This window comes from Odoribacter sp. N15.MGS-14, assembly GCF_000980245.1.
GTDB lineage: Bacteria > Bacteroidota > Bacteroidia > Bacteroidales > Marinifilaceae > Odoribacter > Odoribacter splanchnicus.
Genome location: NZ_LARE01000004.1, coordinates 1 through 57,671, shown reverse-complemented (window position 1 = coordinate 57,671; position 57,671 = coordinate 1). Strand labels below are relative to the sequence as shown.

Sequence of the window (57,671 nt, the reverse complement as noted above, 5' to 3'; positions counted from 1 at the left end):
TCGTTCAAAAAAAGAGAAACGCCGGCCTTCAGGTTTTTAGCCAGATCGAAATCGGTTTTCAAAGTCAGGTTGTAGCGTTCGAAACCGGTTTTACGAGTCGTCCCCTGCTCATTGTAATATCCGCCAGAAAAATAATAAGTCGCCTTATCCGATCCTCCTGAAATGCTCAGGTTATACTGTTGGTTGACTGCATTCCGGTAGATCACATCCCCCCAATCGGTAGTTTGTCCGCGCAAAGCATCGATAGCCCCCTGTGCCTCGGAAGAAATACCGTTGAACCCATTTTCCCTCAAAGCATCCAATTGCCCGTATTTTGACAGCAGACGGGACACTTCACCATAGTCGCTCCGGTAATCCAGATCGGAACGGGAAGCCAATCCCAACTCGAAGTCCACTTTCTCAGACGAATTCATCAGATTCAGTTTGCCCAAATCAGGTTTCAATGTATAGAATACCCCACCGGAAAAATTCACCCGTAGTTTTCCCTGCCGGCCCTTTTTCGTCGTAATCACAATCACCCCGTTAGCGGCCTTAGCTCCATAAATAGCTGTAGCTGCCGCATCTTTCAATATAGTGATGCTCTCGATATCTGCGGGATTGACCCCGCCGATCGAAGTATTCTGCAGTTCATCGATATTATCCTTATCTCCAAAATCCTTGGGTATATCGTTTCCTTCCAGGATCATACCGTCGAGTACCCACAACGGATCGGTACTCCCCGACAGAGAAACCGTACTCCGGATCCGCATTTTAGCGGGAGCTCCGGGCGCACCGTTCGTCGGTGTCGACATCAAACCGGCCACCTGTCCTTCCAGCATCTGATCGATACTGGCCACTCCGATACTTTTAATATCGTCTGCCTGTACAGTAGTAATAGCCGAAGTAACTTTCCGCTTTTCTATCTGCTGATATCCCGTAACGACCACTTCATCCAACTGACTCACTTCTTCCTTCAGGCGGAAAGTAAATTCGGTCTTTCCCGATATATCCGCTTTTAAAGCCTCGTATCCGATAAAACTCACCACCACATAACGAATCGAAGCAGGCAAGGTCAATTCGAATTTTCCGCTTACATCCGTCACTGTCCCCGCAGGATTATATTCTTTAGCTTCAGGAGCATCCGGATTGATAAAAACCGTAGCACCGGGGAGAGGTTCACCGCTCGCAGCCTCGAGCACTCGCCCGGTAATCTTCCGCATATCCTGTGCCCACACCACCACAGGCAGGCATAATGTTATTAAGATCAAAAGTTTACGCATCTATATTTATTATTTAGGTTTGTATGTTATCTTATATTCAAAGCCTCTTTAATCCGCACAACCAAATCTTCATAATGTTGCCGGGTTTCCGCATTTCCTGCATTCCGGTTTCTTTCTGCCAATTTTAATACCTGCAACATAACTCCTCTCTTCACCGATACAGCCTCGGAAACCCGTCCCATAGAAGAATATTGCATATTGCTAAGCCGGGTTTCAGGCTGTTCGGGGAGCGTGAAAGCAGCTTCCCGGGCTGCAAAACCACAACAATAACCGGTATGCAAAGCTTTTTTGGTCGTTTTTTCCACCGCTTTATTGGAACTGACAATGATAGCATCGATAAAATTCTTTTGGGTCATTCTTTCATACAAAGACAAATTACGTCCCTGTAGGGATCCCTTGAAAACCACCTGGTATAAATCGGCAAACATTTCTTCGGGTGTATACACATTTTTCTTTCCCTTCATCGCTTCGGCTTCGTACATCCGCATCAACCGATCGTCTTTCAATAAATCATAAAAACAGGCATACTGTAATTCCCGGGCAGTATTATAAGGTGAATATTCTACTTCCTGGGGGGAAGTACGAACGGGAAAACTCTTCTTCCAGACATCGGCAGCAAACAACCATTCAGGAACGGTAAATACTTCTTCGGATAAATATTTCACCGCTTCTTTCTGCCGTTCTTTCTCTACCGGTACATAGCGTTCCAGATCATCTCCCATCACCGGATTATTGATATAGAAACCTCCGACATTCGCAGTTACATGTCCGGCATACATTTTCCATTGATTGATCACCGCCATCAATAATTTTCCCGCTTCCAGATAACCTTGTCCTTCTGCTTCGGTCCATGCTACAATATTCGGCACAATCCGTTTCAGATTTTGTATACCGTAGCGATTAGCCTTGATCACATCGTCACCGAGGTCCTCATCCTGCGAACGGGGATCAATCGGATCTTTAGGGTCCTGTTGTTCGCCGTACCAATACATCTTGTCTCCGGAATGTTTCGTAATCCATTGATTGAGTACAGGTAATTCTTCGTGCGGATCCTTTACATCCAGCCAACGATAAGCCCAATTTATCGCAAATTTATCATATACCCCGATCACCGGCGTAATTCGTTCTACCTCATCTTCGGGTTGGGCCACGTAATTAAAACGGGCATAATCCATAATCGAACTAGCCGTCCCGCCCATCCTTGCTGTGAAGGTCTTCGAGCGCAACGAATCTACCGGAAAAGACGAAGAAGCTCCCATATTGTGTTTCAATCCGAACGTATGTCCCACTTCATGGGAAGATACAAAACGGATAGCACTCGCCATATAAGCATCATCGAAAGTATTCGCTCTGGCCCGGGGATCGATAGGCCCGGTCTGTACCCGCATCCAGGTATGTAACATCGTCATCACATTATGCCACCAAACGACATCGGCTTCGATAATCTCTCCCGAACGGGGGTCGACCACAGAAGGTCCCATGGCATTCGCTTGCTGCGAGGCCGCATAAGTAATCACCGAATAACGCGCATCGTCGATATCGAAATCAGGATCATCGGTCGGAGCATCCTTCGCTACAACCGCATTTTTAAAACCGGCAGCTTCAAAAGCTTCCTGCCAATCAAAAACACCGGCTTTAATCTCCTCCCTCCATTGAGCAGGAGTTGCCGGGTCGATATAAAATACAATCGGTTTGGCCGGTTCTACCAACTCGCCCCGTTTGTATTTCTCTATATCCTCCGGTTTCGGTTCCAGCCGCCAGCGATGTACAAAATCACGGGTTTCCACCGCCTGTTGTTTGTCATTGAAATAAATGTGAGGAGTCGTAAAAAATCCGACTCTCCGGTCTGCAAAACGCGGAGTCATCGGCACCTTCGGCAACAATACGATATTCGTTGTCGTTTCGACTGTCAAGGGTACCGACTCGGTACCTTCCGTAATCTGGGTTGTCAGAAAAGCTTTTACTACAATATTCTGAGGAAAAGCTTTCATACCTCCGATCCGGGACAATTCTTTTTTCACAGAAGCTCCCAAAGAAATACTATTGTATAAATCGTTAAAGCTCTTCTCACTTCCGTCGAAAACTTTATTCACCTTGATCAAGACGGCAGAAGAATCGGGCTTGAAGGCTTCTATCGGAAACTGTTCGATCACAGCTTCACGATAGTTGTCCTTCACCGAAAGGGCTATAGCATCCCCCTCGGGCACACTGACACGGGGATTCCACGTTGTCACCCACACTTTATTAAGCACTGTATCTTTATGAAAACGGATCAGCTTATCTTCGTAAGCCATCCCTTTATTTAAACCGGCATCGTTCAATTGATAAGGTACACCGGAAACTTTATTGACAATCAGGAGATCACGGTTCATCAACGAATCGTCGATCTCGAAATACCAATCCTTCTCTACCTGATGAATACGAAACATACCTTCCCGCGTCTTTGCCTTCTTCACCAACTCATCGTATTTACTTTCAGAAGTTACGACCGAATCATTTTTTACGGATTTTCTTTTATGCCATCCCCAGGCATAAGCATCGGAGACTGTTCCGGTAAAACAGAGTGCGAATAACGCTACAATTAAATTTGTTCTGGTTTTCATCATATAGTTTATTCAGTATTCATCGATATTTATGCAGTTTACAATATTATCGGGATTTTTTATAAAATGAAAAAAAACCAGAATGAATCCCCCGAATAAAAGTATGAAACACGATAAAAAAGGAGTGAATTATTCAACCAAAGGTAAGCGGCAGATAAATTTCCCTTCCTTTATCTCATATTCCGGCTGAACGTCAGCATAATAACGATAAATTTCCTGAATACTCTCCATACCGACTCCGAAAGATGCCTCCGGCATATCGGTCCGGGGATGATAGGAATTTTCTACAATCACCGCTCCAACTTCCGCATAAATATCGATATCCAAAGGATATCTATGAGTAATTTCATTGTACTTAAGTGCATTTTCGAAAATCAATTGCAGACTCATCGCCGGAATCCTCCCGTTTACCGTTGTCAAATTATCGGCCAGGTGCAGATTCAATTGTTCCCCGAAACGTATTTTTTGGAGAAAATAATAGTGGCGGATAAATTCAACCTCTTCTTCTAATTTACTCAGGTTTTCTTTCCGTTTTTCCAGCACATAACGATACACTTTCGACATTTCCAATATAAATTTCCGGGCTACTCCGGGGTCGGTAGTGATCAAGGCACTCAAAGAATTCAAAGCATTGAATAAAAAATGAGGATTGAGTTGATTTTTCAATTGTTGCAAATTCAGCCGGATGGCTTCCTGTTCGGCCTTTTGCCGTAAATCGTATTCTTTCCGCCACCGCCGTTGGGAATAAGCAAGCAAAACAATAAAAATCACGACTGTAAACACGACTATCCACAAAGCATACCGATGGAAATCGGCCATAGCTTCCTGATTATCCAATTGCACCACGTTAATGACGACCGTACATTTCTCTGTCCCCACCGTGAGCGGATAATAAATCTTATCGACAGGCAAGAGTAAAAACTGCGAAAAACCGGTAACATGGATCCGCTTATTCTCCCCGACGACCTGTTTTACCCTTCTTCTTTCAAGCGAATCGAGAAGCCGCATCCCCAGCCATTTTTCTTCGGGATGGGCGACAATTACCCCGGAGTCGTTCAGGATATAAGCATAATTCTTCCCCGCAGGTAATAAGTTTGAAAAATAAGCATGTAAATGATCCAAAGCGATATCGATCCCCAATGCCACCTCCCCCTGCCGCCCGTATAACGTCCAATAATAAGTGGAATCTTCGGCATACAACCCTCCATTTCTTTCCTTTGAAGGTCCGGCTTCACTCTCCCGTATACCGGAATCGGTACAAATCGTTCTTTTCCCTTCCGTTTCGAACCAAATTCGGCTCACCTTATTATCCTGTCGGATCAATAAGGCAATCAACTCTTCGAATTGTTCCTTCTGATAGCCCCGTGTCGCCAAATAATCCTGCATACTTTCAACCAGCTCTGCCGTCTTTTGGAAATCCTGCCGGATCAGTTCCGTCCGGTACTCCCCCATCTCTTCCACCACTGAATAATGCATCCGATTCACCGTCTTGTCCATCTGTACACTGACTAAGCCGATAGCTCCGGAAAATAAGATCAACAACAATATTCCGGCAACAATTCCGTTTTGCTTATAAAACATGTCTCCGCTTTTTTATTTATTCTCTAAACAAAAATAGGTATTTTCTACGGGAGATATCCTATAAAAGAAAAGGGTTATCGAAATTTTCCGGCTTTAACAGAAAAACCTAGAATTATTCTGTCGTTACTTATTCGTCTTCGGTGTTCGTGTTCGGGGACCATTGGAGCGGGAACGAGGGTCCGGTTAGGTTTTCCGAACGCTCGACCGGTGGTGTCTGACGAGCCTGCGAGGAGTTCCGCCGGTCAGTGAAGGAAAGCCTTAACGGACCGGTCCAGGCGAACCGGTCCGATGGCACAAAACCTGGAATCGGAATAGAAAGAAAAAATAAACCTACTATAAATATGAAAAAACGGAGCATTGGAAAAAGGGGGAATTAAATCGGTCTATAAACTCCTATCTGTTCACTTTATAAACTTAGCCGGCACGTCGGTCAATTCTTCATGCCGCATTTCCTTTGCCAGTATTTTCCCGTCCGGCCCCACTAAAATAATGTGAGGGATTCCCTTGATGCAATAAGTCGTAAAAATATCCGTTTTTGGAGGCAATAACAAATGATCCCAGTTACTATGATCTTCTTTGATAGCTGCCAGCCACAACTCTTTCTTCCGGTCATCCGATACGCCTAAAATGGTAAAATTTTTTCCCTTAAAAGCTTCCAATGCTTTTCTCAGCCACGGTGTTTCTTCGCGACACCAATGACAATAAGAATCCCAAAAATCCACAATAACATATTTACCTCTGAAATCACTTAATTTGATCGGATTACCCAGCGTATCCCGGCCGGTAATCTCCGGGGCGACAGCACCGATAGCACATCCCGCATAACGGTCGAGCTGAGCGTTCATCAAAGCGATATAAGGAGTCTGCTGAGCTTCCGGTCCAAAATTTTTCTGGTATTCCCTTTCCGCACCGATATTTTCTTTAGTAGAGAAATCTTTCCGTCCGAATAATTTACTGTAGTACAAATAAATTCCGAACGGATTCTCCATATTTCCGTCAACCGTTTGTCTCACCAACTGATCTTCGGCCATCTGTGCCTGCTCATAATAAGGCATAGACTCCTCTTTGATCCGGGCCATTTCCTCCCGGTCCTCCCGGTCGCGGGCAGCAAAAAACAAGGCATCCAACGAATCCAGCAACCGATCGTTTCTGACAACGGCACAGGCTTTCAGAAAATCCCGATACTTATCATTTAAGGCAGACCCGGAAACTTCCCATACCACTCCTCCCTTCTTAACAGTTGCAGGTTTTACCTTCAGATTACCGGCCTCGGCAAATACCATTCCTCCTTGTCCGGGCCTGAATCCCAGAAAGAGCATTTGTTTTTTCACACGATCTACCGTAAAAGTAAATTTACCTTCTTTAATTTCAGCCGAATCGATCGGATCGAACAACCCATAATAGGCATTCGTTATTTCCCCGAGATAGATTTTATTTTCCTTTATATCTCCGATCTCTCCTTCAATCCGCATGCGGTTGGAATGGCATGCCCCTAACAGGCATGCTATTCCAATGATTAAGTTTATTATTTTCATCACTTTCATATATTAATCTTGTTTTTCCACCGTCGCTACCACCTCATCACAAAATCCTGCTTTGGTATAAAGTTTTTGTGCTGCAAGTCCACCGATATTATTCAATTTATAAACAGCAATTCCCCCATTCGGAGCCGGAATATTCCCGTCTTTAATGGCTACTGTCAACTGTATCATGGTAGCATTCGGATTCTCTGTCGTCGGAGCAGCTACTTCCGTACAATCTACCCCATCGATCACATAATGCTCTTTTGTACCGTCGATAATCACTCCCTCCGAAGCCGTTTTCACATTAAAAGCATAAACTTTATCCTCGCTGACATAGAAAAAGATATCCGAAATTCCTTTCGAATCCATATTCCAAGGCATGTAATTGTCTACCTCTGCCTTGTTTCCGGGTATCATCGCCGTAGCGTTGTATAATCCGGGATAGGCTGCTCCGGTTAATACCTGCTTTGACAGAGAGATAAAATCATACGTCCAGTCGTCATTAAAAACAAATTTATAGGTAATCAAAAAATATTCATTCTTATTTTTATCTCTCATCAACGCCCATACTTCATTCAAAGTCGAATTCATACTCCCTGAAAGTACCAATTCTACCCCTTCTCCCATTGCTTTGGGATCAAATTTCGAAAAATCGGAATTCGCCCCACCGATAAAACTAAAATACCCACCGCTTTGGTTGATCATAAAACGCCCGTGCAGGTTATCATAAAATAAGGGAGCGGCATAAAACGGATAGCCTGTCGGCTGTGCGACATAAGATGCTGCCGAATAATCCTGAGGAGCCGACAAAAATACAATTTCCGGATTCCATACGGCTGTTTCCTCAAAACCATAGGCCCGCCCGTGTACTTTCCCATTCACCACCAGATAATCACTCCCCTGGTCCGTACAATAACCGTCGATCCCGATGTCTCCGGTCATGTCTTCACCCGAAAAGAATTTCTCTTTCATATAAGCCTTCCGCACAAACAAATCGGGATCGAGATATACGCCTCCCGTATTATTTTTTGCAGTAACGACGACTGCCTTATAAGGTCTCGGGTTACGGGCATAAGGTTTGATCAGGATGATTTTTCGGGACTGCTCACTGAGTTTCTCTCCCTCATTGATTTGAGTATAGATCTTTTCGTATAGGGTGATACCGTCTTTCTTTAACATCACCAGATCATACTCTCCACTGGTTTTACATAACATCAGGGTGCCTCCTGAATATTTACCGATAGTGGTAAAACTGGATTCTTCGATCACATAAACACCGGTTTTATTGTCGGTCACTTTAAATTTTAAAGTAGTTTTCACCCCCGGTAAAACATCTGAGATCACCACATCCAGATTTTTTTCAAAAGACAAGGTATCGGCGACAGACTGTTCTTCATTGTATTTATACCACACATAGGAAAGATCCGAGTTTTCGCCGAATTTTGTCGTCACTACCGGAGCGATGGTCAATTTCCCTCCCACTTCGATCTCCTGATAATCTTTGATCCCCTCAATTTTAATCTCATCGATATCGATATCTCCGTATCTGGATTCATCATCCACACAAGAGAACAGGATCAACAAAAATAATATTCCTATATATTTCAATTTTTTCATAGCTATCTTCTTTTTTAATTAACAACCCATAGACTAAGGTACATTCCATCCTTGCATCACTTTACCGGTTTCATCCCTGATTTCACTCCCGGTAATGATCTTATACAATTTTCTGGCATAGGGAGTGTAATAATCTTCCTCGTAAATAATGCCATAATTACCATATCCACTGCCATAAGTATCTTCCCAAAAATCATGTCCGGTCATTTCAATGATCATCATATGCTTTTTTTGGGAATATTCACCGAATAATTTCTTAAACGCAGTCATATCTCCATAATAGCCTTCTCCCTCAGGCTTTTTCAACATATCGGCAATGAGCAGACGAATCTCGGACTTATCGGCATAGGCCACACCCAGCTCACCGGTAGCAACCAGCCTCAACGTAAGAGTCACCGGTTTCTGTTTAATAGCCGCATCCCCTTTAATCAACCGCACAGGCATTTTATAAATAAATTCTCCGGCCGGGAACTCATAGAATTCAGGAAGTTTTTCATAATGTATACCTTCTTTGGCATCCGTTCTCTCCCCGACCACCTCGACTTTAAATTTCTGCGGTTTGGTCAATACATTTCCCAACATCTTCACATCTACGGTCGTCTCCAGAATCTGATCGGCCATCAGCAAGGAAACATACAGACTATCCCGGGTATCTGTCACAATGGAATAATAGATATCGTGCATATGCTCATCGTATACCATCCGTTCATTCTCACTACATGCTAACAGGATCACTGAAGCAAGAAGAAAAAATATCTTTTTCATAACGCTTAATTTTTAATATTCCCAAAATCGATTTCTACTGTCGGAATAGGCAAATTATACACCGCATTCACATCTTGATGAGCGATATTATTTTCAGCCCCGATAGTTTCCATTGCTTTCCGTTTATAATAGAAGAACATTTGTCCCTCACCTATAAATTCCCGGCGATATTCCTGAAAGATATAACCGGCTAAATCATCGGTCGGCGCAATACTGCTTAATCCCCGGTGATTTCTCAATTTATTGAGATAATCATAGGCAGCCTTCCCTTGAGCACATTCGGCAGCTATCAGATACAATTCGGAAATTTTAAACATCGGAATATAGTTTACTCCGGTATATTTCTTCAATACGAACGAACTACCATCGGAATACGGGGTAATCCAATAATTTCTGAACTCATTATCCAGTCCGGAACCATTGAAAATATTCGTTTTTCCTTTTGAAGACATCGTCAATATATTAGAAGTAGAAGAAAAACTCTCGGTAAAATAAATATCGCTATTGTCTTTCAATTTCTGCACATCCAATGTGAAAATCAACTCTTTATTGAACATCGGATCGGAAGTAGTAGCAGCACTATTGGCCAATTCATAAGAAGCAGGACTTTCTCCGCCGGCTTCACCGATAATTTCCTTTGCTTCTTTCAAAGCCGCCTCTTTATCGTTTCCCCAAAGATATACCCGGGCTAAAAGTGCTGTCACCGCATAATAATTCATTCTTTGTTTCCGGTTATACAACGGATCGGAAGTATCGGAAAATTTAAATTCTTCTTTCCCTTTCATCAACTGTTTTGCAGCCAACAAATCCGTTTCTATTTTTTTCAAAACCTCTTTCACCGTCAACTGGGACTGGGCGATATTCGTAAAAACATCTATATAAGGAATAGCCAATGCGTCCAATCCTTTATTATTATTCATCGCAGCCGAAGGAGCGAATAAACGGAGTATATCGAAATGCAGAAAAGCCCGCAAAGCCAGAAATTCTCCTTTATACACATCATGTACCTCGGGTGAAGTAAAAACCCCTTTATTTTCGTCGATGAACAACATGGCCTGATTGATATTGGCTACAGCAGAAAAATGATTACTCCAAATAGAGCTAATGCGACTTTCCTCTGTTTTCTCGGTATACTTATATTCTGCTGCATTTTTGAAATTATGCTCATAACCGGAAGAAGTTGTTTTCAACGGACTGTTGTAATATTGAGCCAATACATCCAGGTAGCCGTACGTCAGATCTCTGCCGTAACTATTCGTACCGCACATCAATGCATAAACACCTACCAAAGCATCTCTGAATCCGGCTTCAGTACCGAACAGATCCTCTGCTTTCATATCCGCTTTCGGAGAAACGTCCAGCCAGTCGTTACAGCCGGTCAATGCCACAAAGAGCGAAAGAATGATCGTTTTATTTATTAATTTTTTCATAGTATTGTCCGATTAAAAAGTGATTTGAGCAGCCAGTGAAAAAGTCCTTGCAAAAGGATAGGAAGTACCTCTTTCCATCCGCACCGTGGAAGAAGTGAAAACATCGTTTCCGATAGCGGAGATTTTCAAGCGCTGAATCCCCCACTCTTTCAATTTCGCACTCCGGAAATCATAACTCACAGATAAAGCCTGAAGCTGAATATAATTTTCTTTTTCCACAAAGCGGGAAGTCGGATTAGTGACCGAAACATCGCTTACCTTTTTGAATTTTGCCACGTCTCCCGGTTCATTCCAACGGTCGTACAGAATTCGCCGGTCTCCGTTTTCGTTGGGATTTACATTCTCCACTTTGTCGACTAAGGTCTGATTGTAAATATAACCACCGTATTTATAATATAAATGCGCATTCAACTCCCAGCCTTTATACATAAACATCGTTCCGACCGTTCCATAAATTTTAGGATCGGAAGATCCCCAGGGTTTGTAATTTTTACTATCCCATTTATTCACTTTATTCCCGTTCATATCCAGGAATATTTCATCACCGGTAGCCGGATCGATTCCCAAAGATTCATTCACCCAGATGGTATTCTGCGACAACCCTTCTTTGTAACGGATCATCGGTTTGTTTTCCACTTTGGAATCCTGGTCGGCATTAAAGGCTGTCAAAGCTTTGTTGATTTTCTTCACTTTATTTTTATTGTGTGCCAGATTGAAGAAAATATCCCAGTTCAATTCCCGTTTGACATCCCGGAGTACCGTACCTTTTAAGGATAGTTCGACCCCACTGTTTTCTACTTCTCCCAAATTTTCTTTATAAGAAGAAAAACCCAAAGACGGAGCAATAGATACGTCGATCAGCACATCTTTCGATAAATCCCGGTATACATTGAAAGATCCGGTCAGACGACTATGGAAGATTTCGAAATCCAACCCTACGTTTTGTTTTTCTACCTTCTGCCATTTCAGGTTTTTATTTCCGAAAGCCTTCATAATGGCTCCCAGATAGCCGCTGTAAGAAATGGTATTGATCCGGCTATCGTTATAGGAATACATGGCCATGGCCTGGTAAGGACTAAAGTTTTGCCCACCGGTTGTCCCGATAGATCCCCTGATCTTCAACAGGTTGATCACGCCCCAGTCTTTCATGAATTTTTCGTTATGGATATTATATCCGACACCGACCGACCAGAAAGTACCCCAGCGGTTGTTCGAACCGTAAATAGACGAACCGTCGCTTCGAACAGAAGCATCCAACAAGAAACGATTGTCATACGTATATCCCAGGTTACCCACAAAACCGACCAGGCGGGTCACATCGAAACTACCTCCGGGTTTCGCCCCTTCCTGATACCCCGAACCGATCGACACATGATCCATGTTCGCATTGGGAAAACCGACAACGTAGATACTGGTATTGTCATACTGTTTTTCCTGAAGGTTATACACAAACCCCAGGTTGATAAAATGTTTTTTCAGGCTCTTAAAATATGATAAGATGACGTTAATATCATAACTGAAATCATTGGAAGTCGACTGGGCATAACTCCCTTTTTTCTCTTTGTCCAAAAATTCGGTATTTTCATAGGATTTATAAACATCGGTCTTTCCATTATCCACGCTTAACGAAAGATTGGCCTTCAATTTCAATCCCTGAATAATATCGTATTCTATCGAGAAATTATTCAGAAAATTATTAGAAGTCTGCTGATTTTTAGAAGGCAATACCGCATTGTACAATTCATTATACATGGTCTTCGAGGTAATTCCCCGGTCATAATATTCATAAGAATAGAGGACCTTTTTCACATTCCCGTTTTCATCATAAGGATTATAATAGGGATTATAATAGAGGTAAGAACTAAAACTTCCGTAAGGGGAATTGACCGACTTCAAATGATCGAAGGAAGCATAATTGGAGAATTTCAGGTTTTTCAGGTTATATTGAAGCCGGATCCCTCCACCGTAATTATCCCGTTTCGAGCCTTTCATCACTCCGACTTTATTCGAATAGAAAAGATCGAAAGCATAACGGAACGATTCGTTTCCACCTTCTGCCATTACGGTATGTTTATGGCCGACCCCCAATTCCCGTACCGGAATGGACAACCAATCCACATCATTTCCTTCCTTCACCAATTTCAGAATCCGGTTATATGCATCCAACTTATCATCCGTCCATCCGGGTTTGGAAGATTTTTCATACAATCCGGAACGCACTTCGTATTCCAGTTTTTCTTCTGCATTCATCAGATTATAATCCGAAAGATCGGCTATTTCGAAGTTGGCACTACCGTTATAAGACAACTGCAATTTTCCGGCTTTGGGAAGTACTGTCTCGATCACCACAACACCATTGGCAGCACGTGAGCCGTAAATCGCTGTAGCCGATGCATCTTTCAGAATAGTGATATAACGTACCCGGTTGGGGTCGAGGTCGAACACCTTCTGAGCGGTTACTTCGAAACCATCCATAATAAAAGTCGGCATATTCGGATTGTTTTCATACTCGGCCTTCAAACTACTGGACCCCCGGATTTCAAAATCAGGAATCGTATTCGGGTCACTACCCATTTCATTATTCACCACTTTAGTAAAAGAAGGATCGAGCACAGACAAGGTATTCAGGATATTTCCCGTAGAAATAGTCTTCAGTTCATCTCCGGAGAAGGTCTTGGATACACCGGTAAAGCTCTCCTTCTTCCGGGTAAAGTAACCATTGACCACCACCTCTTCCATTTCCGCCACTTCCTCGGTCAATATCACATTCAACGTTTCTTGCCCGGCATATCTGACCTCCTGTGGCTTCATGCCGACAAATGTAAACATCAATACCGTTTCTTTCCCATCCTCCGGAATGGTGATCGAATATTTTCCATCGATGTCGGTCGATACGCCTAAGGTCGTCCCTTTAATTACGACGGTCACTCCCGGTAAGACCGCCCCGCTTTTATCTTTCACCACCCCTTTCAGTACTTTCGGCCCGGCCGGTACTTCTCCTTTTGCACGAATCAGAATGATATCATTGTACAGCTCATACTCCAAATTCACTTTTTTCAATACCATATCCAACACTTCGCTCAATTCTTTGTCTTTAACCTGAACGGAAACCTGACCAGCTTCCCGCACCACACCGGAATTATACATCATTTTCATACCGGTTTGTTGTTTCACGGCATCGACAAATTTCTCCACAGAAACCTCTTTCAAGTCTAAAGTCACCAGCTTGCTTTGAGAAAAAACATGAGCCGATAAATTCAGGCTAAAAACAAAAATGAAAACAATACAACATTTGATAAACATCAAATTTTTCCTAAACCTCTTTAAAAGGCCCGGAAATCGGATCAGACGATTTTTTTTCATACCATTGTAATTTAGTTAAGTAATTAAGAAGACTTTCGAGATAACAGGATTTTATTATTATCTATTTCATAATGAATATCCTGGAGTCTTTCCAACACTTGCAGGAAAGTATTGATCGAATCATACCGTTCGAGACTACCGGTATATTTCAGCTGTTTCATTTCCTCATTCCGGAAAACCACTTCAGATCCGTACCAACGGGACAGTGTTTCCATAATTTCCTCCAGGGGCTTATCCCTGAAAACAAAAACCCCGTCTTTCCAGCCTACATATTCTTCAACTTCGACTTTACGACTGATTAATTCACCGGACCTTTCCAGGATAGCCTGTTCACCTGGCGATAAGATTACGCTTTTCTTTGTATGGGAAGTATAACGTACACAGCCTCTCACTAAGGTGGTATATTCTGCTTTATCCATGTATGAACTTATTCCGAAAGCCGTCCCCAATACGGTCACCTCTCCCTGAGAAGTAATTACCTGAAAAGGACGTCCGTCTTCGGCCACGTCGAAATAGGCTTCTCCTTCCAAATACACTTTACGTTCCCCAGCAGTGAACTGCACCGGATACTTTATTTTCGATTCTGCATTTATCCATACTTTCGTATGATCTTCCAACGTGATGTAACACTCTCCGGCTGTGGGCACAATCAATTCATTATAAGCCAATTCCTGTATTTGAGGCGTAGATCGGTAAGTAATCTTTCCCTCTGCATAACTAATCTGAGTCCCATTTTTTTCCAGTACCTGCATGGAATCCCGCTCAAGATTCACCGTCTCGCCATTTGTCAGTCGTAATATAGCTTTGTAACTCCCGGGGCGAATCGTCTCTTGCTGTGCCGGTGGAACAACTTCTACCTCCGGTAATCCAAGATTCAGTAACCAACTCATTCCTAAAAGTAAAACCACCACTGCTGCTGCAGTAAGAATCCGGATAATCCTCTTTTTATGACGAAGCGATTTTTGTTGCCTGCTGAATTTGCCGAAAGCTTTCCGGGCATCGTATTGTTTATATTCCTCCAGCTTTTCAGCCAAAATATCTCCCTGACTCAACTGCCGAAACACATTTTCCAAATTCCGATCGTTCAACATTTCCCGAAATTCCTGCTTTTCCCTTTTCTCCAATGTCCCGGAATAATATTTTCTCAAAAGAGTAACCTGTCGGTCAAATTTATCTTTTTGCATCTTAAAAAACGTTCGATTCTTTTTGCGGGAATCCGCAAAAAGAATAATTGCCAGCTGACCAATGACAATTGACAATTACCTGGAAGCTTCGCTTCCATTAGAAAATATTAAGAAAAGAAAAATGAGAAAGAGAACGAAGAATAGAATCATTGATTATCAAACAAATAAAGAAGAAACCACCGGTTTGGAAATATGTGGTCAATTGTCACGCGACAATTGTCAATTAACTAAGTGCCCGCAGGATCCAATAGCTTTTTAAACTTTACGAACTTTATGAACTTTCAACTAATTTAATCGAACGTTTTTTCGGTTCATTCAATGATAAAATGCATGAAGCAGGATTTGGTATGACAGAAATTTCATTTTTTTTGAAAAAAATTTACCTCATCTGTAAAAAAACGGAAATTGACAGGATTATTAATGGAAAGTCCGGGGAGCGAATGGGCTATCGAAGATTTTCAAATAGATTAAATAAAAGAATAAAAAATAGAAAAAGTCTTAGAAAAGAGGACAGGAATTATTGGAAAAATCAAAATGTCGGAAAAATCCCCCTAAAAGGTTGATTTTTCCGACATTTTGCATTCTATTTTGAAGAAACGAACTTAATAAACAGTCTTGTCTTTGTTTTCTTTCCACAAGCTGAATTCTTCTCCAGCCGTATCCTCTTTCTCATTCAAAAAGGGAATACTCCGATCGGCCTCGGGGAGGGCAATCTCTTTATAGATCAGGGAATCATCGAATCCGGCAAGTGCTGCATCTTCTTTTGTAGAGGCATAATATACCCGGGAAGGTCTTGCCCAATAAATAGCACCAAGGCACATAGGACAAGGCTCACAACTGGCATATATCTCACATCCCCCGAGTTGAAAAGTATCTAACTTACGACAAGCCTCGCGAATCGCATTCACTTCGGCATGTGCTGTCGGGTCACAATCCGGAGTAACCGTATTGGCACAAGCTGCGATAATTTTTCCCTCCTTGACAACAACAGCGCCGAACGGCCCCCCGGTCCCCTGTTTCACATTCTCTACAGCCAAACGAATAGCTTCTCTCATAAACTTCTCTTCGTACATAACCTCTCAACTAAAATTTCATATTTCCCGTCCCCTCTCTCTTCCACCTCTAACCTCTATTCTTTTTACCTCTAGTTTATAGCTTACAGCCTTTAGCCTTTCCCTTTTTTTCCTTTCTTCTCCCCCTCATCCGGCAACTTCTTACTATACCAAAGCATAAAAATCCCCGCCAGAATAAAAGGAATACTCAAAATCTGTCCCATATTCAAGGCCATTCCAGCTTCCCAGGGTTCCTGTACTTCCTTGACGAACTCGATAATAAAGCGGGCAGAGAAGATCAGGATCAAAAAAGCGCCGAAGATAAATCCCATTTTCTTCTTAACGTTCGTTCGCCAATAAAGATACATCAAAACAAAAAAACTAAACAGGTAACAAATTGCTTCATACAATTGAGCCGGATGGCGCGGCAATTCCGGATTCGGTAAATCACTATTCATGAAGCGGAATCCCCAAGGCATATTGGTCGGTAATCCCACAATTTCAGAGTTCATCAAATTTCCTGTCCGGATAAAAAAGCCGGCTAAAGCAATCGGAATCACAGCCCGGTCTAAAATCCAGAATATAGATTTTTTGCTGACTTTCCGTGAATAATACCACAATCCGGCTATAATACCTATTGCAGCGCCATGACTGGCCAATCCCTGATAACCGGTAAACTTAAATTCGGGCGAAAACCGTACAGGCAGGATCATCTCCAGCGGATGCTGGCTATAATAAGCCCAGTCGTAAAAGATACAATGTCCCAAACGGGCACCGACTATCGTCGCGATCGCTACATACAACCACAATTTATCCAACCAGGCCATAGGCAATCCTTCGGACTTGAACATTTTCTCTTCAACCTTATAACCTAAAATAAAGGCCACAGCGAACAGCAACCCGTAATAACGAATGGAAATACCCCCCAAATTGAAGATCTCGGGACTAATATCCCAATTAATAAATAAAGACAACATACATTATGATTTTCAATTTATGATTTTTGATTTACGATTCAGACTTACCATTGAAATCTGAAATCGTAAATCCTAAATCAAAAATCAGTCTATTCATTTTTCCCGTGACAGTTCTTATACTTCAGTCCGCTACCACATGGACAAGGATCATTCCTCCCCACTTTCGGTCCTACTTTCACCGGTTCGTGCCGAACCGGTTCACGGTTAGTGGCAGCAGCCTGAGCCTCCGAACGACTTTCCCGCAGTTTACTCAAATCGGTCCGTTTTTCTTCAGCCTCGCGTACATGCTCGGGTTCTTGCATCGGAATCTGCCCTTTCATCAGTGTAGACACCATCCCTTTATTGATCTTTTCCACCATAGTCTTAAACAAATTATAAGACTCGAATTTATAAATCAACAAAGGATCTTTCTGTTCATAAGCAGCATTCTGAACCGATTGTTTCAGATCGTCCATTTCGCGGAGATGTTCTTTCCAGGCATCATCGATATGAGCCAGAATGACCGATTTCTCGAAAGAACGCATCAAATCTTCACCATTCGTACGATAGGCCTTCTCCAGGTTGGTCACCACGCTGTACATCCGTTGACCGTCGGTAAAAGGAACGACAATATTCTTAAAGACATCTCCCCGTGTTTCGAATACATTCTTGATCACCGGATAAGCTTGCTGAGCGATATGTTCGACTTTACGCTGATAAGCCTCCCGTACGTATTGATACAACGATTCGGCCAATTCATTGGGACGGGCTTTCTGGAATTCCTCCGGATCCACTTCATAATCGACGGACAATACCCTCAATACTTCCATCCGGAAACCTTCCGGATCGTTCACCGGCTGGTATTCCATAACGATTGCCTCACAAACATCGTAAGTATTATTTGCTACAGCCACACCGATACGTTCTCCTAACAAAGCCTGACGACGTTGTTTGTAAATCACTGTACGCTGGGAATTCATCACATCGTCATATTCCAGCAAACGCTTACGAATACCGAAGTTATTTTCTTCCACCTTCTTCTGTGCACGTTCAATAGACTTGGTAATCATAGAATGCTGAATCACATCCCCTTCCTGATGTCCCAAACGGTCCATCACCCGGATTATACGTTCCGAGCTGAACAAACGCATCAGGTCGTCCTCGAGCGATACGAAGAACTGGGAAGACCCCGGGTCTCCCTGACGTCCGGCACGTCCACGTAACTGACGGTCGACACGACGGGAATCATGCCGTTCGGTACCGATAATAGCCAAACCTCCGGCCTCACGTACCTCAGGGCTCAATTTGATGTCCGTACCACGTCCTGCCATATTGGTAGCGATAGTCACCGTCTTCGATTTACCGGCTTCGGCAACGATCTCGGCTTCCCGTTGATGTAATTTCGCATTCAATACATTGTGTTTGATACCACGCAGTTTCAACATACGGCTCAGCAATTCGGACACCTCGACAGAAGTCGTTCCCACCAAAACCGGCCGGCCTAAATCTACCAAACGGACAATTTCATCGATAACCGCATTGTATTTCTCGCGTTTCGTTTTAAACACAAAATCATTGGCATCGATACGGATCACCGGACGGTTAGTCGGAATGACCACCACATCCAGTTTATAAATATCCCAGAACTCACCGGCTTCCGTCTCTGCCGTACCTGTCATACCGGCTAACTTGTGATACATACGGAAGTAGTTCTGTAAAGTAATCGTTGCAAAAGTCTGAGTGGCAGCTTCGACTTTTACATTTTCTTTCGCTTCGATAGCCTGATGCAAACCGTCCGAATAGCGGCGTCCTTCCATGATACGCCCGGTCTGCTCATCCACGATCTTCACTTTATTATCGAGTACTACATATTCTACATCCTTCTCGAACAAGGTATAGGCTTTCAACAACTGATTGACAGTATGTACCCGTTCGGATTTCATCGCATAATTCTGGATCAGTTCATCCTTCTTCGCCAATTTTTCTTTATCATCCTTCGTGTCCCGTTCGATCTCTGCAATCTCCGAGCCGATATCCGGGAGGATAAAGAATTTCGGATCTTCCCCTGCGGCTGTGATGGTATCATGTCCCTTATCGGTCAGATCGATCGAATTCAGTTTTTCATCGATCACAAAATATAAAGGATCGGTAATCTCCGGCATTCTCCGGTTATTTTCCTGCATGTATTCGTTTTCCGTCTTGATCAGGATCGCTTTATTGCCTTCTTCACTCAAAAACTTGATCAAAGGTTTGTATTTGGGCAACCCTTTATGTGCCCTCAGTAACAATACTCCCCCTTCTTTTCTCTTTTTAGAATCATCGCTGGCCAACAACTCTTTCGCTTCCTTAAAAGTCTGCATCACAAATTCCTGTTGCATTCTCACGAGGCGCTCCACCCGGGGCTTGTATTCATCGAACATCTGATCGTCTCCTTTGGGTACAGGGCCGGAAATAATCAACGGCGTACGGGCATCGTCGATCAATACGGAATCGACCTCGTCGACAATCGCAAAATTGTGCTTACGCTGTACCAAATCCTCCGGATTGATAGCCATATTATCACGCAGATAATCGAAACCGAATTCGTTGTTCGTACCGAAAGTAATATCGGCCATATAAGCCTGCCGACGCTGGGGAGAATTGGGTTGATGCTTATCGATACAATCGACAGAAAGCCCATGGAACATATAAAGCGGCCCCATCCACTCCGAGTCACGTTTGGCCAGGTAATCGTTTACCGTCACCATATGCACACCACGTCCGCTCAAAGCATTCAGGAACACCGGAAGAGTAGCCACCAAGGTCTTCCCTTCACCGGTAGCCATCTCTGCAATTTTTCCCTGATGCAAAACAGCACCACCGATCAGCTGCACGTCATAATGCACCATATCCCAGGTCACCTCATTTCCTCCGGCAAGCCAGGAATTGAAATAAATGGCTTTGTCACCTTCTATCTCGACAAAATCGTGAGTAACCGCCAAATCCCGGTCGAACTGGGTCGCCGTCACTTCAATTTCAGTATTCTCTTTAAAACGACGGGCGGTTTCCTTCATCACAGCAAAGGCTTTAGGCATCAATCCGGTCAAAACTTCTTCTACCTTTTTGTCGATCTGTTCTTCCAGCTTATCTATACGATCGTAAATTTCCTCCCGTTCTTCGATCGAAGGCCTTTCCTCTTCCACTTTCCGTTTGAGTGCTGCAATCTCATTCTCTTCTTCTCCGATATATTCACGTACTTCCTTTTTCATATCTTCAGCAACTGCACGTAATTCATCGGCACTGATACTTTTCAGCTTCTCCCACTCTGCATTCACTTTGGCCACAATCGGCATCAGTTCTTTCATATCCCGGTCGGATTTATTTCCGAACAGGCTTTTTAAAATATCATTAAAACCCATTTAATTATAAATTGTAAATTGTAAACAGTAAAATTTTAATTGACGACACTTCGTCAACCTTTCAGAAAATTGAATTTCCTCTCGTTTATCCGAGATAGACTACCCTCGTAAATCTTAATTATAATTTGCAGATTAAACCTCAGGAGCCCTGATCTTATGGGCAATACGACATAAGGATCCGATATTGACACGGACCGTTTTATCGAAAGTAAAATCATCGGCAAGCGCCTCGACGACGGGGATTTGAAAATAATCCGGAGGCAAACCGGAACAAAAAACCTGTTCCTCTTCTTCTTCTTCCAAATAAACAGATACGACCTTTACCGTATTGGTTATGATCAATCTACACCTTTCCCCTCTCAAAGACTCTCCACAACCCTGAGCCTTTAAAGGAATCGTTACGGCACAACCGGCCATAACATACAATGCAGCGATCAAATATCTGTTCATTTCCACAAGTGACAAATATAAGGGAAAATACAAGAAGTTAAAAATGTTTCCGAAAGAAAAATCAACAGATAAATGATCGGTAGCTTCCTGTGTATCCTAAAATGTAGGTTCAATTTTTTTTCATTCTATTCCGATTCCGGGTTTTGTGCCGTCAGACCGGTTCGCCCGGAACGGTCCGCCGGTCAGTGATAGAAAAAGGTAGACGACCGACAGAAGCGACCGGGTCCCCAAACACGATCACCGAAGACGGATTACTAACGAAATAAACCTACTTTTATAAGTCCTAATATGTATATAACGGCCCAAATAATACTTTTCTTATATTTGCCGGACATATGGGAATTTAATCCGTCACAAACATGAATAAAATCGTTGTAGCAATAGATTCTTTCAAGGGAAGTTTAAGTTCCCGTGAAGCCGCCGAGGCAGCAGAACAAGGTATCAAAACAATCTTTCCGCAGTGTGAAGTACTGCATTTTCCGGTAGCCGACGGGGGTGAAGGCATACTGGAAATCCTGACGGATGCTTTCCACGGCCATACCGTTCCGCTTGTCGCCCATAACCCACTTATGCAAAAAATAACTACACAATACGGTATCTCGGAAGACGGCCGCACGGCATTGGTAGAAATGGCAAGGATCAGCGGCCTGCCACTGTTACCTCCCTCCCGGCGGAATCCCATGCTCACGACCTCCTATGGTCTGGGAGAAATCATTGCAGAAGCCCTGAACAAAGGATGCCGGCACTTTATTATCGGAATAGGCGGAAGTGCCACGAACGATGCCGGTTTAGGCATGTTACAAGCTTTAGGATTCCGCTTTTTCGATCACGACAATAAGCTTTTAGGAAGCGGAGGACAAATATTATCGCGAGTCGCTGCTATTGACACCACAGCGGTTCATCCGGCTCTGTCCGAAGCCAGTTTCACCATCGCCTGCGATGTCGATAATCCTTTTTACGGTCCCCGTGGGGCTACCCGGATATTCGCCGGACAGAAAGGAGCAACCCCCGAAATGACAGAGCATCTGGAAGCAGGCATGCAAGCTATAGCTGCCGTTATCGCCCAAACTACCGGAAAAGACATCGGCCGGATTCCCGGCTCCGGAGCAGCCGGAGGAGTCGGAGGAGCTTTTCTGGCTTTTACGAATGCCCGGTTAATGTCCGGGATTGACTTGATCCTAACCCATCTTCAGTTCGGTAAGCGAATCCAAAATGCCGATCTCATCATCACCGGAGAAGGAAGTGCCGATGCACAAACGACTATGGGAAAAGTAGCTTACGGCATACTTCGGGAAGCCCGTAAACAAAACATTCCGGTCCTTCTGGTAGCCGGCCATATCGCAGATACCCCTTCCTTGTATACCGCAGGATTCAGTGGCATATTTTCCATCGCCCCGGGTCCGGTGACTCTGGAAAAATCCATGCATCCCGAATTTGCCGCTACCCACCTGCAACGGCTGATCACTCAGATTTGCAAGCTATTACAAGCTTTCAGGGTTTGATCTGATTCAAAATCAAATGACAGGCAGGAGTATATACCGATCCATGATCGAATCCCTGCAATTCATAAAGGGTGACTTTGTCGTTCCCCAAAGCTTTCAGTATAACTTCAAGGTGCAAATTTTCTTCGTAACGGGCTGTCATTTCCAACTGCCGGTCTCCGGTTATCATCACCAAAGGAGGTATCCCCTTACGTGCCCGATTAAGCGGTGCATAGCAATCGACAACAGGAATATCGAACGGGATATTCCGTTCCTTCCGAATCGTAAAATGAGTATTCGTCTGACCACTTACCGGGAAAAGTCCGGCCAAACGATCGGCATCTTCCCCGTACCGTGCCAGATAGGCTTTATCCAACCCCACCATCAGGGTGAGGTATCCTCCGGCAGAATGCCCGGCCACGTATACCCGGGCGGGATCTCCCCCATATTCCCCGATATGTTTCATCACCCAAGCCACAGCAGCTGCCGCATCGTCGATATAAGCCGGATGGGTAGCCCGGGGACTTAACCGGTAATTCACGCCTGCCACAGCTATTTTCCGTCCCTGAAAAACAGGCGGAATTTCCTTTCCCCCACCTTCCAATCCTCCCCCGTGAAACCAGACGATCGTGGCAAAACCTTTCTGCTGCTCCGGATAATACAAATCCAATTTACAACGTTCTTTCCGGTAAGCATCCGTATCGGAAACAGGTACATAAGAAATATCCTTCAATATTTTATACTGTGCCCACACGGGAAGACCGATCCATATAAATAGAAAAAACAGTATGCTATTTTTTTTCACCTCTGTGCTGATTTTACTTCGCAAAAAACGACCTTATTTCTTATCTCCGAATGCCAGATCACCGGCATCTCCCAACCCCGGATCGATATAGAATTTATCGGTCAAAGCCTCATCCAGAGCAGCTGTCCACAAAGTCAACGGCTCTCCTGCCAATTCTTTTTCCACATATTCCACACCTTGCCGGCTGGCAATGACTGAAGCGATATGCGTATGAGCAGGCAAACTCCCCTGTTTCAACAATTCCCGGTAAGTGATCACCAGGGATTTACCGGTTGCCAGCATCGGATCGACCAGTAAAAGTTGTTTTCCAGTCAAATCGGGGGTATAAACCGAATCGAACCGGATTTCGATTTGTCCCTCTACCCGGCTATAAGCCCGGCGGGCAGAAACAAAGGCACTTCCTGCATGATCGAAATAATTCAGAAATCCCTGATGAAAAGGCAAGCCGGCCCTCAACACTGTAGCGATAACCACTTCTTGCCGGGGCAACATCACCGTAATCGGATTGATCGGAGTCTGGATCGTCCGGGCACTATAATCGAACGTTTTACTGATTTCATAAGCCATCACTTCCCCCACCCGTTCCAGATTACGCCGGAATCGCATGCGGTCTTGCTGAATATCGACCGCTCTGATCTCAGACAAAAAAGTATTTAAAACAGAATTCCGGGTATCAATTACATTTACCATAATCTTTTCCTTGTATTTAGCACACAAAGAAAACAAAACTTACCCCAAGGAACAAAAAATGTCCGTTCTTTTTCAAGTACGGTAATAGAAAACAATAGAAGCCTTTTCTAAAGTATGTTTCCAAAGCTTAAATCCGACCTGTGCGGGAGGAGTATCTTTGGACATTTCCAGTGATTCGATATCCAAAGCATACAAGGTAATCATATAATTATGCCACCCATGCCCATGAGGAGGATTGGGCCCTCCGTAACCATAAGTACCGTAATCATTCAAACTCTGTACTGCCGAAACCGGTGCTAAATGACCGAATGTATTCCCGGCATCCGGACGCAGTTCACCGACACTAGCCGGAATATCGAACATCAGCCAATGCCAGAACCCACCTCCGGTAGGAGCATCTTTATCGTACATGGTAATGGCAAAACTACGTGTACCTTCGGGGGCATTCACCCAGGAAAGCTCGGGAGAGATATTCTGTCCGCCACAATCCGGATGTACCTGCCGCAACGCAGCCACACCCCCGGTATCGTTGCTACGTAAAGTAAAAGTTTCTATTTTCATGATTCTTCGTTTTTATTTTCTAAACGAAAAATCACGAAAAAATGTTTATCGAAGTTGGGTTGAAAATTCTTTGATCCGTTGTTCGTCGGCTTTCCGGCATATCAGAATCACATTGTCCTGTTCGGCAACGATATAATCTTTCAATCCCTGAATCAATATTTTCTTATCAGCCGAAACATGCACGACACACCCTTCACTCTCCACCATACATACCTTGCCGCCGACAACCGCATTCCTTCCATTTCCTTTCGGTAATTGTTCATACAAAGCCCCCCAGGTTCCCAGATCAGACCATCCGAAAGCTGCGGGAAAAACATAAATATTGGAAGCATGCTCCATAATGGCGTAATCGACAGAAATATGCTTACATTCGGGGAATTTTGCATCGATTGCCTGCTGTTCGTCCGAAGAATAATAAACATCGTCCAAAGAATCGAATATAGCCGCTATCTCGGGTTCATTCCGGCGGAAAGCTTTTTCAACCGTCCTCACATTCCACAGAAAAATTCCGGCATTCCAATAATATCCCCCTGCCGCCAGATAAGCTTCTGCCGTTTTCAAATCCGGTTTTTCTTTAAATCCTTCCACCTCCCTGATTACTTTTGCTCCGGATTTCGCACCGTCTTCTTCCTGTTTTACTTTTATATAACCATACCCGGTTTCCGGACGGGTCGGCCACATACCTATAGTCAGAATCCGATCCTCGCTTTTCACAAAATCTATCCCTTCACGGATCACCCGTTTAAATTCAGGCACATCCATCACGATATGATCGGCCGCCGTGACAATCAAATTCGCTTGCGGATCTTTCTTTTTAATCTTCCAGGCTGCATAGGCAATACAAGGAGCCGTATTACGCATACAGGGCTCGAGCAGTATATTGGAATCCGGGATTCCGGGTAATTGAGCTTTCACCAACTCCCGATACCGGACAGAAGTAACGACCCATATATTTTCCACCGGACAAATCCCTTCAAAACGATCTGCCGTAAGCTGCAATAAAGTATGTCCAGTCCCTAAAACATCGATAAATTGCTTCGGTCTCTCAGGAGTACTCATCGGCCAAAACCGACTTCCTACTCCACCAGCCATAATAATAATATGATTCATCGGATTCTCTATTTTAAGCTATTAATTGCGGTAAAGAAAAACTGAAAACAGAACCTAGATTTTCTTCGGATTCAAACCAAAGTTCTCCCCCGTTTTTACGGGCGAAATCCCGGCAAAGCAACAATCCTAATCCCGATCCCTCCTCACTATTGGTACCGTAAGTGGTAAAATGAGTACTATCTTTCAACAACTTATGCTGATCTTCTTTTTTTATCCCTTTGCCTGAATCGGTCACCGATACGATCACTTTCCCATCCTCTGCCTTGATCCCGACCTTGATCTCCGAATCAGGATTACTGAATTTCACTGCATTAGATATTAAATTTCTCAAAACGGATTTAATCATTTCGATATCCACATAGACAAAAAAAGACTCATGATCCGTGCGGATCAACTTGATATGTTTCACTTCGGCGACAGAGTTCATCACTTCCACCACTCCATCCGCCAGTCCACTGATATCCAATTTCTGCGGAATAACCGTCAATTTACCTAATTGACTTTTCGTCCATTTCAACAGATTATCCAGTAAGCTGAATACTTCTTCCGAAGTCTTGTTACTCATTTCAAGCATATCGAAAATATCCGGATCGATCTTATCTTTCTCCACGCTCATCATAATGGTATTCAATAACATCTTCATGGAAGCCATCGGAGAGCGCAAATCATGAGCAATCACCGAATACATTTTATCTCTCCCGGCAATGGTTTTCCTCAGCTCTTCATTTTTTTCCTCTATAATCCGCCGGGCAGCCACCAACGACAATTGGTGTTTTATTCTGACCATCAATTCTTCTTTCCGGAAAGGTTTGGATATAAAATCGCCCGCACCCAGTTTGAAGCCATTGACAATGCTTTGGGTGTCATCCAAAGCTGTCAGAAAAATAATAGGAATCTCACAGCGGTACTCTTCCGATTTCAGACGTTCAGCCACCTCGAATCCATCCATTCCGGGCATCATAACATCCAGCAATATCAAGTCGGGATTTTCATTCCGAATCACTTCCAAAGCCTCCTGCCCGTTATTCGCCACCAGAATGCCGTACCCTTCCTTACTAAGCAAAGCTTTTAACAAAAGTACATTGGTTTGAACATCATCAACTACAAGTAACTTAAATTCTGCCGGATTTATCTGCATCATTTATTTTGTTTATACAACTTTTAAATTTTGTCCAAAATTACAAATATTCCCGATTTTTCTCTCCATTCAGGAAATTGTTTTTCTATTCAACCCGAATATACAACAATCTTGTCAAAATTTATAACTGAAAAAAAAGAGAATTGTCAATCCTGCACCCTATCTTTGTATTAGTGAAGACAGGGCTTCACAAGTTGGTCAAATTTTATTCATAAAATTAATATGTATCTTCGTTACATTTAAAATTGCAATTCAGCATGGAAGAATCGAATGATAACATAAAGAAAACCATTCTGGTCGCCGAGGATGTCGAAAGTAATTTTTTATTACTAAAGCCTTACTCGGTAAGACTTACAACCTTTTACACGCTTACAATGGTTCAGAAGCGGTCGAAATGTTCGATAACAACAGCCGGATCTTATCCTGATGGATGTAAATAAAGGGAATGATAAATGAAAAATGTACATTTGTCCACATCAGTATTTTCTTAGTGTATATACATTCATATCGGAGTATCTATGGTAAACTATGAACTCTATTCAAAAAAAGAACTAATTCACAGAATTGAAGAATTGGAAGATCAGATCCTCCGGCAGTATACACAAGCCACTCCCATCATTGCATTGACCGCATTTGCTTTCGATTCGGATAAGGATGCAGCCTTAAATGCAGGCTGCAATGATTTTCCGACCAAACCGATTGCAGCAGAAAAACTTCGCTCAACCTTAAAAAAATATATCTGAATATGCGAAAATGGTATCTGGGTTTTCTATTACTCCTGTCTGTCTCAGCAAATATTTATGCCAATCCTGCCAACGAAGAAATAAAAATCAGGATCACAGACGAGAACCAAAAACCCATTTTTGGAGTATACTTTATTTTAAAAAAACAATTTACACTTTTAGCTACTTCCGATATGGAAGGGGAAGGAACTTTCCCGGTCAATTCTTTACAACCTTCCGATACCATTGTATTCCAAGGCATAGGATATGCAACGGTCCAATACAGTTTACAGGAACTGAAAAGGCATCCGGCCTTCACTATGCAGGAGCTGCAATACAACCTACAGGAGGCGACAGCCACGGGCATATCTCCGAAAGAAATTTTAAAGAAAGCCATCGAAAAATTACAAAAAATAAAAGCAGGACGTTTACCCGTTTGCCGCTATTACGGACCGGCACAATATGAAAAGATCACCGTCTGCCGGGATACGACAGTCGAATACCGGAGAGAATTCGGTTTTTACTTCACTTCAGGCAACATAAAAGCTAAAAATACCTGGGATGAAACTTACCGTTCTTATCTGGTTCCCCAGTATATCGCCCGTAGTCTTAATCTGACCAATAACGGAAGCGATACCCTGTCACCGATGTTTCTGACTTACGAAGATATCCGGTTCGATGTAGGTACCCGGAAAATTTTCACCCTTCTCCGGGCGATCCAACTCTTCGGTCCCCTTTTCGACGGAATCGACTCTTACGATATCCGGGCCATAGACACCGAAGATCCGGATTATACCTTTACCTTCCAGACCCGCCGTTCGGCCTATCCCGAACGTACCCGGATTTCATGTAAAGGTACGCTGGTTATCGACAGAGAAAACTATTATGTAAAAAATATGACCTTCGATTATATCGATTATCAACTATTAAGACAAACTTTATTAACTAACCGGAGAAAAACCAGTTCACCTTTTTCGACCCAAGCCCAACTCACCTTCGTTTATGATAGTTGCGGACAAAACTATATCTCTTCCTGCCATCAACAAACCACCTGGAAATACAACCTGGGAAAAGATTTTATCCTGATCGAACAACCTTCCCGGCACCAACCCGGTATCAATCGCCTGATCGAAAAGGAAGCTTTCCACCTGTTCGGCCAGAATAAGATAAAAACAGCCTATCAGACAGACCCTGTCCTGGTCAAAATTCATTTAGCTCAACGCTATCCGACCGGAAAATATGATTCCGCCTTTTTTCACCGCCTGCCTCCCCTTCTGGATTCCCGGAAAGCAGTCAGTGACCTGAATCACTATATGCAGCTGGAAACGCAATTCAGGATGAATGATGGAAAAACCTATTATCCGGATAATTATATACTTACAAATAAAATCGACAAACTCGGACAAAAAAACTATCGTCAGAATCTGGAAAAAGCCCGCAAAGAATTGTTTTTACTCTTCGGTGACAGTAGAAAATACCCCTGCCCGGGTATTCCCAGTCCTTAAAAAAATGAACCTCCGTCCGGATCGGTACCGACAACGAAGGTTCACTATTATTCATTCAAATTTACAGATCACCAGTCAAGCTGAGCCGCTTCCGAATACATTTCTACCATACAGGCATTATTCAGCAACCATTTGTGTTCGTCTTTGTGATTACCCGACCAATCTCCATTCAACAGTCCATGTTCATCCCGGGTCTCTTTCCAGGCATAATCTGTATTTTCCATCATCGCCTTTACATATACCGGATTTTTATCCACTTCATACAAAGCTTTTAATCCCCGGAACAGGATCACATTGAACCAAGGCGAACTGGTATAAAACATCGCTTCTCCCCCCTGAACAGGCTGCATTTTCCGAAAATATCCGTGAGCTCCTTTTGCCGTCGCCTGAGCATCTTTCAAATAGGTGCTGTCACCGGTCGCCTGGAACAATAACACGCCGGCCTGAATCATTTGCCCGCTATTATAGGTATATTTCTGCTTAGCTATATTCCCTTCCAGATTAATATTATCCCAATACACACCATCCGAGGGATCGCACAAATTTTCTTTGGTCCATCGATAAGTCTTCTTGGCCAGATCGAGATAATCAGGATCGGAAGTCAGGTTATACAATTTCATACATAAAACCGTAGCAGGTGCATTCGAACAGGTGTTCTTAGACAATTTCTTCTGTTCACACCAATAAATCCCTCCTCCTAATACTTCATCCCAGCCGCTGTAAATATACCGGTGTAGCTCTTCCGCTCTTTCCAAAACCGCCGGATCTTTCGTCAAAGCATAATAATCACAAAGGTCGATAGCCAACCAGTCATTATCATCATAATAACGGTCACTATACCCGAATTGCATCGGATAAGACTGGTAACAATAGGGTTTCCGTTTACCGTCCCAGTATTTCTCCAACCCAGGTAGTATACGATTTTCCAACAATTGTTTATATTTTTCATCTCCTGTGGTCTTATACAGCGAAACACAACCGGATACCATACCGGAATACGGCCAAAGATAAGAGACTCTTTGATTGGTTTTCTGCTGTGCATTATCGGCCAGATAGGTCGCTCGTTCGTTTTCTTTCGGAGGATAATTCTCCAGCAATAACCCATATTCTTTCACTTCATAAAGAGCCAGCACCTGATTCAATAACGAATCGGCACGTACAACATTAATATTCACCTTCGAATTTTGTTCAGAGGTACAAGCCACACAACACATCCATGCCCCTAACAGGAATAAAGCACATGTTCTCATTCAAAAAATATTTTCAGATTATTAATTCAGCGCAAATATATCATACTTTCTCCGGGTATCGATCATCAGCTTCTTCTTTTTACAGCAGGTACTTCAAAAAAATCTCCGTCAGAACACAAAAAAGTGTTGGGAAAGACTTCCCGTGCTTCAGCCAAAAGTTCCGAGCATTCTGTATAACGGGCCGAAAAATGACCCAATAATAATTTTCCGACTCCGGCTAACTCAGCAATACGGGCTGCTTGTCCCGTAGTGCTGTGATAACTTTCTTTTGCTAAAACAGCATCAGCATTCATATAGGTCGCTTCGTGATAGAGTAAATCCACCCCCCTGACATAATCGGCAAAACGCTCCCGAAACAAAGTATCTGTCATATAAGCGAAGGAACGGGCCGGTGGCGGTGCTACCGTCAAAAGTTCGTTAGCCACAATCTCTCCCTCCGGAGTTATAAAATCTTCCCCCCGTTTCAGGTATTGCATAAATGCTATCGGTACGTTCCAGGCAGCAGTCCGATCTTTCAGGATAGTCCTTTCACGTTCTTTTTCCCGGAAAAGAAATCCACTAACGGGTGTGTCATAATGATGTTTCAACGGAAAAGCCGTCACAGTAACCACTTTATCTTCATAAATCACCTCTTCGCGGCGGGATAAGGCATGAAAAAACAAAGGAAAAGTGAAACGGCTATGCAAGATTTTCATCTGGCACCCGATCAGTTCCTGTAAACGCGGTTCTGCATAAATGTGCATTTCTCCCCGTCTGCCTTGTAAAGAAAGAGTGGATAAAAAACCGATCAATCCAAAAAAATGATCTCCATGGAGATGAGAAATAAAGATGTGATTGATCTTATTATAAGGTACATGAAAACGCCTGAGCTGATGTTGGGTAGCTTCGGCACAATCGATAAGAAAATACCGCCCAAGTACATGAAGTACCTGAGCGGCAGAGTTTCTATTGGAAGTAGGAATGGATGACCCGCTTCCCAATATCGTTAATTCAAACTTCATTTCCGATCTGCAATTTCAGGTTGAGATTTCGTTTGCAAGTTACGAAGACTTTTCCAAATGCATCCCATCTGAAATCCAGAATCTGAAATCTGAGATTAATCTTTGTTCTCTTCTTTAGCAGCAGCTGCATCGGCAGTCATCTGTTCTTTCAAAGCAGCTAACTCGGTGATATCTCCCAAAGTGGTTTTTTCCAATTTTTCTTTCACCTGTTTAACCGCTTTTTTAGTAGATTTCTCTTCAGCGTTCTTCTTTGCTTTCTCTTCTGATTTCTGAGCATCTTCGAATACACGTGAATGAGAAACGATGATCCGTTTAGCGGCCTTGTTGAATTCGATCACTTTGAATTCCAATTTTTCATCCACTTTAGCCTGACTTCCGTCTTCTTTCACTAAGTGGCGGGGAGTAGCGAATCCTTCAACACCATAAGGTAATGCAACTACAGCACCCTTATCGAAAATTTCGGTAATCGTACCTTCGTGTACAGAATCAACGGTGAAGATCGTTTCGAATACATCCCATGGGTTTTCTTCCAATTGTTTGTGGCCTAAGCTCAAGCGACGGTTTTCTTTATCGATTTCCAATACAACTACTTCAATCGGAGCACCGATCTGAGTAAATTCTGCCGGATGTTTTACTTTCTTCGTCCAGGACAGATCGGAGATATGAATCAATCCGTCAACCCCTTCTTCGATTTCTACAAATACACCGAAGTTCGTGAAGTTGCGTACAGTAGCGGTATGTTTGGTACCTACACCGTATTTCTCTTCAATATTTTGCCATGGATCGGACTTCAGCTGTTTGATACCCAAAGACATTTTCCGTTCGTCACGGTCCAGGGTCAATACAACTGCTTCTACTTCATCTCCCACTTTCATGAAATCCTGAGCAGAACGCAGGTGCTGAGACCATGACATTTCAGAAACGTGGATCAGCCCTTCAACACCCGGAGCAATTTCGACAAATGCACCGTAATCAGCCATAACCACTACTTTACCTTTTACAGTATCCCCTACTTTCAGGTCAGCACTCAGAGCATCCCAAGGATGTGGAGTCAATTGTTTCAGACCTAAAGCGATACGTTTCTTCTCATCATCGAAATCCAGAATAACCACGTTCAGTTTCTGATCGAGCGTCACAATTTCGTTCGGATGATTTACACGGCCCCATGACAAGTCGGTGATGTGGATCAATCCGTCTACGCCACCGAGGTCGATGAATACACCGTAAGAAGTGATATTTTTAACAGTTCCTTCAAGTACCTGTCCTTTTTCCAGTTTAGAAATAATGTCTTTCTTCTGCTGTTCGAGTTCAGCTTCGATAAGAGCTTTGTGAGATACAACAACGTTTTTGAATTCCTGGTTGATTTTAACCACTTTGAATTCCATTGTTTTACCGACATATACATCGTAATCACGGATCGGTTTAACGTCGATCTGAGAACCCGGTAAGAAGGCTTCGATACCGAATACGTCAACGATCATACCGCCCTTGGTACGACATTTAACAAAACCTTTGATGATTTCGTCTTTTTCCAACGCTTCGTTCACACGATCCCAGCTGCGCAGAGCACGAGCCTGTTTGTGTGAAAGGGTCAACTGACCTTTTTTGTCTTCCTGAGTTTCTACATAAACTTCTACTTTATCTCCCACTTTCAGTTCCGGATTGTAACGGAATTCGTTCAATGAGATGATACCGTCAGATTTGTAGCCGATGTTCACCACAACCTCTCTTTTGTTCATAGAGATTACGGTTCCTTCAACAACTTCTTTCTCTCCTACTTTAGAAAGAGTTTCTGCGTATTTTTGAGTTAACGCATCTTTTTCGGATGCCGGTACCACGGCGTCGTTTTCATAGGCATCCCAATCAAAATTTTCTTCCGGCTCAGCGGTTGTTACCGGAGCTACTTTCTTTGCGGCTTTTTCTGCAGCTTCCACCTGCATCTCTTTTTGTTCTTCTGACATAAATTTAATTGTTTCCTATCTAATGAGTTAGACATTATTTTGAATACGGCCGCAAAGGTAAGAATAATAATCTGTTTTACAATTAATTATTTTATAAAAAAAACGATCAAAAATCTCCTTGCTCCCCGAGTAAATCAGGACGCAATGTTTTCGTCCGTTCATAAGCGACCTTCTCCTGCCATTCCCGTATTTTAGCATGATTACCGGACAGCAGGATATCAGGAACCCGCCAACCGTTGAATTCCGCAGGACGAGTATATACAGGAGGCGCTAACAGATCATCCTGAAAAGAATCACTCAAAGCCGAACTCTCATCGTTCATCGCCCCGGGAATCAGCCTTACGATCGCATCCGTCATAATACAGGCAGGCAATTCTCCTCCCGTCAGGACATAATCCCCCACCGATATTTCCCTGGTCACGAGATAATCCCGTATACGCTGGTCGATCCCTTTATAGTGACCGCACAAAATCATGATGTTCTCCTTCAAAGACAATTCGTTCGCCATTTTCTGATTAAAGGTCGGAGCATCCGGAGCTGTATAGATAATCTCATCATACTGCCTCTGTGAAGTCAGCTCGTTAATACAATCGAATACCGGTTGAATCATCATCACCAACCCCGCTTCTCCCCCGAAAGGGTAATCGTCTACCTTCCGGAACTTATCTTTCGACCAATCCCGGATATTGTGAATATGAATCTCTACAATTCCCTTATCCTGCGCCCGCTTGATAATCGAATGGTTCAACGGACTCACCAGTAATTCAGGCACCACACTTAATATATCGATACGCATAACTTCTTTTATGATGGATTTAAATTGCAAAGTTAGATATAAAAAGTGAAAATCAGAGTGTATCCGATTTTTTTGACCGAACCTATTTATATAAAAAAATTTTTAAATTGGATTTTTCAATGGGCTTAATTAATTTTGCAAACCGATTATTTATAAATTTTTAATAGAAAAACAAATGAAAAAATTATTATGGGGAACAGCACTCATGGTAGTGTGCTTATTTTCAGCTTGTAACGATGATGATGATGACAAAATCCCACAAGGGCCGGCAATCACATACGCCGGAAAGTTACCTTCCCGTATCGGGGATTACACTTTCGTGTACGATGATAACAATCGTTGCACTCAAGTTAAAAATAATTCTTACGTGTATGGCGAGATCGATTATGACAAGGGAGTTGTTATCATGGATGATGAAGAAGCCAAAGTGTCGTTTAACAGTGACGGATACGTCACAGGCATCAGCGCATCCTGGAATTATAATGAGGATGGTTACAGCTATAAAGGTAGCGGTAAGATTTCATTTTCATACAACGGAAACGGTCAGTTAGTATCTTATATAGAATCTTCCAGCGAGAGTGGGAAGGAGGATGGGGAAAGCTTTTCTTCTCAAGGAAGCTACAAGGCGACTTACACCTGGAAAGATGGAAACCTGATCAAGGTGGTTACCAAGGAAGAAAGTACAGAAGATGGAGAAAAATATGAATACGGTTCTACTTGTACAATCGAGTATGGGGAAGAAAAGAATGAACTGGGACAATATACTTTGGGACAGGCAAAGGTCCTTGATATGGAGGATGCCGATGTTTTTGCGTTAGTCGGTATGCTAGGGAAGGCATCGGCTTATTTCCCGGTTTCGTATACGGAGGAATATTACGAGAAAGATTCGGAACAAAATTACGAAAACGAATATAGCGAAAACATGACATACGTTTTAAATACGGATAAAACCATTAAAACGGAATATATCAATGGCTCTCCGTACTCTTATTCCTATGTTGCAATTGATAATGATAGTGATAATCTCAAAGTACGGTCTTTACTCCCTTCTGATAAAAAGAATTTGAACTTACGCTCATTCTTTATCCGTCATCACGGAAGAAAATAAAATTTCTTAAAAACGAGGCTATCCCATTGAAGGACAACTTCAAAATCGGATAGCCTCATCCTTTCTCTGATTACAATTCTCCTTTTTATTTCAAATAATCCTCAAAATAATCGGTCACCTTTTGCATCAGGTGAATCCGGTCTTTTCCCATAACGTTGTGCTCGGCACAGGGATAGGGAAAGTAGTCTACCTGTATATTATTTTTAATACATTCCCGGATAAAGCTCAGGCTATGTTCCCAAACCACCGTATTATCGATAGCTCCCTGACAGATCAGTAATTTTCCCTTGAGATCCCTGGCTTTATGAATGAGGCTTACCTTTGCATATCCTTCCGGATTGGTATGGGGGGAATCCATATAACGTTCGCCGTACATCACTTCGTACCATTTCCAATCGATCACCGGACCACCGGCAACAGCCACTTTAAATACGTCGGGATGATTGGTAAGCAGGGAAATCGTCATAAAACCACCGTAACTCCATCCATGTACACCGATCCGGTCGACATCGACATATGGTAAAGATTTCAGCAACTTAATTCCTTCCATCTGATCAGCCATTTCAGCCTGACCACATTGTCCGTGAATCGCTTTTTCAAATTCAGCCCCCTGATTCGAAGTACCCCGGTTATCCATGACAAAAACCACATAACCGTGTTGTGCCATATACATTTCCCAACGACGCATTTCTGCCTGCCAGGTATTCTTTACCATCTGTGAATGCGGCCCCCCATAAACATAAACGATAACCGGATATTTCCGGGAAGCATCGAAATTCATGGGTTTGATCAGACGATAATAATTATTGAACTTACCATCGGCACTCTTTACCGTACCCAACGTAATCTCACCGAAATTATAATCTTTGGTAGGATCTTCCGCCTTCAACAATTCTTTCACTTTTTTCCCGTCATTTTGTACCAGCAGAATCACACGAGGCACTTTCAGACTACTATAATTGTCTACAAAATACTTCATATCGCCACTCATCGTCACTTTATGCCAACCTTCGGCCTGTGTCAAACGGGTTTTCTTTCCGCTTTTCACTTCCACCCTGAACAAATGATTATCGACAGGACTTACTTCAGCCGAAGTATAATACACAAACTTATCATCCTGCCCCACCATTTCGACATCAGCATTCACATCGGTCAGCCTTTTCAACACTTTTCCGGTTGCAGCCTCACACAGATAAAGACTAAAATAGCCATCCCGGTTATTCGTCCGGTAAATAAACCGGGATGGATCGTTTTTCAAAAATACGATCGGCGTCAAAGGTTCTATATAGCGCTCGTTCTGCTCTTCGAGTAAGGTCTTCACAAATTCACCGGTTTTGGCACTGTATTGATTCAATTTCATGTGTTTCTGAGCCCTGTCGAGTACCTGCACATAAATATAATCGGAAGCCGGACTCCAGGCTATGTTCGTCAGGTATTGTTCCCGCCCGAAGTCATCTACGTCTAAAAAAACGGTCTTACCCGAAGCAACCTGATAAACCCCCAGACTGATTTGCTCGGATTTCATTCCTGCCATAGGATATTTGATCTCCCGCAAAGTCCCCATCCTGGAATTGATATCCAGCAAAGGGAAGGTTCCTACCTGACTTTCGTCCTTGCGATAGAAAGCAAGTTGTTTGCCATCCGGAGACCAGAAAATGCCTCCGTTGATCCCAAATTCATTCCGGCTCACCGTTTGTCCGTTGACTATATTCGGATCTTCATCGGAAGTAACGGCAAATTCATTCCCGTTAGCATCTACATAATATAAATTGTTAGCCTTCGTATAAGCCAGTAATTCCTGTCCGTTAGAGGTCACATTCTGTGCTCCTTTGGCAATAGGAAAAACATACGCCAGCACTTTTTTATCGGTATCGATCTCATATCTTTTTCCCTGGCGCATAATCACCAGGGTACGGCCATCTTTCCATTCATATTGGGGCCATCCCTTCAAATCCGCCTCCAGCAAACGATTCAGTTCAGCTAATGTCATCAATACTTCGGGTTTTCCTTTCCCGGCCACCTCACCCATCAGGTTCGTCCCTTCCGGATAAGTCAGTACGTTCCGGTCTCCCTGCCATTGAACATACAAATTCTTCGGATAAAGCTGATACCCAAGTACCGCTTCCTCCATAGTCAATACCTTACCGCCACCGGTTTGTGGCTGATCTGTCCGGTCTTCCGACAAATTCCCGGCAGTCAGATTCATTATTGTTCCAACTCCCATGAATGTCATTAATATACTTTTCATTTTATATCGATTAAAATTATAACAAACGTTTGAAAAAGGTGTACAAAGATAACAAAAACTCCGTTTTAGCCTCATTTCTCCCGGAAAAGAAAGTCATCCCGGTCGTCCAATACCGGAAATTTTTTTCTGAATTGCCTCAATTTCTCTATATCCAGTTCCACCCGGATAATGGCTTCATTTCCGGGAGAGGTACTTCCGATCTCCATCCCCCGGGCATCGGCAACCATCGAATCACCGGAATAGATCAAACCGTTATCATCTTCTCCGACACAATTGACGCCAGCAACAAAAGCCTGATTTTCAATCGCTCTGGCTTTCAGCAACGTTTTCCAGACTTCGCGGCGCGATTCCGGCCAATTCGCCACGAAAACAGCCAGATCATAATTTTGTGTGTTCCTGCACCAAACCGGGAAGCGCAAATCATAACAAATAAAAGCAGCTATCTTTACTCCCCGAAATTCGAAAGTCAACTGCCGGTCTCCGGGAGTAAAATGTTCATTCTCCCCGCCCATTCTGAAACAATGCCGTTTGTCATAATACCGGCAATTTCCCTCAGGAAAAGCAGCAATCAAGCGATTATAATATTTCCCATTTTCCCGGTAAACCGTCGATCCCATTACCAAAGCATGCTGACGTTTCGCCCAAGCCAGCATCTTTTCTTCTACGACAGGATATGCATTTGCGACAGATTCCTTAGCGGCAAATGCCACCTCTGCCGACTTCTTTATCATCATACAGCCCGAAGTGAACATCTCAGGGAGTAGAATTACATCACAATCCTCACTCTTCGCCATTTTTTTGTCAAAATTCTGTAAATTCTCCTGCAGCTTTCCCCAGGCCAGAGGGGACTGTACCAATGCTATTTTCATCTCCTATCCCTTTCCGATTCATGGTGAATCAATGAATTAATATTATGAATCAACATACTGACCGCAACAGAATTGAACCCTCCTTCCGGGATAATAATATCGGCATAACGTTTCGAAGGTTCGACGAACTCATCGTGCATCGGTTTTACCGTACAAAAATATTGGGTCAATACCGACTCTATACTACGGCCTCGTTCCTGCACATCCCGTAACAAACGGCGTCCTAAGCGCACATCGGGATCGGTATCTACATATACTTTCACGTCCATCAATTCGCGTAAAGTCCGGTTTTCCAGAATAAGGATTCCATCGATAATAATCACCTGTGCCGGCTCGACTTTGACGGTCTTATCCGTACGGTTATGATTGACAAAAGAATAAACGGGCCGGAAAACAGATCGTCCCTTTTTCAGTTTCATGATATCTTCAATCATCATATCGGTATCGAAAGCACCGGGATGATCGTAATTCAGCTTTGTTCGTTCTTCGAAAGACAAATCGTCATGCGCTTTATAATAATAATCATGACAAAGCGTGATGACACTTTCTCCTTCAAACGCCTCTTGCAACTTTTTTACCAAAGTAGATTTCCCCGATGCCGTACCTCCGGCAACACCGATGATCGTCGTATTCATTCAATCAGATTTATATAAACTATTCTATCACTTTCAGCCGCACCCTCGCTTCTGCCCTCGACATTAGATTAAAATGCCACCATTCGCTGGGAAGAACCCGGAATCCCGCATCGGTCATCACTTTACGCAATAACCTCCGGTTGTGCAAATGAGGTAAAATAATCCGCCCTTGCTTCACCATCGCCTCCTCCCGGTCAGGCCTCGCCTCCTCCCCGAAATAATCGAACTCACTTCCCATCGGCAAAACATGTCCTAAAGAATCAACCAAAGTCAGATCGACAGCAGCACCGTAATTATGCAATCCACCACCATTCCGGGGATTACTGACATACACCCGGTTTTCAGTCCCTTTGACCAAATCCCACATTTCTTGCTGCACCTTCATCGGACGGGCTGCATCATATACGAGCAGACTCAATTCCGGCCTCAGAAGTTTCAACTTTCGCTGGGCTTCTGCTAAACGCCCGGCGGCCTCCGGTAACAGAAATGCTTTCCGGATATCCCGATACAGCACCTTTCCGGCAAAATTATCGGATGTAGCATACACCAAATGTACAGCAATCGTAGGATCGACCTCACCGATATCCACCAATCCTAATTGGCGCATCCTCCGTTCGGTTCCGGAATCTTCTTTTTGTCCGGTGGTATCCGCAGCGACACGCTCAACGGTGATTTTCGGTACTTCTTCTGTCAAAACAGGCTTCTGCCTCTTTTCTTGGTTACCGCTACCTCCTCCGGCACTTCCAAGAAAAATACATACGCTACCGAAAAAAACTATTCTCCGGAGCGTACTAATTACCATTAGAAAAATTCTCCGGATACTTTGGATTAGCATCATGGTAAGTACTCATAATATAGGCTAAATCAGCATCCACATCCTCCGTCGGATAAAACAAAGGCCCCACTTCACAATATTTTCCTTTATAATCGATGCGGCCCAAATAAACCGGAACACCTGCCGCTTTCGCAATAACCAAAAAACCCTTCTTCCATTTCTTCCGCTTTTTACGGCTTCCTTCAGGGGTGATACACAAATACATCGAATCGCGTTGTTTAAACTCGGTAATCATCTGCCCTACCAACTGACTATCTTTATTACCGCGATCCACCGGTATCACATTCAATGCCCGCAGAATCATCCCGAGCGGAAAAAAGAAGAATTCCTTCTTCATCAAAATAAAAGCCGGAATACCCTGACTCAAAAAAGCCAGTTCTCCCCAGAAGAAATCCCAATTCGAAGTATGAGGAACAGATATAATCACCGCTTTTTTCTCTGCAGGCAATTCACCTTTGTATTTCCAGCCGGCCAGCCACATAATAAATCTTGCCAGATATTTCATAAGTATACACTTTTTGTCGGTCCAATCCTATTTACCAATTCGCGTCAAATTTACAAAATAAATTCATTCTCTGGCAAAGATTTATCCTGTTTAGCAGCCTTGAAAAAGTTTATCTGTTATAATTCAAGGTTATCCGGTAAAGTCCATCCTCTATAGAGCATAGATAGAGATCCTCCGACAAGGCCTCGATATCACTATAAAGAGCCTCTGTAATCCGTTTACCTTCTGCATCCATCAGTCCATACCGGTTTCCTTTGGGATTCCAAACCGAATAAGAAAAATAGCGGCTTCGGTTCATCCTTTCTTCTCCATTATCGAAATATTCTCCAGTAGAATAATACAGGGGAAGGATAGCATCATATACAAAAGGCCGGACCACCGTTTTTCCATCTTTTCCGATCACTTGTTGCTTGCCCCCCTGAATACAGACTATCCCTTCGGGTACTATTTTCAGCCAATCGTATTCCACTGGCATAAGGATTTGTAACGAATCACCCAAAACCCCCCACCGATCTCCTTTTTGAAGTATCCGAAGTCCTTCTTCGGGCATATAAATATAATCGTATTGAGGTGCAACTTTCCATTGTCCATTGCGATCGATCAAACCACATTGCCGGGCATTGTCGAAGACGGCACAATAGCCTCCTTTAAACAGATAATCCATCTCCTGACTACCGACCGGATAGCTCCAGGTCGGCGGGATAACTGTCCGTCCTTGCCGGTCGATAAAACCGATCTTCCCTCCCGACATCACAGCCGCCAATCCTTCCGAAAACACCCAGGCCCGTTCATATTGTGCGGGAATCACCACTTCACCGGTATAACAATTCAGATATCCCCTTTTCCCCTTCCGGCAAAACACAGCTAAAGAATCGGCCTTATCACCGGTCACCAGCCACTCTAAACGATCCAAAATCACCTGTTGCGTAGCCCGGTTTTTCACCCTCTTTTTCCCATTCGAAAACTCTTCATACACATACTTATCACTCAATACCTTATTGTCAGCAAGATAAGTATGCCGTTCCACACTTTTAATATAAGCTGTTCCTAGAACAATCATGATCCCCAATAAAGAGAAGGCAATCACAGCAACGATAACTTTCCAAAAAATTTTCATACTACTATTTTTTAATTTGACTTTAAGATTTGCTTTTATCTATATCTATTAGATATTATTTTTCCCAAAATCTATCATCTGTTCAAATAATAGTAGGTCTATTTTTTTTCTTTCTATTCCGATTCCGGTTTTTATACCGTCAGACCGGTTCGCCAGGACCGGTCCGCTAAGGCTTTCCTTCACTGACCGGCGGAACTCGCTTCGCCCAGACACCACCGGTCGGGCGTTCGGAAAACCTAACCGGACACTCGTTCCTGCTCCAATGGTCTTCCGCCATAAAACCCTGCATCTCACGTTAACACGACTTGGCAAAGGAAGGATTAGAAAAATTTTATAGAATAAAATACCGGCTCACCTCTATCGGATTATGGATAATTGGGTTACTTTACCGGAAAATCTTTTTTCGCTGAAATTTATGGTTTTCAGGTCCGGTTTAGCTTGCCAGGCAGTGATAACGTAAGTCGGAGGTGTTCGTGTTCGGGGACCATTGGAGCTCTGGCGAGTGTCGTCTTGCTTTTTCTGAACGACCGACCGGTGGTGTCTGACGGAAACGTAACGTAAAGTTTTTTGCGCAGTGAGGAGTTCCGCCGGTCAGTGAAAGAAAAAGGTAGATGACCGACAGAAGCGACCGCGTCCCCCAACACGAATACCGAAGACGAACAAGGACCGGAATAATTCTACGTTTTAAGTAGGTACCAAGATTTCAATAGGTACAAGAAATACATTACATCGGTCAAAGTAGATTCGCTTTGGCCAGTACCCAAATATTTCTCACGCTATCCCGGTCATACTTCCGGTAGGGTTCTCCGAACCGTTCCTCCACTTTCTTCAATTCTTCCCAATCCACCAAACAAGCATGCTTCTTATGTTTTTCGTCCTTATTCACCGAAACAAAGTCGGGAATATCGCTCAAATGCCAGACATCCCACTCGTGAACAAACAAGGTGGCATTCCAATGCAGGTGTTCTCCTTTGGCCAAATTTTCAAACCGCTCGTTTCCCAAAACCTTTACATATTCCTCTTCAGTAGACCATTGTGCAAAATCCTGAGGCGTAAGCCCGGCTAATTGCAACTTGGTATAAATATGGGAGGCAGCCGAAATATTGGTCATCTTTTTAATCGGCGACAACGCTTGCCAAGGCACCTGTTTCTCCACAGCTTTCTGTGCATTGTAATAGGCATGGATCTTCCGGGCAGTCATCTCCCGACTCTCATTGATGATAATATCTTCAGTGTAAATATTGTCGTTACTGCCATATAAACAAATTTCTTTAAAACATTCCTTCGCTTGCTGAATATAACTGTAATCTCTTGTATTATAGACATCTGTCAAAATTTTAATCTGATCGTTATCGGTTTCCCTTGAAATGAAATGCGACAATTCGACCGCAGTCTTTATATTCAATTCATCTTCTCCCAAAGCGACCAGAATGTATTTCAACCCGGCCAACTTATCTTTCAACAAATTGAAAAACTCACTACTATTCACTTCCGCCTCGTGATATTCGAGCTGATAATTCTTTAAGCCCGGATAATAATGTTCGAAAAGACCCGCCTTGCATTTCATCTCTTTATCGATAATCGTAGCCCGGAAAGTCGATCCGACAAACTGCCCCTGTTCTATCATTGCTTTCAATGCCTCACTCCCCATATTCCCAAATCCGATAATCAGCATACTGAAATCAGACAAGGCGACAGCTTTAGAAGTTTCCAGTTTCAGGGCATTCACAGGAGGATAATTCGTGATCAATTCCTGAGCCGCCAACTTAGACCGGTTAAAAATATGTACTTCGACATTCAAAGGACCGATTTTTTCTGCAAAAAGATCGATCAGTTCTTCCGAATCGGCATTCACATAAAGCCTTAATTCCTTGGGTAATAACTGCAATCGCCGGATTTCCCCGATCACTTTCAGGGACATGTGAATATTATAATCTTCATTCTCGGACAAGAAAAACATCCGGCAAACCGATTTATCGACCAATTTGGAAATCTTTAATTCGTCGAAAGCAACCTCTTCAGAAAAATCTTTTTTCAGGAACACCGCCTCTGTTTTACTGATTTTTTCAAATAAAGATTCTTTATCCCGGAGACGGGGTAAGGACAAATTTATTTTTGGGAAAGCCACCAATTTGTGTTTTACATTCTTATCGATAAAAAGAATAAAACGCTTCCTGTCTTTTTTCAGTAAATCTTCCGCCAAAGCTACAGCTCCTTCGTTCAAATCGAAAAAGATATAACTGTCTTTCGGGGTAGAGAGTTTTAATTTCAGCCAGGACAGGAATTGTTTGCCGAACAATTGCAAAACGACCAGAAAGCTGACCAGAAATGCCGCAAAGTGAATAATAGAAAAAGCGAACATATAAGTCGCGTTTGTATGCATATGATGCCTGACTTCGAGTAAATCCGAATGCAGGAAAAACATGTGAAACGTGGACAAAAAAGAACGGACCACCAAGGTTATCAGCGATTCTTTCGTCCCAGCTTCCCAATAACCGATGCAATAAATTACAAATCCTGCCAGAGCAGTCAGTGGAATCAAGCCCCAATCCCTGAACTTGTAAAACGATCGTTTATCCTTCACCAACCACAGACAACACAAAAACAACACAACGATAAATCCTGCCATTTTCAGGATTTCAAAAATCAAATTCTCCATCATATCAACCATTTAATTATTCCTCTTTCAACATCAGGTCACTTTATTGGCTTGTTCCACAAATACTACAATAAATCAGAGCGCCCGAAAGCGCTCTGTACACTTTTTTACCCCACTGTAAGAGCTTTCCTAAAACTACAGTTTAGCTCCGCATCCGCTACAAAAGAGAGCTTCAGCAGGCATCGATTTACCACATTGGGTACAAAATTTTCCTCCTGCCGGAGCAGCGGTGTTATTGTTCGTATTCCGGTAAGCTTCGCGGGCAATGGTATCGGCAGCGATCATCATCACCTTATCGTCCATTTTTGCCTGGGCAATCATCCCGGAAATCTGTGTAATCAATACCGGCCAGAACAAAAACATAGAAATCAAAGTCGGAACTGCCTGTTGGCCGAAAATTCCAACTCCGGCATCAATCCGAATCTGTTCGTTTACCGGATAAATATGAACCTTCAGCGCGGTTTTCATTCCCAATACAGCTTTAAACATATTCCCTTTTGTAATCGAAATATCATACCCACCGCTAATCAGATCCTGAGCCTGTACCTGGTAACCCTCATTAGTAAAAATTCCGGTTATATCTTTAACTATTGCCGGAATAATCTCCGGTGAAGCAAAAAATGTCTTTGTCGATTTAAACGTTCCCATAGCCTAGCTTTTAAAGTTTTAAATCCTGAATTTCCTTGTACTGATGGACAGCATACAATACACTCATTTCTGCCAAAAGATTCTCCACCTCACTCAACTGATCGGGCGAAAGTGTCTGCTCTAATCTTTTTAATAAATGAACCACCAGATTAGCCTGATTTGTCAGCTCATCGTCTGTTACGATCTGATCTTCCATTATTTTTCTGAATGTTGGCCGCTGAGCAACCAACTCATCGATGTTCAGTATACCTTCTTTATCAAACAACATATTTTTCTATTTTAATTTAAAACCACAATGTTTACAATAAATCCAATCCTTTTCTAAAGGCTTTCCACATTTAGGACAAATCAAACCGTCTTGTTCCAATTTTATATTTTTCAATATTCGCTGACATTGTTCTGTTTTTCCCCATTTCAGAATCTCACGTACCCGGATTGCCGTAAAAGGATGAGAAGCTCCTAAAATAGCATAATTCTGTAACAATTTATCCCAAGTATTATTTTGCAACGTATCGTAATAGTCGGCTTGTTTTACAAACTCTTCGATATTCACATTTTGAGTAATCTCCCGTGGCCCACCGGCAAGCCGAAGCTGTACCTCGACCACTTTCTCTATACTCCCTAAAGCGACAGCCCCTGCACGATCTGCCGACAGTTCACTTCGCCTGCTCCAGTATTGTAAAGCCCAATACACCGGCATCACCGCATTTCCCAGTATTCCCATACGTTCTATATTCCTGAGCAAAGTCGAAGCCAGGGTATGATAAAGCATGTGCCGACAAGCGATATGTCCGCATTCGTGGGCTATAACCGAAGAAACTTCTTCGTCGGTGAGGTATTCCAGCAATCCCGAAGTCACAGTCACCATCGTCCGGGTATCCCCCATCGCATAAGCATTCGGATAAGGATCCATTTCGAGATAAAACTCAGGTTCTGAAATAGAAAGCCTTTGACAAATCGGAGGCAATTTCTGATAAATTTCAGGCAGTTGAGTAGGTGAAAGCCGAATTTTATTCGCCATATTCATACCGTGCACAATCTGCTCGTCATAATAACGCATAAACAATTTCATCGCTGCTGCAAAACCAGGGATAGCCTCCATATTCCGGCGTGCAGCTTCATCTTCCGGATGAATATAATCAGCAGGTCTTATCATAACTAAACTTATTACTTTATACTAATCATATAATATTTCGAATCTTTCCAACTATCGATAAAACGATCCAAAGGATAATACCGGACGTGATTCTCCATCGCAACATCGTAGATTTCGACCCGAGGCGGTTCGGAAAAATCTACGCTACGAACGAGGACGACGTGATCGGGTATTTCTCCAATCCAGCGATCTTCGAATTCCTCCTGTTCAAGATTCCCACTCAGTTCACCACCATCGACACAAGCAATAACATTGTGTCCTTGTTCTAATTCCCGGACCAATTCGTTTATCTCCCGACAAAAGCGTCTCTCCACCTTCAATCCAAAACTCTCAACCAATTTTCCGATATATTTCAAAGGAGTTCCTTTCTCCTGCTTGTACCAATGCTGCTTCAATGCCATCTGTATCAATTCTTCTTCCGTTACCTTTTTTCCTCGCTTTTGCAATACAGCAAGTTCAGAACGAATCACACACAGATTCCGACAAGACGATGCAGCAAAAAACACCGGAATATCGAGACTATTGCAAGCCACCTCGAAAGCCTCTCTCTCCTGTTCGTCATGTTGCAGCACCTGCCATATTTTCAGATTCTCCTCAGGAGTAGTATTCCCATCCAGATAAGCAGCCAAAAGCTCATCCGATAAAGAATCCAGACGATCAAACATAATGTTCCTCCTCTCTTAATATTGCTATCAACTGTTTTACAGCCCGATGCCGGATGTTATACAAATTTTCCACGGTTACATTCATTTCCCGGGCTAATACTTTCGGATCGAGGTCCTTTAACTCCAAATCGACCAACACCTGACGATATCGTTCATTATTCATTTTACGAATAGCATTCCAGACGTCCATCTTGCTGATCAGTTCCGGTAAAAAATCAAAAACTTTCTCTTCTTCTTTTATTGGAGCCGATTGATTCCGATAATCCATCAACACCCCTCTCCTTTTTTGAAAAAAACGTACAGCTACGACCGTCAACCAGGTCGTCAGTTTACTCCGGAAATCGAACTGCCGAAGTTTATACCAATTGTCCGATTGCAAATAAAGATACAATTCGTTGATCAGCTCGTTTTTATCGAATTGACAAGGACAAAACCGATGTAATATATAATTGAACATCGGCGTACATTTATCAAAAAACAAATAACGGACAATCTCTTCATCACCGATAAGTAAGCGATCGACTAATTCTCTATCACTAATCAGTGCGTAATCTTTTTCCTCCATATCCCATTAATCACCGTAAAACCACTTCTTTTAGCACAATTTGTTTTCGTATTGCAAATATAAACATTCATTCACTTTTTCAAAATTTTAATTTTGTGAATATCTGATTTTTTCTTCTCCCGAAACGATGATTTTTTTCTAACAAATATTTGTTTCACCGAAAATAAGCATTAAATTTGCAACCTGAAAATTTTCCTCAGGGGTACTATAAGTGGTTCATAGCCCACCCCATGGTATTAACATTAAAACAACAAAACAAATGTACGCTATTGTTGAAATTGCAGGACAGCAATTTAAAGTAGAAAAAGACCGTAAGGTTTATGTTCACAGACTGGCAGCCGAAGAAGGCGCTCAGGTAGAATTTGACAATGTTCTTTTAGTGGACAATGACGGTCAGGTTAAGATCGGTACACCGAAAATAGAAGGCGCAAAAGTTACCGCAAAAGTATTGAGCCACCTGAAAGGGGATAAAGTGATCATCTTCAAAAAGAAAAGAAGAAAAACTTTCGAAAGAAAGAACGGTCACCGTCAATATCTGACTCAGATTCAAATCGAATCTATCAACGCTTAAGCTCTGAAGAGTGATTTTATTATTTTGTAACTTCTAAATTATTAATACGATATGGCACATAAGAAAGGAGTCGGTAGTTCAAAGAACGGCCGTGAATCAGAAAGCAAACGATTAGGAGTAAAAATCTGGGGTGGACAATTTGCTAAAGCAGGAAATATCCTGGTTCGCCAAAGAGGTACTGTACACAATCCGGGTGAAAATGTAGGTATCGGTAAAGACCATACTTTATTCGCTCTGATCGACGGGACAGTTGTTTTCAGAAAGAAAAGAAACAACAAATCGTTCGTTTCAGTGGAAGCTGCTGCAGAATAAACTGAAAAGATATGAAATATTAAACTCCTGTATTCTGCTCGGATACAGGAGTTTTTTTATAATTTTACCCCTCGAAAATAAGGCATGAGTAACGATAGAAGGTGAACGTTATCTCTGGAATGTATCGTCCGTCTGAAATCGTAAATCTAAAATATTCAAATTATGTTGAATCTGAAATTTATCCAGGAAAATAAAGAAACCGTCATAGAGCGTCTGGCTGTAAAAAATTTTGATGCCCGAGAATCTGTTGAAAAAATCATCGCTCTCGACAACCAGCGTAAATCCTTACAACAGGAGGCAGAAGCCAAACAGGCTCAAATGAATATCATCGCCAAGGAAATCGGTAAACTGATACAATCAGGACAAAAAGAAGCTGCCGAAAAAGCCCGTCAGGAAACGGCCGATTTGAAATCAGCTATCGCCGGATTGAATAGCCGACGGACAGAAGTCAGTAATGAATTAACCGATATTTTGCTCCGCCTGCCCAATATGCCCCATGCCTCTGTGGCTAAAGGAAAGTCTGAAGCAGACAATGAGATCGTTAAGATTGTAGACAACATTCCCCAAAAGCATGAAAACGATCTGCCCCATTGGGAACTTGCCAAGAAATATGATCTGATCGACTTCGAAACCGGTGTAAAAATCACCGGCGCCGGCTTTCCCCTGTATAAAGGACTCGGAGCACGCCTGCAACGGGCATTGATCAACTTCTTCCTGGATGAAAATATAAAAGCCGGCTATCAAGAGGTACAGCCACCTCTGATGGTGAATGCCGACTCTGGCTACGGTACCGGACAGTTACCGGACAAAGACGGTCAGATGTACTATGTCAACGAAGACAATCTCTATCTGATCCCGACTGCCGAAGTTCCGGTAACCAATATTTACCGCGACGTCATTCTGGACGGAGATCAGCTACCGGTAAAAAATACCGCTTATTCCGCTTGTTTCCGCCGGGAAGCCGGTTCTTACGGCAAAGATGTGAGAGGATTAAACCGGTTACATCAATTCGATAAAGTTGAAATTGTTCAGATCACCCGTCCCGAAGTATCCTACGAGGCCCTGGAAGGTATGGTGAAACACGTGGAATGCCTATTGATCAAACTAGGCCTCCCCTATCGCATCGTTCGCTTGTGTGGCGGAGATATCAGTTTCACCTCTGCCCTGACTTTCGATTTTGAAGTCTATTCCAAAGCACAGGAAAAATGGTTGGAAGTCAGCTCTGTATCCAATTTCGAGGAATTCCAGGCCAACCGCTTGAAATTACGGTTCAAAGACAAGGGAGATAAGAAAACGACAACCTGCCATACGCTGAACGGAAGTTCACTGGCTCTTCCCCGGATTGTCGCTGCCTTATTGGAAAACTATCAATGCGAAGAAGGTATACGGCTACCGGAGGTGTTGCAGACGTTTATGGGGACAGAGATGATAAGGTAAAAAGTAAAGACTAAAAGTGATGGACTAAAAAAAGCCAGAGGCGATGGGTTAAAGGTTAAAAGGTATTAGATGCCGAAGGCAAAGAATGGGAGCTATCTTAGAAGTTAAAAATTTGACTTAGAAGATAGCTCCTTTACTTTTTAAAATAGGAAATAGCGGAGAAATCCGTATCTTTGTAAGCAAATGTATCGGGGTTTATGAAATTTATTGTCATTCTTTTTTTGCTATTCACTTCTATTTATACACTGGCCCAACAAAGTGATTCTCAATTGGCCTATACCTATTATCAAGCCAAAGAATACGATAAAGCTGCCGAAAAATTTTTGAAATTATACGAACGCACACACTCGGCAAATTTTCTGGATTATTATATTATCTGCCTGATTAATGGTAAAGAATACGACAAAGCCGAAGATACCCTGAAAAAATTACTGAAAACCGACGATAGCAATAAAGATTTTCTGATCGACCTGGGCTATATCTATCAACAACAAGGGAAAACCAATAAATCGGAGGAATGTTACGGGAAAGCAATCAAAAAAATTATTCCGCAAAATACAGCAATCATTAATCTGGCCAATAAATTTAAAAATATCCGGGAATATAGCTGGGCGATCAAGACTTATCAGCAAGGCCGGATACTTTTGAAAAAACCGGATGCCTTTCTGAAAGAATTAGGGGATTGCTATCTGATGGAAAGAGATTACGAACAGATGATGCCTCTCTTTGTCCGCACCCTGGAACTGAACCCGGGGAGTATCGACAATATTACCGCCCAGCTAAGTTTTGCCCGTTCGAACGACATTGTCAATAGTATAGACCCGGTGATCGAAAAAACACTGAAATCCTTATGCCAGAAGACGGATTATCTCCCGGTTTTTGATGAATTGGCTGTATGGTATAATCTACAAATCCGGAATTATCTCCTGGCACTTCAACATGCCGTATTATTAAATAACAAGTCTGAAAATAAACTGCATATTTTTTTGAATATAGCTCTCGATGCGATAAACAATAAAGCTTTCGACCAAGCCACCATAGCTTACCAAAAGATCCTCGGCAAAGGCAAGGAGAACAATCCGTTTTACCTTCCGGCCCGTAAAGGTATATTGACTTGTCGGTATGAACAACTCCGGCAAAGTCCTGCCGACCGTTCAGACTACCTGCAAATAGCCGGAGATTGTGAGAAATATATGCAGGAATTCGGTTATACTCCGACCAATATAGACATTCTCTCTTTATTGGCCGAGCTCTATGCCTATCGACTCCAACGACCGGATTCGGCCGATCGCTTGCTCGATAAAGCCATCCGGATGCCAAGATTAAATTCCAACACTTTGAGTCAGCTGAAATCCCAAAGAGCCGCTCTATTGACTTTTATGGACAATCCCTGGGAAGCGACTATCCTATATACCCAGCTTGAAAAGGCAAATCCGAACAATGACATCGGGTATGAGGCCAAACTGAAAAAGGCAATGTTAGCTTATTATGCAGGTGATCTCTTGTGGGCAAAAGCTCAGTTCGATGTATTGAAAGGAGCAACAAGTAAGCTGATCTCTAACGATGCTATCCAAATGTCCCATTTCATCCATATGAATTATGAGGCAGAAGGGGATAACCGGGATTTAGAAAAAATGGGACGCACAGAATATCTGCTTTATAAACAACAGTTTCAAGAAGCTCTCCCCCGATTGGACAGCCTGATCGGGCACTGTTCGCCGGGTATCTCCGATTACGCCACCCTGCAAAAAGCCCGGTCGCTCTGCGCATGTTTCCAGGATGAAGAGGCTGCCAAGTTACTAAGCGAATTAAAAGATCGTTCGGAACAAGTATATATCAAGGCCGAAGCTTTATTCCAACTTGCCGGTCTGAAGAGAAAACAAAAAGAACTGCAACAAGCGAAAGAATTGTATCGGTTACTCGTCACCGATTATTCGGGTAGTGTTTACAGTATTGAAGCAGCCAAACTCTACCGGGATCTGGAAGCCGGAGAACAAACAGAGGTAAATAACCTTTAAAACGAATTTTATGCGAATCATTTACAATACCAGTTTTATCATCGATGAAGACATCGAAACAGCATGGATCGGTTTTATCCGGAAGAACTATATTTCCGTACTTCAGACCAACCGCCTTTGTGAAGATATTATCTTCACCAAAGTATCGATCGATCAGCCCGAAGGTAAAACTTATTCCTTACAGTTGGTTTTCAATTCCGAAGAACAACAAAACCACTTTTTGGATGAATGGCTGCCGGATATAGAAAAAAAGATTATCCAAATTTTTTCTAATCGGTATTTATGCTTTAGTAGTATATTGACAGAAATCTAAAGTTATGGAAAAATTAATTATGGGAATCGACCCCGGTACCAACTTTATGGGATATGCGATCATCAAAGTATTCGGAAAAAACCAAAAACCGGAATTAGTAGTATCGGGAATTGTAGATATGATTAAAATTACAGACCCTTATATCAAACTTCAGCGGATATTCAGCCGTACCCTACAAGTGATCGATAGTTATCAACCGGATGAACTGGCGATAGAAGCTCAGTTTTATGGAAAGAACGTTCAATCCATGCTAAAACTCGGCCGGGCTCAAGGGGTTGCTATTGCAGCTGCTCTCCAAAGAGATATCCCCATTTTCGAATATGCTCCACGGAAGATTAAAATGAGTGTTACCGGTTCGGGAACCGCCTCAAAAGAACAAATCGCCCTTTTACTAGGTAAGTTTATGACTTTACACACCACCTCAGAAATGCTGGACGAAACAGATGCTATTGCTATCGCTTATTGTCATTATCTGCAAAGTTGTAATCCGCTGACTTCAGCAGGGCATACCTGTAAATCCTGGAACGATTTCATCAAGAAGAATCCGGATAAACTAGTCTGAGCAATCTTATTTTTCAGCTTTCCGGCATATTGATCTATCTCATAAGATACGAAAGGAAGACCAGCGAACTTTTACTTATCAATTACCTCCATATAATTAAACAGATAAAGTCATCAAAAAACGTAGGTTCATTTTTTTTCTTTCTATTCCGATTCCGGGTTTTATACCGTCAGACCGGCTCACCTCTATCGGATTATGGATAATTGGGTTATTTTATCGGAAAATCTTTTTTTGCTGAAATTTATGGTTTTCAGGTTCGGTTTAGCTTGCCAGGCAGTGATAACGTAAGTCGGAGGTGTTCGTGTTCGGGGACCATTGGAGCTCTGTCGAGTGTCGTCTTGCTTTTTCTGAACGCCCGACCGGTGGTGTCTGACGAGCCTGCGAGGAGTTCCGCCGGTCAGTGAAAGAAAAAGATAGATGACCGACAGAAGCGACCGCGTCCCCAAACACGAACACCGAAGACGAGTAAGTAACAGAATAATTCTACGTTTTCTCAGGAACAATGGAGAAAAGAAGAACAAACTTTAATTCTCTCCTTCTCCAATTCTCAGGTTGTAAGTATAAACACCACCGCCTAATACGCATTTACCATCTTTATTTTCCAGCATTATCAAGATACCTTTGCATGTGATTCGATATGCCTTTTTGGCATTCATTTTAAATAATCGGTAAAATCATGTCCTTAATAGACAGTTTAAAAAAAGATATTCACTATATAGAAAGCTTAAATAGTTGTATGAACTGTGGAGTTTGTACAGCTATTTGCCCTTCTGCCGAATTTTACAATTATGATCCCCGAATAATAGCCGACACAGTCCAACGCCAGGACGAAGAGAGTATCGAAGGGTTACTGAAATCCGATACGATTTGGTATTGCGGAGAATGTATGTCGTGCAAAACCCGTTGTCCACGCTGTAATACACCCGGCGGAATCATCATGGCACTACGCAGATTATCACAGGAAAAAGGATGGTTTACCGAATCTGAAAAAGGACGTCAGCAATTTGCCCTGAAAAGAATATTAGGAAATAACATACTGAATTACGGCTATTGCGTCACTCCCGATATTGTGAAACCGGAAATGCATCCGGAACAAGGTCCTGTCTGGGAATGGATTTATGAACACCGCGACGAGGTATACGAACGAACACATTCGAATTACAAACAAACGGGAGCCGGCGCCTTAAGAAAAGTCGACGACGACTCGCTCAACGAACTGAAACAAATCTTCGAAGTAACCGGAGGATCGGAATTCATGGAGAATATCGAAACCTATTCCCTCCAAAAAGCCGAGGAAGAAGGGATGGACCCGGAAAGTTATTTTCTGCATACTTATACGGATAACAATGGGAGACATGGGGGGAGGTAAAAAGCGAAAGGCTAGAAGCTAGAGGCTAGAAAGAAAGAAGGGAAAAAAGAGAGAAAAGGAGAAATACAGAAAGAGGAAAAAGAAATGAATCTGGAAGGTAAACAACAAATATGGAATGATTATCAGAAAGAGATTGCTGATGATCGGTATTATTATGCGAGAAGTTGTATTCGTCAGACTTTTTTTCCAGGGTCCGAATGGGCTTATCTGGATATACTGAATAATAAATTGGGAAAAACTGTTCTCGACGATCCGCGACACACGACTTGCACAGGTATCGGTTATCATTCCGATGTCGTACCGATCGAGACTATCATGACCGTCGTCGCCCGTCATTTTGCTTTGATGACTGAAGCCGGATTCGAAAATATGACTCCCTCCTGCATTACTTCTTTCGGTATTTATACAGAAATCCTGCATACCTGGGAGACTCATCCCGAATGGGAAGAAAAGACCCGGGAATTTTTATGGAAAGCAACGAAACGGGAATTCCAAAAGCCGAAGAACCTGGCACATACTTCCGATGTCATCTATAAATTCAGAAATGAAATTGCAGCTCAGAAAAAATATAGTCTGGTAGATATACACACCGGACGCCCTTTGCAAGTAGTCGACCACATCGGTTGTCATTACGCTAAAATGTTTCCCAGCAAAGGCATCGGGGGGGCAGAATTTCCTGCTGTATTGTCGGGAATGGTCTCCGCTTGGGGAGGCCAACCGGTCGACTACCCCGAAAGACGACACTGTTGCGGATTCGGTTTCCGGAATTACCTGGTATTAGCCAACCGGGGATTCTCTGTCGCAAATTCGAAAAAGAAATTCGAATCCATGCAACCCTATGAACCGGACTTTATTATTACCAATTGCCCGGGTTGTGCCATGTTTCTGGACAAGTGGCAATACACCATCAGTGAAATGGAAGGTACCACTTACGGTCCGGATGGTTACGGTATCCCTGTTCTGACCTATGAAGAAGTGGCGGCTTTGGTTTTAGGATACGATCCCTGGGAGATCGGCCTGCAAATGCATCAGGTCAGCGTCGAGCCTCTATTGGATAAAATGGGTATCCGGTATGATCCGGAGGCCAAATATAAAAATGTCCGGGGAGAAGATATGGGACATCCCCAGTGTCCTACTTATCTCAAAGTCTGATCTGCCCCACCCCATTGAAACAACTGAATATAAAATGAAAAAAGAATCATATGTGTGTTATTATTATAGGTGCAGGACCCGCAGGATGTGAGGCAGCCTACCGGCTGGTTCAGTCAGGTGAAACGGTCGAATTGATCGAAAAAGAAAGCGAAACCGGAGGGAATTTGAACAACTGGTATCAACTTTTCCCCGATCGGAAACAAGCTCGTGATCTGAATCAAAGTCTCCGCAAAAATATCCAGCACCCTGATATTCACCTCCATTTGGGAAGTCATCCGGTCAAAATTTTACGGACCGAAAATAATAAATTCACACTGGAACTGAGCGACGGAGCCTTATTAAAAGGAGATGCCCTATTGGTCACCAGTGGCTTCCGCCTGTTTAACGCCCGCCGGAAAGAAGAATATGGGTATGGTATCTACGAAAATGTGATCACTTCCGTAGAACTGGAAAATTTCTTCATCAATCATCACATAGCCACCTCTACCGGTCAAATTCCCAAACGAATCGGACTGATTCATTGTGTAGGCTCGAGAGACGAAAAGATTTGTAATTACCACTGTTCCAAACTCTGTTGTGTAACAGCGGTCAAACAAGCCATCGAACTTCGTGAGATGTTGCCGGAAACCGAAATTCTATGTTTTTATATGGATATGCGGATGTTCGGTCCGGGATATGAGGAACTCTACCGGGAAGCTCAGGAGAAATACAACATCAAATTTGTACGGGGACGTTTATCGGAAGCTTCTGAAAACAAAGAGAAACAATTGCTTATTAAAGTCGAGGATACACTGGTGGGTAAACCTTTGAAGATGACCCTCGATCTGATGGTGCTGATGGTAGGTATGGAACCATCCGAAGGCAGCACACAGCTCGCCTCGATGCTAGGCCTCGACACTGCTCCCAATGGCTTTATCCGGGTCGGAGATCCCCATACGGGAACCAACCGAACCAACCAGCCAGGCATTTTTATCGCCGGATGCAGCTCCTCTCCCATGAACCTGACCGACACCCTGACCGATGCACGTTCTGCAGCGATCACTATCGGAGAATATCTGAAACATAGCGAAAACAAGCATTAATCTTTGAAGCTGAACTTTTATGAACTTTTGGGGTTTTTCAATATCTGAAGCGCGGGTTATCGATTATGATAAAAATGATAAAAGTCTGGTAACAGCCATGACGGCCGACGTACCCAGCACCAAGCTCTGTATCGGATGCGGAGGATGTACGGCCACTTGTACCGCCGGCAACCTGACCGAATTCAATATCCGTAAACTGCAAATGCTGGTGAAGCGAGGAGAAACCAAAGAGGTCGGTGACCACCTCCAAAAATGTATGTTGTGTGGAAAATGTCTGCTGGTTTGTCCACGGGGAGTAGATACCCGGCACATGATCCTAAGCCTGCTCAAATATATAAACAGCCTTTAGCTTATAGCTTTGTAGCCTTTAGCTTATAGCTTTTTACTTTTTACCTTTTACTTTTTTTAATTATGTATTACGATCCCTTTGTACTTCCTTTCACTATCGGTCTGAATATCCTCCTGATTTATCTGGTCATCAAATATGCCCGTTGGATTCGTACCTTCTCCACCGAAGACAAACGAACTATCCGGCGGAATGTTTTCAGTCTGAAAACCCTGAAAGCCGGTAAAGAAGTATTTCTGGAAAGTCTTGTACATCATAAAATCTTCCGCACCAATCCTTTTCTGGGGTATATGCACATGTGTTTCGGATTAGGGTGGTTTTTGCTGATCGTTGTGGGTAAAATCGAGTCGTTGGTATACCATACCAGTATTTTCAACCCACCTTATTTTGCCATATTTTTCCGCTATTTTCATCCGGCACAGGAAACATTTCCCTATAGCAACACTTTTGCTTTCCTGATGGATCTGATCTTGTTGATGATCCTCTCCGGGTTAACCCTGGCTTTCCTGAAACGAATGTATTCCAAAGCACTCGGTCTGAAAAAGACGACCAACCATCGTCCTTTCGACTTACTCATCCTCACGGTATTGTGGTTAATATTCCCTCTTCGCTTTCTGGCCGAGAGCTTTACCAGTGGAGTACGCGGAGGAGGTAGTTTTCTGACTCATTCGGCAGGTAATTTCTTCGACACTTTCTTACCGATCGAATCGCTTGCCTACCCGGCCTGGTGGGCCTATTCTTCGGCTTTGGGTCTTTTCTTCCTGCTTCTTCCCTTTTCCCGGTATATGCATATCCCGACAGAAATCGTTTATATTTTTCTGAAAAACTGGGGAATGAAACAAGGACGCAAATTTACTGCAATCAGCCAATTTCAGTTATATTCCTGTTCACGCTGTGGAATTTGCATCGATCAATGCCAACTGGGCTCTGTTTTGAATATGAAAGACACTCAACCGGTGTACTACCTGAAAAAAATTCGCCATCACAAAGCCTATGCCGCACAGACCGACAATTGTCTGATGTGCGGACGGTGTGAATCCGCTTGTCCGGTCGATTTGAAATTGAATGCCTTAAGACTTAGCCAACGTTCAGACTATACCCGGATAACCAAATCCAGTTATGAATATGTTCCAGGGACCGCCTTCCAATCAGCTAAAATAGCCTATTTTGCCGGTTGCATGGGGCATTTGACTCCAGGAGTGATCCGTTCCATGCAAACCATTTTTACCAAGGCCCATGCCGACTATACTTTCATTGACGAAAAGGAAGGAGTATGTTGCGGAAGGCCAGCCTTGTTA

Annotated in this window: 50 protein-coding genes and 1 pseudogene (1 of these 51 running past the window's edge); 17 read left to right on the top strand and 34 right to left on the bottom strand. The window is 42.9% G+C overall.

Features of this window, described 5'->3' with window-relative positions:
* The 9 genes from WS34_RS01565 to WS34_RS01525 form a co-directional block, all read right to left on the bottom strand.
* Positions 1–1,259, bottom strand: partial view of a SusC/RagA family TonB-linked outer membrane protein gene (locus WS34_RS01565; protein WP_046402697.1) — the start only. The gene continues 2,053 nt to the left of window position 1, outside the view; the window shows 1,259 of its 3,312 coding nt (coding positions 1–1,259); its start codon is at positions 1,257–1,259; its stop codon lies off the left edge, out of view.
* A 26-nt stretch (positions 1,260–1,285) separates the two neighbouring features.
* A complete protein-coding gene (locus WS34_RS01560) occupies positions 1,286–3,865 on the bottom strand; it encodes a zinc-dependent metalloprotease (RefSeq protein ID WP_046402694.1) in 2,580 nt (859 codons plus the stop codon).
* A gap of 126 nt (positions 3,866–3,991) precedes the next feature.
* The gene (locus WS34_RS01555) at positions 3,992–5,443 is read right to left on the bottom strand and encodes a histidine kinase (RefSeq protein WP_256316391.1); all 1,452 of its coding nucleotides are present in this window, start codon (positions 5,441–5,443) and stop codon (positions 3,992–3,994) included.
* 401 nt (positions 5,444–5,844) lie between these two features.
* Entirely contained in the window at positions 5,845–6,978 is a 1,134-nt protein-coding gene (locus tag WS34_RS01550) for a TlpA disulfide reductase family protein (protein ID WP_046402726.1), read from the bottom strand.
* 12 nt (positions 6,979–6,990) lie between these two features.
* Positions 6,991–8,583 carry a PKD-like family lipoprotein gene (locus WS34_RS01545; protein WP_046402691.1) on the bottom strand — a complete coding sequence of 531 codons (1,593 nt, stop codon included), beginning with the start codon at positions 8,581–8,583 and terminating at the stop codon, positions 6,991–6,993.
* A gap of 33 nt (positions 8,584–8,616) precedes the next feature.
* Positions 8,617–9,348, bottom strand: a complete 732-nt coding sequence (locus WS34_RS01540; protein ID WP_046402689.1) for a DUF4843 domain-containing protein — start codon at positions 9,346–9,348, stop codon at positions 8,617–8,619.
* A 5-nt stretch (positions 9,349–9,353) separates the two neighbouring features.
* A complete protein-coding gene (locus WS34_RS01535) occupies positions 9,354–10,778 on the bottom strand; it encodes a RagB/SusD family nutrient uptake outer membrane protein (RefSeq protein WP_013610807.1) in 1,425 nt (474 codons plus the stop codon).
* 12 nt (positions 10,779–10,790) lie between these two features.
* The gene (locus WS34_RS01530) at positions 10,791–14,141 is read right to left on the bottom strand and encodes a SusC/RagA family TonB-linked outer membrane protein (protein ID WP_013610806.1); all 3,351 of its coding nucleotides are present in this window, start codon (positions 14,139–14,141) and stop codon (positions 10,791–10,793) included.
* Positions 14,142–14,164: 23 nt separating this feature from the next.
* The gene (locus WS34_RS01525; RefSeq protein ID WP_013610805.1) at positions 14,165–15,325 is read right to left on the bottom strand and encodes a FecR family protein; all 1,161 of its coding nucleotides are present in this window, start codon (positions 15,323–15,325) and stop codon (positions 14,165–14,167) included.
* Between the two features lie 326 nt (positions 15,326–15,651).
* Here WS34_RS01525 and WS34_RS01515 point away from each other — a divergent pair, with 326 nt between their 5' ends.
* Complete coding sequence (locus WS34_RS01515) at positions 15,652–15,888, top strand: hypothetical protein (RefSeq protein ID WP_041556300.1); 237 nt, start codon at positions 15,652–15,654, stop codon at positions 15,886–15,888.
* A 39-nt stretch (positions 15,889–15,927) separates the two neighbouring features.
* On the opposite strand, the gene WS34_RS01510 is transcribed toward WS34_RS01515, so the two are convergent.
* The 4 genes from WS34_RS01510 to WS34_RS01495 form a co-directional block, all read right to left on the bottom strand.
* Positions 15,928–16,398 (bottom strand): nucleoside deaminase, encoded by a 471-nt coding sequence (locus WS34_RS01510; protein WP_013610803.1) that lies wholly within the window; start codon positions 16,396–16,398, stop codon positions 15,928–15,930.
* A gap of 92 nt (positions 16,399–16,490) precedes the next feature.
* The gene (gene lgt / locus WS34_RS01505) at positions 16,491–17,354 is read right to left on the bottom strand and encodes a prolipoprotein diacylglyceryl transferase (protein ID WP_013610802.1); all 864 of its coding nucleotides are present in this window, start codon (positions 17,352–17,354) and stop codon (positions 16,491–16,493) included.
* An 89-nt stretch (positions 17,355–17,443) separates the two neighbouring features.
* The gene (secA, locus tag WS34_RS01500; protein ID WP_046402682.1) at positions 17,444–20,731 is read right to left on the bottom strand and encodes a preprotein translocase subunit SecA; all 3,288 of its coding nucleotides are present in this window, start codon (positions 20,729–20,731) and stop codon (positions 17,444–17,446) included.
* A 132-nt stretch (positions 20,732–20,863) separates the two neighbouring features.
* A complete protein-coding gene (locus WS34_RS01495; RefSeq protein ID WP_013610800.1) occupies positions 20,864–21,181 on the bottom strand; it encodes a hypothetical protein in 318 nt (105 codons plus the stop codon).
* Positions 21,182–21,540: 359 nt separating this feature from the next.
* Between WS34_RS01495 and WS34_RS01490 the strand changes: the two genes are divergently transcribed.
* Entirely contained in the window at positions 21,541–22,683 is a 1,143-nt protein-coding gene (locus WS34_RS01490) for a glycerate kinase family protein (RefSeq protein ID WP_046402679.1), read from the top strand.
* Here the strand turns inward: WS34_RS01490 and WS34_RS01485 are convergent.
* The 5 genes from WS34_RS01485 to WS34_RS01465 all read right to left on the bottom strand — a co-directional run bounded on the left by WS34_RS01485 (position 22,673) and on the right by WS34_RS01465 (position 26,966).
* The gene (locus tag WS34_RS01485) at positions 22,673–23,467 is read right to left on the bottom strand and encodes an alpha/beta hydrolase (RefSeq protein WP_502685460.1); all 795 of its coding nucleotides are present in this window, start codon (positions 23,465–23,467) and stop codon (positions 22,673–22,675) included. The genes WS34_RS01490 and WS34_RS01485 overlap by 11 nt on opposite strands.
* 33 nt (positions 23,468–23,500) lie before the next feature.
* A complete protein-coding gene (upp, locus tag WS34_RS01480) occupies positions 23,501–24,157 on the bottom strand; it encodes a uracil phosphoribosyltransferase (protein ID WP_022160020.1) in 657 nt (218 codons plus the stop codon).
* 72 nt (positions 24,158–24,229) lie between these two features.
* Entirely contained in the window at positions 24,230–24,718 is a 489-nt protein-coding gene (locus WS34_RS01475) for a YbhB/YbcL family Raf kinase inhibitor-like protein (protein WP_046402677.1), read from the bottom strand.
* 45 nt (positions 24,719–24,763) lie between these two features.
* A complete protein-coding gene (locus WS34_RS01470) occupies positions 24,764–25,828 on the bottom strand; it encodes a mannose-1-phosphate guanylyltransferase (protein WP_046402676.1) in 1,065 nt (354 codons plus the stop codon).
* Positions 25,829–25,841: 13 nt separating this feature from the next.
* Positions 25,842–26,966: a hybrid sensor histidine kinase/response regulator gene (locus tag WS34_RS01465; RefSeq protein WP_046402720.1), complete on the bottom strand. Its 1,125-nt coding sequence runs from the start codon at positions 26,964–26,966 to the stop codon at positions 25,842–25,844.
* A 281-nt stretch (positions 26,967–27,247) separates the two neighbouring features.
* Between WS34_RS01465 and WS34_RS15830 the strand changes: the two are divergent.
* From WS34_RS15830 to WS34_RS01455, 3 genes and pseudogenes are all read left to right on the top strand, one after another.
* A pseudogene (locus WS34_RS15830) lies at positions 27,248–27,402 on the top strand (response regulator); the annotation flags it as partial.
* 82 nt (positions 27,403–27,484) lie between these two features.
* The gene (locus WS34_RS01460) at positions 27,485–27,709 is read left to right on the top strand and encodes a response regulator (RefSeq protein ID WP_046402675.1); all 225 of its coding nucleotides are present in this window, start codon (positions 27,485–27,487) and stop codon (positions 27,707–27,709) included.
* Between the two features lie 2 nt (positions 27,710–27,711).
* Positions 27,712–29,193 (top strand): hypothetical protein, encoded by a 1,482-nt coding sequence (locus tag WS34_RS01455; protein WP_046402673.1) that lies wholly within the window; start codon positions 27,712–27,714, stop codon positions 29,191–29,193.
* A 68-nt stretch (positions 29,194–29,261) separates the two neighbouring features.
* On the opposite strand, the gene WS34_RS01450 is transcribed toward WS34_RS01455, so the two are convergent.
* From WS34_RS01450 to trmD, 4 genes are all read right to left on the bottom strand, one after another.
* The gene (locus tag WS34_RS01450; RefSeq protein ID WP_046402670.1) at positions 29,262–30,443 is read right to left on the bottom strand and encodes a glycoside hydrolase family 76 protein; all 1,182 of its coding nucleotides are present in this window, start codon (positions 30,441–30,443) and stop codon (positions 29,262–29,264) included.
* Between the two features lie 65 nt (positions 30,444–30,508).
* A complete protein-coding gene (locus WS34_RS01445; RefSeq protein ID WP_046402667.1) occupies positions 30,509–31,444 on the bottom strand; it encodes a ribonuclease Z in 936 nt (311 codons plus the stop codon).
* 95 nt (positions 31,445–31,539) lie between these two features.
* Positions 31,540–33,384, bottom strand: a complete 1,845-nt coding sequence (rpsA, locus tag WS34_RS01440; RefSeq protein WP_041557133.1) for a 30S ribosomal protein S1 — start codon at positions 33,382–33,384, stop codon at positions 31,540–31,542.
* 127 nt (positions 33,385–33,511) lie between these two features.
* Entirely contained in the window at positions 33,512–34,201 is a 690-nt protein-coding gene (gene trmD / locus WS34_RS01435; protein ID WP_022160027.1) for a tRNA (guanosine(37)-N1)-methyltransferase TrmD, read from the bottom strand.
* Positions 34,202–34,376: 175 nt separating this feature from the next.
* Between trmD and WS34_RS01430 the strand changes: the two genes are divergently transcribed.
* Positions 34,377–35,309, top strand: a complete 933-nt coding sequence (locus WS34_RS01430; RefSeq protein ID WP_286693584.1) for a DUF4595 domain-containing protein — start codon at positions 34,377–34,379, stop codon at positions 35,307–35,309.
* Positions 35,310–35,394: 85 nt separating this feature from the next.
* Here the strand turns inward: WS34_RS01430 and WS34_RS01425 are convergent, their stop codons facing one another.
* From WS34_RS01425 to WS34_RS01370, 12 genes are all read right to left on the bottom strand, one after another.
* On the bottom strand, positions 35,395–37,557 hold the full coding sequence (locus tag WS34_RS01425) for a S9 family peptidase (RefSeq protein WP_286693583.1): 2,163 nt from the start codon (positions 37,555–37,557) through the stop codon (positions 35,395–35,397).
* A gap of 71 nt (positions 37,558–37,628) precedes the next feature.
* Positions 37,629–38,426, bottom strand: coding sequence for an amidohydrolase (locus WS34_RS01420; RefSeq protein WP_046402664.1), 798 nt, complete (start codon positions 38,424–38,426; stop codon positions 37,629–37,631).
* Entirely contained in the window at positions 38,423–39,061 is a 639-nt protein-coding gene (gene udk, locus WS34_RS01415; protein WP_013610774.1) for a uridine kinase, read from the bottom strand. The genes WS34_RS01420 and udk overlap by 4 nt, the downstream gene beginning before the upstream one ends.
* A gap of 19 nt (positions 39,062–39,080) precedes the next feature.
* Positions 39,081–39,863 carry a M15 family metallopeptidase gene (locus WS34_RS01410; protein WP_229032418.1) on the bottom strand — a complete coding sequence of 261 codons (783 nt, stop codon included), beginning with the start codon at positions 39,861–39,863 and terminating at the stop codon, positions 39,081–39,083.
* The gene (locus WS34_RS01405; RefSeq protein WP_046402662.1) at positions 39,853–40,401 is read right to left on the bottom strand and encodes a 1-acyl-sn-glycerol-3-phosphate acyltransferase; all 549 of its coding nucleotides are present in this window, start codon (positions 40,399–40,401) and stop codon (positions 39,853–39,855) included. The genes WS34_RS01410 and WS34_RS01405 overlap by 11 nt, the downstream gene beginning before the upstream one ends.
* A 109-nt stretch (positions 40,402–40,510) precedes the next feature.
* On the bottom strand, positions 40,511–41,518 hold the full coding sequence (locus WS34_RS01400; RefSeq protein ID WP_046402660.1) for a WG repeat-containing protein: 1,008 nt from the start codon (positions 41,516–41,518) through the stop codon (positions 40,511–40,513).
* A 733-nt stretch (positions 41,519–42,251) separates the two neighbouring features.
* A complete protein-coding gene (locus WS34_RS01395; RefSeq protein WP_286693582.1) occupies positions 42,252–44,180 on the bottom strand; it encodes a Rossmann-fold NAD(P)-binding domain-containing protein in 1,929 nt (642 codons plus the stop codon).
* A 132-nt stretch (positions 44,181–44,312) separates the two neighbouring features.
* The gene (locus WS34_RS01390; protein ID WP_046402657.1) at positions 44,313–44,825 is read right to left on the bottom strand and encodes a zinc ribbon domain-containing protein; all 513 of its coding nucleotides are present in this window, start codon (positions 44,823–44,825) and stop codon (positions 44,313–44,315) included.
* A 10-nt stretch (positions 44,826–44,835) separates the two neighbouring features.
* Complete coding sequence (locus WS34_RS01385) at positions 44,836–45,093, bottom strand: hypothetical protein (RefSeq protein ID WP_046402655.1); 258 nt, start codon at positions 45,091–45,093, stop codon at positions 44,836–44,838.
* A 6-nt stretch (positions 45,094–45,099) separates the two neighbouring features.
* Entirely contained in the window at positions 45,100–45,981 is an 882-nt protein-coding gene (locus WS34_RS01380) for a M48 family metallopeptidase (RefSeq protein WP_046402653.1), read from the bottom strand.
* Positions 45,982–45,992: 11 nt separating this feature from the next.
* Positions 45,993–46,646, bottom strand: a complete 654-nt coding sequence (locus WS34_RS01375) for a cysteine peptidase family C39 domain-containing protein (protein WP_046402651.1) — start codon at positions 46,644–46,646, stop codon at positions 45,993–45,995.
* Positions 46,639–47,211, bottom strand: coding sequence for an RNA polymerase sigma factor (locus tag WS34_RS01370; RefSeq protein WP_046402648.1), 573 nt, complete (start codon positions 47,209–47,211; stop codon positions 46,639–46,641). Before WS34_RS01370 ends, WS34_RS01375 begins: the two co-directional genes overlap by 8 nt.
* 259 nt (positions 47,212–47,470) lie before the next feature.
* Here WS34_RS01370 and rplU point away from each other — a divergent pair, with 259 nt between their 5' ends.
* The 11 genes from rplU to WS34_RS01315 form a co-directional block, all read left to right on the top strand.
* On the top strand, positions 47,471–47,782 hold the full coding sequence (gene rplU / locus WS34_RS01365) for a 50S ribosomal protein L21 (RefSeq protein WP_046402646.1): 312 nt from the start codon (positions 47,471–47,473) through the stop codon (positions 47,780–47,782).
* A gap of 51 nt (positions 47,783–47,833) precedes the next feature.
* Positions 47,834–48,094: a 50S ribosomal protein L27 gene (gene rpmA, locus WS34_RS01360; protein WP_013610763.1), complete on the top strand. Its 261-nt coding sequence runs from the start codon at positions 47,834–47,836 to the stop codon at positions 48,092–48,094.
* Between the two features lie 162 nt (positions 48,095–48,256).
* Positions 48,257–49,531, top strand: a complete 1,275-nt coding sequence (gene serS, locus WS34_RS01355) for a serine--tRNA ligase (protein WP_046402644.1) — start codon at positions 48,257–48,259, stop codon at positions 49,529–49,531.
* 197 nt (positions 49,532–49,728) lie between these two features.
* Positions 49,729–51,549 carry a tetratricopeptide repeat protein gene (locus WS34_RS01350; protein ID WP_046402641.1) on the top strand — a complete coding sequence of 607 codons (1,821 nt, stop codon included), beginning with the start codon at positions 49,729–49,731 and terminating at the stop codon, positions 51,547–51,549.
* A 10-nt stretch (positions 51,550–51,559) separates the two neighbouring features.
* The gene (locus WS34_RS01345) at positions 51,560–51,862 is read left to right on the top strand and encodes a DUF4286 family protein (RefSeq protein ID WP_013610760.1); all 303 of its coding nucleotides are present in this window, start codon (positions 51,560–51,562) and stop codon (positions 51,860–51,862) included.
* Between the two features lie 4 nt (positions 51,863–51,866).
* Positions 51,867–52,424, top strand: coding sequence for a crossover junction endodeoxyribonuclease RuvC (gene ruvC / locus WS34_RS01340; RefSeq protein WP_013610759.1), 558 nt, complete (start codon positions 51,867–51,869; stop codon positions 52,422–52,424).
* A gap of 676 nt (positions 52,425–53,100) precedes the next feature.
* Positions 53,101–53,793 carry a 4Fe-4S dicluster domain-containing protein gene (locus WS34_RS01335; RefSeq protein ID WP_013610758.1) on the top strand — a complete coding sequence of 231 codons (693 nt, stop codon included), beginning with the start codon at positions 53,101–53,103 and terminating at the stop codon, positions 53,791–53,793.
* Between the two features lie 84 nt (positions 53,794–53,877).
* Positions 53,878–54,945 carry a heterodisulfide reductase-related iron-sulfur binding cluster gene (locus WS34_RS01330; protein WP_046402639.1) on the top strand — a complete coding sequence of 356 codons (1,068 nt, stop codon included), beginning with the start codon at positions 53,878–53,880 and terminating at the stop codon, positions 54,943–54,945.
* Between the two features lie 50 nt (positions 54,946–54,995).
* A complete protein-coding gene (locus tag WS34_RS01325) occupies positions 54,996–56,027 on the top strand; it encodes an FAD-dependent oxidoreductase (RefSeq protein ID WP_046402637.1) in 1,032 nt (343 codons plus the stop codon).
* Positions 56,028–56,046: 19 nt separating this feature from the next.
* Positions 56,047–56,376: a 4Fe-4S dicluster domain-containing protein gene (locus WS34_RS01320; RefSeq protein ID WP_046402635.1), complete on the top strand. Its 330-nt coding sequence runs from the start codon at positions 56,047–56,049 to the stop codon at positions 56,374–56,376.
* 62 nt (positions 56,377–56,438) lie between these two features.
* The coding region (locus WS34_RS01315; RefSeq protein WP_286693581.1) for a 4Fe-4S dicluster domain-containing protein at positions 56,439–57,671 on the top strand (1,233 nt) is incomplete at its 3' end.

Bases quoted from the DNA above. Each gene is read 5' to 3' on its own strand.
- rpmA (WP_013610763.1), top strand. From the start codon at position 47,834: ATGGCACATAAGAAAGGAGTCGGTAGTTCAAAGAACGGCCGTGAATCA.
- WS34_RS01410 (WP_229032418.1), bottom strand. From the start codon at position 39,863: ATGGTAATTAGTACGCTCCGGAGAATAGTTTTTTTCGGTAGCGTATGT.
- WS34_RS01560 (WP_046402694.1), bottom strand. From the start codon at position 3,865: ATGATGAAAACCAGAACAAATTTAATTGTAGCGTTATTCGCACTCTGT.
- serS (WP_046402644.1), top strand. From the start codon at position 48,257: ATGTTGAATCTGAAATTTATCCAGGAAAATAAAGAAACCGTCATAGAG.
- rplU (WP_046402646.1), top strand. From the start codon at position 47,471: ATGTACGCTATTGTTGAAATTGCAGGACAGCAATTTAAAGTAGAAAAA.
- WS34_RS01420 (WP_046402664.1), bottom strand. From the start codon at position 38,426: ATGAAAATAGCATTGGTACAGTCCCCTCTGGCCTGGGGAAAGCTGCAG.
- WS34_RS01390 (WP_046402657.1), bottom strand. From the start codon at position 44,825: ATGGGAACGTTTAAATCGACAAAGACATTTTTTGCTTCACCGGAGATT.
- WS34_RS01525 (WP_013610805.1), bottom strand. From the start codon at position 15,325: ATGCAAAAAGATAAATTTGACCGACAGGTTACTCTTTTGAGAAAATAT.
- WS34_RS01460 (WP_046402675.1), top strand. From the start codon at position 27,485: ATGGTAAACTATGAACTCTATTCAAAAAAAGAACTAATTCACAGAATT.
- WS34_RS01330 (WP_046402639.1), top strand. From the start codon at position 53,878: ATGAATCTGGAAGGTAAACAACAAATATGGAATGATTATCAGAAAGAG.
- WS34_RS01455 (WP_046402673.1), top strand. From the start codon at position 27,712: ATGCGAAAATGGTATCTGGGTTTTCTATTACTCCTGTCTGTCTCAGCA.
- WS34_RS01350 (WP_046402641.1), top strand. From the start codon at position 49,729: ATGAAATTTATTGTCATTCTTTTTTTGCTATTCACTTCTATTTATACA.
- WS34_RS01510 (WP_013610803.1), bottom strand. From the start codon at position 16,398: ATGTACGAAGAGAAGTTTATGAGAGAAGCTATTCGTTTGGCTGTAGAG.
- WS34_RS01465 (WP_046402720.1), bottom strand. From the start codon at position 26,966: ATGCAGATAAATCCGGCAGAATTTAAGTTACTTGTAGTTGATGATGTT.
- WS34_RS01320 (WP_046402635.1), top strand. From the start codon at position 56,047: ATGAACTTTTGGGGTTTTTCAATATCTGAAGCGCGGGTTATCGATTAT.
- WS34_RS01385 (WP_046402655.1), bottom strand. From the start codon at position 45,093: ATGTTGTTTGATAAAGAAGGTATACTGAACATCGATGAGTTGGTTGCT.
- WS34_RS01495 (WP_013610800.1), bottom strand. From the start codon at position 21,181: ATGAACAGATATTTGATCGCTGCATTGTATGTTATGGCCGGTTGTGCC.
- WS34_RS01425 (WP_286693583.1), bottom strand. From the start codon at position 37,557: ATGAAAAGTATATTAATGACATTCATGGGAGTTGGAACAATAATGAAT.
- WS34_RS01470 (WP_046402676.1), bottom strand. From the start codon at position 25,828: ATGAATCATATTATTATTATGGCTGGTGGAGTAGGAAGTCGGTTTTGG.
- rpsA (WP_041557133.1), bottom strand. From the start codon at position 33,384: ATGCAGGTGGAAGCTGCAGAAAAAGCCGCAAAGAAAGTAGCTCCGGTA.
- udk (WP_013610774.1), bottom strand. From the start codon at position 39,061: ATGAATACGACGATCATCGGTGTTGCCGGAGGTACGGCATCGGGGAAA.
- WS34_RS01380 (WP_046402653.1), bottom strand. From the start codon at position 45,981: ATGATAAGACCTGCTGATTATATTCATCCGGAAGATGAAGCTGCACGC.
- WS34_RS01535 (WP_013610807.1), bottom strand. From the start codon at position 10,778: ATGAAAAAATTAATAAATAAAACGATCATTCTTTCGCTCTTTGTGGCA.
- ruvC (WP_013610759.1), top strand. From the start codon at position 51,867: ATGGAAAAATTAATTATGGGAATCGACCCCGGTACCAACTTTATGGGA.
- WS34_RS01530 (WP_013610806.1), bottom strand. From the start codon at position 14,141: ATGAAAAAAAATCGTCTGATCCGATTTCCGGGCCTTTTAAAGAGGTTT.
- WS34_RS01335 (WP_013610758.1), top strand. From the start codon at position 53,101: ATGTCCTTAATAGACAGTTTAAAAAAAGATATTCACTATATAGAAAGC.
- WS34_RS01450 (WP_046402670.1), bottom strand. From the start codon at position 30,443: ATGAGAACATGTGCTTTATTCCTGTTAGGGGCATGGATGTGTTGTGTG.
- secA (WP_046402682.1), bottom strand. From the start codon at position 20,731: ATGGGTTTTAATGATATTTTAAAAAGCCTGTTCGGAAATAAATCCGAC.
- WS34_RS01400 (WP_046402660.1), bottom strand. From the start codon at position 41,518: ATGAAAATTTTTTGGAAAGTTATCGTTGCTGTGATTGCCTTCTCTTTA.
- WS34_RS01515 (WP_041556300.1), top strand. From the start codon at position 15,652: ATGCATGAAGCAGGATTTGGTATGACAGAAATTTCATTTTTTTTGAAA.
- WS34_RS01395 (WP_286693582.1), bottom strand. From the start codon at position 44,180: ATGATGGAGAATTTGATTTTTGAAATCCTGAAAATGGCAGGATTTATC.
- WS34_RS01375 (WP_046402651.1), bottom strand. From the start codon at position 46,646: ATGTTTGATCGTCTGGATTCTTTATCGGATGAGCTTTTGGCTGCTTAT.
- WS34_RS01325 (WP_046402637.1), top strand. From the start codon at position 54,996: ATGTGTGTTATTATTATAGGTGCAGGACCCGCAGGATGTGAGGCAGCC.
- WS34_RS01430 (WP_286693584.1), top strand. From the start codon at position 34,377: ATGAAAAAATTATTATGGGGAACAGCACTCATGGTAGTGTGCTTATTT.
- WS34_RS01370 (WP_046402648.1), bottom strand. From the start codon at position 47,211: ATGGAGGAAAAAGATTACGCACTGATTAGTGATAGAGAATTAGTCGAT.
- WS34_RS01550 (WP_046402726.1), bottom strand. From the start codon at position 6,978: ATGAAAATAATAAACTTAATCATTGGAATAGCATGCCTGTTAGGGGCA.
- WS34_RS01475 (WP_046402677.1), bottom strand. From the start codon at position 24,718: ATGAAAATAGAAACTTTTACTTTACGTAGCAACGATACCGGGGGTGTG.
- WS34_RS01405 (WP_046402662.1), bottom strand. From the start codon at position 40,401: ATGAAATATCTGGCAAGATTTATTATGTGGCTGGCCGGCTGGAAATAC.
- upp (WP_022160020.1), bottom strand. From the start codon at position 24,157: ATGGTAAATGTAATTGATACCCGGAATTCTGTTTTAAATACTTTTTTG.
- WS34_RS01545 (WP_046402691.1), bottom strand. From the start codon at position 8,583: ATGAAAAAATTGAAATATATAGGAATATTATTTTTGTTGATCCTGTTC.
- WS34_RS01445 (WP_046402667.1), bottom strand. From the start codon at position 31,444: ATGAAGTTTGAATTAACGATATTGGGAAGCGGGTCATCCATTCCTACT.
- WS34_RS01490 (WP_046402679.1), top strand. From the start codon at position 21,541: ATGAATAAAATCGTTGTAGCAATAGATTCTTTCAAGGGAAGTTTAAGT.
- WS34_RS01555 (WP_256316391.1), bottom strand. From the start codon at position 5,443: ATGTTTTATAAGCAAAACGGAATTGTTGCCGGAATATTGTTGTTGATC.
- WS34_RS01345 (WP_013610760.1), top strand. From the start codon at position 51,560: ATGCGAATCATTTACAATACCAGTTTTATCATCGATGAAGACATCGAA.
- trmD (WP_022160027.1), bottom strand. From the start codon at position 34,201: ATGCGTATCGATATATTAAGTGTGGTGCCTGAATTACTGGTGAGTCCG.
- WS34_RS01540 (WP_046402689.1), bottom strand. From the start codon at position 9,348: ATGAAAAAGATATTTTTTCTTCTTGCTTCAGTGATCCTGTTAGCATGT.
- lgt (WP_013610802.1), bottom strand. From the start codon at position 17,354: ATGTTGTCTTTATTTATTAATTGGGATATTAGTCCCGAGATCTTCAAT.